44 protein-coding genes and 2 pseudogenes (1 of these 46 running past the window's edge) are annotated in these 57671 nt (G+C 67.8%); 20 read left to right on the plus strand and 26 right to left on the minus strand.

Annotated features, from left to right (window positions below):
- Positions 1-1000 (minus strand): annotated as a pseudogene (locus DK26_RS27140) (carboxyl transferase domain-containing protein); the annotation flags it as partial.
- A 104-nt stretch (positions 1001-1104) separates the two neighbouring features.
- On the opposite strand from DK26_RS27140, the gene DK26_RS27145 reads away from it, so the two are divergent.
- On the plus strand, positions 1105-2517 hold the full coding sequence (locus DK26_RS27145) for a short-chain fatty acyl-CoA regulator family protein (protein ID WP_184231775.1): 1413 nt from the start codon (positions 1105-1107) through the stop codon (positions 2515-2517).
- A 72-nt stretch (positions 2518-2589) separates the two neighbouring features.
- On the opposite strand, the gene fabI is transcribed toward DK26_RS27145, so the two are convergent.
- From fabI to DK26_RS27240, 19 genes and pseudogenes are all read right to left on the minus strand, one after another.
- Positions 2590-3366: an enoyl-ACP reductase FabI gene (gene fabI / locus DK26_RS27150; protein WP_066479676.1), complete on the minus strand. Its 777-nt coding sequence runs from the start codon at positions 3364-3366 to the stop codon at positions 2590-2592.
- 4 nt (positions 3367-3370) lie between these two features.
- Complete coding sequence (locus tag DK26_RS27155; protein WP_066479681.1) at positions 3371-4555, minus strand: ABC transporter permease; 1185 nt, start codon at positions 4553-4555, stop codon at positions 3371-3373.
- A gap of 1 nt (position 4556) precedes the next feature.
- A pseudogene (locus DK26_RS27160) lies at positions 4557-7281 on the minus strand (ABC transporter ATP-binding protein/permease).
- Positions 7281-8327, minus strand: a complete 1047-nt coding sequence (locus tag DK26_RS27165; protein WP_083533644.1) for an efflux RND transporter periplasmic adaptor subunit — start codon at positions 8325-8327, stop codon at positions 7281-7283. The pseudogene DK26_RS27160 and the gene DK26_RS27165 overlap by 1 nt, the downstream one beginning before the upstream one ends.
- Before the next feature lie 54 nt (positions 8328-8381).
- A complete protein-coding gene (locus DK26_RS27170) occupies positions 8382-9596 on the minus strand; it encodes an acetate/propionate family kinase (RefSeq protein ID WP_066479682.1) in 1215 nt (404 codons plus the stop codon).
- A 3-nt stretch (positions 9597-9599) separates the two neighbouring features.
- On the minus strand, positions 9600-10586 hold the full coding sequence (locus DK26_RS27175) for a phosphate acetyltransferase (RefSeq protein ID WP_066479684.1): 987 nt from the start codon (positions 10584-10586) through the stop codon (positions 9600-9602).
- A gap of 8 nt (positions 10587-10594) precedes the next feature.
- Positions 10595-12895 carry a DUF3141 domain-containing protein gene (locus tag DK26_RS27180; protein WP_083533645.1) on the minus strand — a complete coding sequence of 767 codons (2301 nt, stop codon included), beginning with the start codon at positions 12893-12895 and terminating at the stop codon, positions 10595-10597.
- Positions 12896-13143: 248 nt separating this feature from the next.
- Positions 13144-13812 (minus strand): TetR/AcrR family transcriptional regulator, encoded by a 669-nt coding sequence (locus DK26_RS27185; protein WP_066479686.1) that lies wholly within the window; start codon positions 13810-13812, stop codon positions 13144-13146.
- Positions 13813-13817: 5 nt separating this feature from the next.
- Complete coding sequence (bktB, locus tag DK26_RS27190; RefSeq protein ID WP_066479689.1) at positions 13818-14999, minus strand: beta-ketothiolase BktB; 1182 nt, start codon at positions 14997-14999, stop codon at positions 13818-13820.
- A 12-nt stretch (positions 15000-15011) separates the two neighbouring features.
- Positions 15012-16835: an AMP-binding protein gene (locus tag DK26_RS27195; protein WP_066479691.1), complete on the minus strand. Its 1824-nt coding sequence runs from the start codon at positions 16833-16835 to the stop codon at positions 15012-15014.
- Between the two features lie 11 nt (positions 16836-16846).
- Positions 16847-17656 carry an ABC transporter ATP-binding protein gene (locus DK26_RS27200; RefSeq protein ID WP_066479694.1) on the minus strand — a complete coding sequence of 270 codons (810 nt, stop codon included), beginning with the start codon at positions 17654-17656 and terminating at the stop codon, positions 16847-16849.
- Between the two features lie 30 nt (positions 17657-17686).
- Positions 17687-18868 (minus strand): ABC transporter substrate-binding protein, encoded by a 1182-nt coding sequence (locus tag DK26_RS27205; protein ID WP_066479697.1) that lies wholly within the window; start codon positions 18866-18868, stop codon positions 17687-17689.
- A 71-nt stretch (positions 18869-18939) separates the two neighbouring features.
- The gene (locus DK26_RS27210; RefSeq protein ID WP_066479699.1) at positions 18940-19980 is read right to left on the minus strand and encodes a branched-chain amino acid ABC transporter permease; all 1041 of its coding nucleotides are present in this window, start codon (positions 19978-19980) and stop codon (positions 18940-18942) included.
- A gap of 4 nt (positions 19981-19984) precedes the next feature.
- Positions 19985-20863, minus strand: a complete 879-nt coding sequence (locus DK26_RS27215) for a branched-chain amino acid ABC transporter permease (protein ID WP_083533646.1) — start codon at positions 20861-20863, stop codon at positions 19985-19987.
- Positions 20863-21699 (minus strand): ABC transporter ATP-binding protein, encoded by an 837-nt coding sequence (locus tag DK26_RS27220; RefSeq protein ID WP_198162423.1) that lies wholly within the window; start codon positions 21697-21699, stop codon positions 20863-20865. The genes DK26_RS27215 and DK26_RS27220 overlap by 1 nt, the downstream gene beginning before the upstream one ends.
- Before the next feature lies 1 nt (position 21700).
- Positions 21701-22489, minus strand: a complete 789-nt coding sequence (locus tag DK26_RS27225; protein WP_066479703.1) for an enoyl-CoA hydratase-related protein — start codon at positions 22487-22489, stop codon at positions 21701-21703.
- A gap of 258 nt (positions 22490-22747) precedes the next feature.
- The gene (locus DK26_RS27230; protein ID WP_066479706.1) at positions 22748-24586 is read right to left on the minus strand and encodes an SLC13 family permease; all 1839 of its coding nucleotides are present in this window, start codon (positions 24584-24586) and stop codon (positions 22748-22750) included.
- 56 nt (positions 24587-24642) lie between these two features.
- Positions 24643-25854, minus strand: a complete 1212-nt coding sequence (locus DK26_RS27235; protein ID WP_066479709.1) for a M20/M25/M40 family metallo-hydrolase — start codon at positions 25852-25854, stop codon at positions 24643-24645.
- Positions 25855-25901: 47 nt separating this feature from the next.
- On the minus strand, positions 25902-27452 hold the full coding sequence (locus DK26_RS27240) for an AbgT family transporter (protein WP_066479712.1): 1551 nt from the start codon (positions 27450-27452) through the stop codon (positions 25902-25904).
- Positions 27453-27868: 416 nt separating this feature from the next.
- Between DK26_RS27240 and DK26_RS27245 the strand changes: the two genes are divergently transcribed.
- The 11 genes from DK26_RS27245 to DK26_RS27295 all read left to right on the plus strand — a co-directional run bounded on the left by DK26_RS27245 (position 27869) and on the right by DK26_RS27295 (position 43211).
- Entirely contained in the window at positions 27869-28981 is a 1113-nt protein-coding gene (locus DK26_RS27245) for an alpha/beta hydrolase (RefSeq protein ID WP_066479714.1), read from the plus strand.
- A gap of 255 nt (positions 28982-29236) precedes the next feature.
- Positions 29237-30283 (plus strand): helix-turn-helix domain-containing protein, encoded by a 1047-nt coding sequence (locus DK26_RS27250; RefSeq protein ID WP_066479715.1) that lies wholly within the window; start codon positions 29237-29239, stop codon positions 30281-30283.
- Positions 30280-31488 (plus strand): MFS transporter, encoded by a 1209-nt coding sequence (locus DK26_RS27255; protein WP_066479716.1) that lies wholly within the window; start codon positions 30280-30282, stop codon positions 31486-31488. The genes DK26_RS27250 and DK26_RS27255 overlap by 4 nt, the downstream gene beginning before the upstream one ends.
- A gap of 247 nt (positions 31489-31735) precedes the next feature.
- Complete coding sequence (locus DK26_RS27260) at positions 31736-32842, plus strand: efflux RND transporter periplasmic adaptor subunit (protein ID WP_083533648.1); 1107 nt, start codon at positions 31736-31738, stop codon at positions 32840-32842.
- Positions 32839-35934, plus strand: a complete 3096-nt coding sequence (locus DK26_RS27265; RefSeq protein ID WP_066479721.1) for an efflux RND transporter permease subunit — start codon at positions 32839-32841, stop codon at positions 35932-35934. Before DK26_RS27260 ends, DK26_RS27265 begins: the two co-directional genes overlap by 4 nt.
- Complete coding sequence (locus DK26_RS27270) at positions 35931-37079, plus strand: efflux RND transporter periplasmic adaptor subunit (RefSeq protein WP_066479728.1); 1149 nt, start codon at positions 35931-35933, stop codon at positions 37077-37079. Before DK26_RS27265 ends, DK26_RS27270 begins: the two co-directional genes overlap by 4 nt.
- 86 nt (positions 37080-37165) lie before the next feature.
- Positions 37166-38731, plus strand: coding sequence for a leucyl aminopeptidase (locus DK26_RS27275; protein WP_066479730.1), 1566 nt, complete (start codon positions 37166-37168; stop codon positions 38729-38731).
- Positions 38728-39246: a DUF1269 domain-containing protein gene (locus DK26_RS27280; RefSeq protein WP_066479732.1), complete on the plus strand. Its 519-nt coding sequence runs from the start codon at positions 38728-38730 to the stop codon at positions 39244-39246. The genes DK26_RS27275 and DK26_RS27280 overlap by 4 nt, the downstream gene beginning before the upstream one ends.
- Entirely contained in the window at positions 39243-40979 is a 1737-nt protein-coding gene (locus DK26_RS27285) for a hypothetical protein (RefSeq protein WP_066479733.1), read from the plus strand. The genes DK26_RS27280 and DK26_RS27285 overlap by 4 nt, the downstream gene beginning before the upstream one ends.
- Before the next feature lie 37 nt (positions 40980-41016).
- Positions 41017-42084, plus strand: coding sequence for a patatin-like phospholipase family protein (locus DK26_RS27290; protein ID WP_083533649.1), 1068 nt, complete (start codon positions 41017-41019; stop codon positions 42082-42084).
- A 65-nt stretch (positions 42085-42149) separates the two neighbouring features.
- Positions 42150-43211, plus strand: a complete 1062-nt coding sequence (locus DK26_RS27295; protein WP_066479735.1) for an AI-2E family transporter — start codon at positions 42150-42152, stop codon at positions 43209-43211.
- Between the two features lie 154 nt (positions 43212-43365).
- Here DK26_RS27295 and DK26_RS27300 read toward each other — a convergent pair whose 3' ends face one another.
- Positions 43366-45117 (minus strand): metallophosphoesterase, encoded by a 1752-nt coding sequence (locus tag DK26_RS27300; RefSeq protein ID WP_066479737.1) that lies wholly within the window; start codon positions 45115-45117, stop codon positions 43366-43368.
- 366 nt (positions 45118-45483) lie between these two features.
- Here DK26_RS27300 and DK26_RS27305 point away from each other — a divergent pair, with 366 nt between their 5' ends.
- The 8 genes from DK26_RS27305 to DK26_RS27340 are packed head-to-tail and all read left to right on the plus strand — an operon-like array spanning position 45484 to position 52847.
- Positions 45484-45981 carry a Na+/H+ antiporter subunit E gene (locus DK26_RS27305; protein ID WP_157089870.1) on the plus strand — a complete coding sequence of 166 codons (498 nt, stop codon included), beginning with the start codon at positions 45484-45486 and terminating at the stop codon, positions 45979-45981.
- Complete coding sequence (locus DK26_RS27310) at positions 45974-46264, plus strand: monovalent cation/H+ antiporter complex subunit F (RefSeq protein ID WP_066479747.1); 291 nt, start codon at positions 45974-45976, stop codon at positions 46262-46264. Before DK26_RS27305 ends, DK26_RS27310 begins: the two co-directional genes overlap by 8 nt.
- A complete protein-coding gene (locus tag DK26_RS27315) occupies positions 46261-46554 on the plus strand; it encodes a monovalent cation/H(+) antiporter subunit G (protein ID WP_066479749.1) in 294 nt (97 codons plus the stop codon). Before DK26_RS27310 ends, DK26_RS27315 begins: the two co-directional genes overlap by 4 nt.
- Positions 46551-47492, plus strand: coding sequence for a Na(+)/H(+) antiporter subunit B (locus DK26_RS27320; protein WP_066479751.1), 942 nt, complete (start codon positions 46551-46553; stop codon positions 47490-47492). The genes DK26_RS27315 and DK26_RS27320 overlap by 4 nt, the downstream gene beginning before the upstream one ends.
- The gene (locus DK26_RS27325) at positions 47489-47839 is read left to right on the plus strand and encodes an NADH-quinone oxidoreductase subunit K (RefSeq protein WP_066479753.1); all 351 of its coding nucleotides are present in this window, start codon (positions 47489-47491) and stop codon (positions 47837-47839) included. The genes DK26_RS27320 and DK26_RS27325 overlap by 4 nt, the downstream gene beginning before the upstream one ends.
- Positions 47836-49371, plus strand: coding sequence for a proton-conducting transporter membrane subunit (locus DK26_RS27330; protein WP_066479756.1), 1536 nt, complete (start codon positions 47836-47838; stop codon positions 49369-49371). Before DK26_RS27325 ends, DK26_RS27330 begins: the two co-directional genes overlap by 4 nt.
- Positions 49368-50999, plus strand: a complete 1632-nt coding sequence (locus DK26_RS27335) for a complex I subunit 5 family protein (protein ID WP_066479766.1) — start codon at positions 49368-49370, stop codon at positions 50997-50999. The genes DK26_RS27330 and DK26_RS27335 overlap by 4 nt, the downstream gene beginning before the upstream one ends.
- 36 nt (positions 51000-51035) lie before the next feature.
- Positions 51036-52847 carry an SLC13 family permease gene (locus DK26_RS27340; protein WP_066479768.1) on the plus strand — a complete coding sequence of 604 codons (1812 nt, stop codon included), beginning with the start codon at positions 51036-51038 and terminating at the stop codon, positions 52845-52847.
- 3 nt (positions 52848-52850) lie between these two features.
- Here the strand turns inward: DK26_RS27340 and DK26_RS27345 are convergent, their stop codons facing one another.
- The 5 genes from DK26_RS27345 to DK26_RS27365 form a co-directional block, all read right to left on the minus strand.
- A complete protein-coding gene (locus tag DK26_RS27345; RefSeq protein WP_066479770.1) occupies positions 52851-54338 on the minus strand; it encodes an alpha/beta hydrolase in 1488 nt (495 codons plus the stop codon).
- 148 nt (positions 54339-54486) lie between these two features.
- Positions 54487-55047, minus strand: coding sequence for an HdeD family acid-resistance protein (locus DK26_RS27350; protein ID WP_248310123.1), 561 nt, complete (start codon positions 55045-55047; stop codon positions 54487-54489).
- A 177-nt stretch (positions 55048-55224) separates the two neighbouring features.
- Positions 55225-56436, minus strand: a complete 1212-nt coding sequence (locus DK26_RS27355) for an NnrS family protein (RefSeq protein ID WP_066479775.1) — start codon at positions 56434-56436, stop codon at positions 55225-55227.
- The gene (locus DK26_RS27360) at positions 56433-57173 is read right to left on the minus strand and encodes an ATP-binding cassette domain-containing protein (RefSeq protein ID WP_066479925.1); all 741 of its coding nucleotides are present in this window, start codon (positions 57171-57173) and stop codon (positions 56433-56435) included. The genes DK26_RS27355 and DK26_RS27360 overlap by 4 nt, the downstream gene beginning before the upstream one ends.
- Positions 57170-57671, minus strand: partial view of an ABC transporter permease subunit gene (locus DK26_RS27365; protein ID WP_066479783.1) — the 3' portion only. 308 nt of this gene lie beyond the right edge of the window; only the last 502 of its 810 coding nucleotides appear in the window; its start codon lies beyond the right edge, outside the window; it ends in the stop codon at positions 57170-57172. Before DK26_RS27365 ends, DK26_RS27360 begins: the two co-directional genes overlap by 4 nt.

Below are 57671 nucleotides of genomic sequence, written 5' to 3' on the forward strand. Positions count from 1 at the left end.
TTTCGGGTGATCACCGTGACCAGCGGCACGGTGCATTCCGAATAGGCGAAGAGCAGCTTGGCGCCGTGCTTGATCAGCCCGCCATATTCCTGCGCCGTGCCGGGCAGGAAGCCGGGAACGTCGACGAAGGTGACGATCGGGATCTCGAAGGCGTCGCAATAGCGCACGAAGCGCGCCGCCTTGCGCGAGGCATCGGCATCGAGCACCCCGGCCAGCACCATCGGCTGGTTGGCGACGACCCCGACCGTGCGGCCCTCGATCCGCCCGAAGCCGGTGACGATGTTCTTGGCGTAGGCCTCCTGGATCTCGAAGAAATCGCCCTCGTCGAGCGTCTTCAGGATCAGTTCCTTGATGTCATAGGGCTTGTTCGGATTGTCGTCACGGTCTCGTTGGTGACGGTCTTCACCACCTCGGGGCCGGTGACGAACATGTAGGAGGTGTCGCGGACCATGAAGATGAAGTCGGTCATCGCCGGCGAATAGACGTCGCCGCCGGCGCACGGGCCCATGATCACCGAGATCTGCGGGATGACCCCCGAAGCCTGGACGTTCCGCTTGAAGACCTCGCCATAGCCGCCGAGCGCCGCGACGCCCTCCTGGATGCGGGCGCCGCCGGCATCGAACAGGCCGACGATCGGCGCGCGCATCTTCAGCGCCATGTCCTGGATCTTGATGATCTTCTGGGCATGGGTTTCGGAGAGCGAGCCGCCGAAGACGGTGAAATCCTTGGAGAAGACGAAGACGGTGCGGCCATTGACCGTGCCCCAGCCGGTGACGACGCCGTCGCCCGGGATCTTCTCGGCCTTGTCCATGCCGAAATCGACCGCCCGGTGCTGCACGAACATGTCGAACTCCTCGAAGGAGTCCTTGTCGAGCAGGAGCTCGATCCGCTCGCGCGCCGTCAGCTTGCCCCTGCCGTGCTGCGCCGAAATCCGCCGCTCCCCGCCACCGAGACGGGCCCCCGCGCGGCGGGACTCGAGATCGTTCAGGATGTCTTGCATGGCCGTCTCCCTCGCCTGCCCTATCCGCCGCGCGCCTTGTGGCGGCAAGGGATTTTGTGCAAAATTGCGAAATGGCAAAATTAACAAGTTCGCCAACAGAAAAGTTGAGACGCAAGCTTTTCGCCGGCGCGACCATTCGCAGATTGCGCGAGGAACGCGACTGGACCCAGCTCGAACTGGCCCGCCGGCTCAACATCTCCCCAAGCTATCTCAGCCAGATCGAGGCGAGCCAGCGCAGCCTGTCCGGCACGATGGTGGTCGACCTCGCCCGCGTCTTCAGGGTCAATCTCTCGATCTTCACCGACGATCTCGGCGACCGGCTCGCCGCCAATCTGCGCGAGACGCTGGCCGACCCGCTCTTTGCCGCGATCGAGGTCAATCCGCGCGAACTGCGCACCGCCGCCGTCCAGATGCCGCAAATCGGCCGGGCCCTGCTCGATCTGCACGCGCAGTACCAGAGCCTCGAGGCGCGCTATCGCGCCCTCGACGAGGCCGTGCATCCCGAACCCTCGCAGCCGCGCCGACCGATCTCGGCCTTCGACGAGGTCCGCGACTTCTTCCATTTCATCGGAAACTATGTCGACGCGCTCGACCTCGCCGCCGAAGCCCTGGCGACGCGCATCTCCGAGATCCCCGGCGATCCCCGCCAGCGCATGGAAACCTATCTCGCCAGCGAGCACGGGCTTAGCGTCGTCGAATGCCCGCCCGATACGCATCCCGCCCAGAGCCGGCTGGAGCGCGAAGCCGGCAGGATCACGCTGAACGAGGCGCTGCCGGTCTCCAGCCAGGTCTTCGCCCTCGCCCGCCATGTCGCGCGGCTGACCCATGGCGAGACGGCTGACGCCATCGTGGCGCAGGCCGGCTTCCTCAACCGCGACAGCGCGCTCGTCTGCTCGGCCGCCCTCTCCAACTATTTCGCCGGCGCGCTGACCATGCCCTATGGCGCCTTTCGCGACGAGGCCCGCCGGATGCGGCACGATGTCGAGCGGCTCGCCGTCCGCTTCGGCGCCAGCCTAGAACAGGTCTGCCACCGGCTCTCGACCTTGCAGCGCTCCGGGCAGGAGGGCGTCCCGATGTACTTCCTGCGCGTCGACCGCGCCGGCAACATCACCAAGCGCCATAGCGCGACGCGCTTCCAGTTCGCCCGCTATGGCGGCGCCTGCCCGATCTGGAACATCCACGAGGCCTTCGAGATGCCCGACCGCTTCCTCGTGCAGCGGGCGGAAATGCCGGATGGCCGGCAATACCTCTCGATCGCGCGGGCAATCAGCAAGGGCGAGTCGCGCTTCGACGCGGTGCGCTCGCGCTACGCCATCGGCATCGGCTGCGAGATGGCCTATGCCGACGAGCTGATCTACGCCGACGCCATCCGCAGCAGCGGCAAGGTTGCCGAGATCGGGATCAATTGCCGGCTCTGCGAGCGGCCGGACTGCCCGCAACGCGCCGTGCCGCCGCTCGACCGCGCCGTGATCGTCGATCCCTGGGAGCGCGGCATCCTGCCTTACCGCCTCGGCTGAGACGGCAACCGGTCGCTCTGCCGGAGCATCGGATCGATCCGAAAAGGGCGCCCCACTTTCCGTTCCGATGCCCTACCCCATGATGTGGTAGCCGGCATCGACATAGATCGTGTTGCCGGTCATGCCCGTGGCCGCGTCGCTGATCAGGAAGGCGGCGACCTGGCCGACCTCGTCGATGGTGACGACGCGCCCCTGCGGCGCCCGCGCGGCGGCCTGCGACAGCAATTCGTCGAAGCCGGCGATACCGCCGGCCGCGCGCGTCTTCAACGGCCCCGGCGAAAGCGCGTGCAGGCGGATGCCCTTCTGGCCGAGCTCATGGGCGAGATAGCGCGTCGTGCTCTCCAGTGCGGCCTTCACCGGCCCCATGATGTTGTAGTTATCGAGCACCTTCTCGGCGCCGTAATAGCTCATCGTCAGGATGGTGCCGCCCGCCGCCATCAGCGGCTCGGCGGCGCGCGTCATCTCGATCAGCGAATAGCAGGAAACCCGCATCGCCTGCTCGAAGCCTTCGCGCGAAACATCGACGACGCGGCCATGCAAGTCGTCGCGCGGGGCGAAGGCGATCGAATGAATGACGAAGTCGAGCTTGCCCCATTGCCGGGCGATCGCCGCGAACACCGCGTCGAGTTCGCCGGGGACCTCGACATCGAGCGGCATGATGATCGGGCTGGCGAGCTCCTCGGCGAGCGGCCTGACCCATTTCTCGGCCTTGGCGTTGAGATAGGTCACGGCCAGTTCCGCGCCGAGCCGGTGCAGCACCCGGCCGCAGCCGAAGGCGATACTGCCTTCATTGGCGATGCCGACGATCAAGCCCTTCTTGCCACGAACGAGTTCACCGATCGGCGTCATGGGGTCAGTCTCCGAAGATCACTCGGCGGAAACGGCTGAGAGCATAAGCAAAGTAGATGCCGCCGATGACGATCAGCGCGACGAGCTGGAGCCAGACCACCGAGAGCCCCGCGCCGCGATAGAGGACGGCCTGCGCGAAGGCCACGAAATGCGGCGTCGGGCTGATGGTCTGCATGGTGTATTGCAGCCAGACCGGCATGCTCTCCATCGGGGTGCTGGAGCCCGAGAGGAGCTGCATCAGCACGAGAATCGGGATGGCGAGGAGCCCGAATTGCCCCATCGTGGTGGCGAGCGTGCCAAGCATGATGCCGAGCGCCGCGACGGCGAAGACATAGAGCGCGGCACCGGCGAGGAAGAGCGTCAGCGAGCCGGCGATCGGCACCTGCAGCCACCATTGCACGACGAGGGCCAGCGAAAGGCCGGCCGCGACCAGGATGACGATGCCGTTGGCGATGATCTTGGCCAACATGATCTCGGTCGGCACCACCGGCATCACCAGGAGATGCTCGACCGTGCCCTGTTCGCGCTCGCGGATCAGGGCGGCGCCGGTCAGGATCACGGTCAGCAGCGTAATGCTGTTGATCACCTGCATCACCGAGGTGAACCAGGCCGAGTCGAGGTTCGGGTTGAACTTGGCGCGGATCACGACATTCACCGGAACGTCGGCCAGGGTTTCGCGACCGCTCAGGAAGTTGGTCACCTCCTGTGCGATGATCGACTGGATATAGACCGCGCCATTGCCGGCCTGCGTCATCGCGGTGGCGTCGACATTGAGTTGCAGCGAGGCGCGCCGGCCGGAGAGCAGGTCGGCCTGGAAGGAAGGCGGGATCTCCAGCACGAAGACCAACCTGCCATGGTCCATCTCCTCGTCGATCGCGCGGGCGTTGATCGTCACCGCGCTCTTGAACAGCGGCGGGTTGAGCGCGTGTTGGATCTGGCGCGAGAGGTCCGAGCGATCCTCGTCGACGATGCCGACCGACAGGTTCTTCGCCTCGGTCGAGGCGCCGGTCGCCACCGTGTAGACGGCGATGCTGAAGGAATAGACCAGGAGGATCAGCATCACCGGATCGGCACGGATGCTGCGCAGCTCCTTGATCACGAGCTCGAAGATGTTCTCCAGATGAATGCGCAGCCCGGACAGGCGCTGTCCAGCACGAGCCTGGGTGGTGGTGGAGCTCTCGCTGCTCATCTCAGAGCTCCTGCTTGCGCAGGAGGAGCTGCGCCAGGAGGAGGAAGAACAGCGCGAAGCCGGCGAGCATGACGAGGTTGAAGGAGAGATCGTCGAAGCCGAGCCCCTTGGTGAAGGTGCCGACGCTGATCGGCTGATACCAGGCCGTCGGGAAACCGAGCCCGATCAACCGCGCCCCACCCGAGAGCGAAGCGACCGGAACGAGCAGGCCGGAGAAGTTCACCGCCGGGATGATCGAGAGGATCGCGGTCGCGAACACGGCCGAGACCTGTGTCTTGGTGAAGGTCGAGATCAGTTGGCCGAAGCCGGTGGTCGCCGTGACGTAGAGCAGGGTCCCCAGGGCCAGCAGCGTCACCGAGCCCTTGATCGGCACCCCGAACAGAAAGAGCGCCAGCAGCACCAGCAGCACGAAGCTGATCATCGCGATCGCGATATAAGGCAGCTGCTTGCCGAACAGGAACTCGAACTTGGTGATCGGCGTCGACTGGAAATTGGCGATCGAGCCGGTCTCCTTCTCGCGCACCACCGCGATGGCGGACATGATCGCCGGGATCAGGATCAGCATCAGCATGATAACGCTCGGCACCATCGCGTTCACGCTCTTGAAGGCCTGGTTGTAGCGGAAGCGCGTCTCGATATTGATCAGGCTGGCGGCGCTCTTGCCGGTGCTGTTCTGCGCCAGCCACTCCTGGGCGTATTGCGCGGCAAGGCCGGTGACATAGCCCTTGGTGGTCTCGGCGCGGAAGGGCATGGCGCCGTCGAGCCAGACCGCTACCTCCGGCTTGCGGCCAGATTGCAGGTCGCGGCCGAAGCCCGGCGGGATCTCGATGGCGAGCTGGAGTTCGCCGATGGCGAGCTGGAGTTCGCCGGTTCGCAGGCGCTGATCGAGCTCGCCCGAGCTGCGTAGCGGCGGGCGCTCTTCGAAATAGCGCGACCCCGAGAAGGCCTCGACCAGTTGCCGGCTTTCGGGCGTGTTGTCGTAGTCGAGTGCCGAGAAGCGCAGATTCTCGACGTCGAAGGAGATGCCGAAGCCGAAGGCGATCATCAGCACGAGTGGGCCGAGAAAGGCGAAGGCGAGCCGGATCGGATCGCGGGCGCGGCGGGCGGATCGGCTCAGGCGCCGGTACCGCCGCGCCGGGATCCGGCGCCTCGATCTTGGCTTCCCGGTCGATCCCGGCAGCCTCGGCGAGATAATCGACGAAAGTGTCCTCGAGCGAGGCGCTCCCGCGCTCGCGCACCAGCTCCTCGGGCGTGCCGACCGCGAGCACCTTGCCGGCATGCATCAGCGAGATGCGGTCGCAGCGTTCCGCCTCGTTCATGAAATGGGTCGAAAGGAAGATCGTCACGCCGTCGTCGCGCGAGAGGTCGATCAGCGTGCGCCAGAAGGCGTCGCGCGCGATCGGGTCGACGCCGGAGGTCGGCTCGTCGAGGATGAGGGTCGGCTCGTCGAGGATGAGCATGGCCGGGCGGTGGAGCACGGCGACGGCGAGCTGCAGGCGCTGCTTGATGCCGAGCGGCAGGCTGTCGGGACGGGCGTCGACCACGTCCTTCAGATCATAGCGTTCGAGCAGCTCGGCGATGCGGCCTTCGATCTCCTCGCTCGGCAGATGGTAGAGCTTGGCGTGCAGCTCGAGGTTCTGGCGGACGGTCAGCTCGGTATAGAGCGAGAAGGCCTGCGACATGTAGCCGACATTGCGGCGCGTCTCCATGTCGTTCGAGCCCATCGGCTTGCCGAACAGCTTGGCCGTGCCCTCGCTCGCTGGCAGCAGGCCGGTGAGCATCTTCATCACCGTCGACTTGCCGCAGCCATTCGAGCCGAGGAAGCCGAAGATCTCGCCGCGCTGGATGCGGAAGCTGACATGGTCGACGGCGGTGAAATCGCCGAAGCGGCGGGTCAGCCCCTCCGCCTCGATCGCCGGCACGTCGCTGTCGCTGGCCGGGCGCGGTCGCACGATCACCTCCTGGTGATGCGCCCGCTTCGCCTCCGGCAGCAGCGCGATGAAGGCCGCTTCCAGCGATTTCTGCCCAGTTCGCTCCAGGATTTCGACGACCGGGCCCGAGGCGATCACCTTGCCGTCGTCCATGGCGGCGAGCCAGTCGAAGCGCTCGGCCTCGTCCATATAGGCGGTGGCGACGATGACGCTCATATGCGGGCGCCGGCCGCGGATCGTGTTGATCAGGTCCCAGAACTGGCCGCGCGAGAGCGGATCGACGCCGGTGGTCGGCTCGTCGAGGATGAGCAGGTCGGGGTCGTGGATCAGGGCGCAGCACAGGCTGAGCTTCTGCTTCATGCCGCCCGACAGCTTGCCGGCCGGGCGATCCTCGAACGGGTCGAGCCCGGTCGCCTGCAGCAGCTCGTCGATGCGCCGGCGCCGTTCGGCCTCGCCCTGCCCGAACAGCCGCCCGTGGAAGTCGATATTCTCGAAGACGCTCAGCGTCGGGTAGAGATTGCGGCCGAGCCCCTGCGGCATATAGGCGATGCGGGCGCCGTGTTTTTCGCGATGCGCCTTGTCGGCCATGTCGCCGCCAAAGACCGTGACCACCCCGGTCTGGATCTGCCTGACACCGGCGACCAAGGCGAGCAGCGCCGATTTGCCGACCCCGTCCGGGCCGATCACGCCGACCATGCGGCGGGCCGGGAAGGCGATCGAGACGTCGTCGAGCGCAACCGTCTTGCCGTAATGGTGCGAGACCCGCTCGACCCTGGCGATGACCTCCTCGCTCATCAGGGGAGCTTCACGCTGAGGTCTTCGGGCCATTGGATCGAGGGGCTGGTGCGGACAAAGCCCATGCCGCGCACGCCGGTCTTCGCCTGGCGGTGGTATTTCTTCAGCACGCGCGGATCGATCTGCAGCTTGACGCGGAACATCAGCTTCTCGCGCTCATCGGCCGTCTCGACGCTCTTGGGCGTGAATTGCGCATCCGCCGCGACGAAGCTGACATTGGCGGGGATGACGTAGTTCGGCAGCGGATCGACCGTGATCCGCGCCTCGTCGCCAAGGGCCAGCAGCCCGGCCTGCGCCGCCGGCAGGTAGATCGTCATGTAGACATCGCTGAGATCGAGAAGCGTCAGGATGCGCGAGCCGGCACCGACGACCTCGCCGGCCCGGGCGAGCTGGTACTGCACCCGCCCGCTGCGCGGCGCGACCAGGGTCATGTCGACCAGCACGGCCTCGATCCGGTCGACCTCGGCCTCGGCGCTCTTGATGGCGAACTCTGCCTGATCGCGCTGCGCCTCGGCGGCGACGAGCGCGGCCTTCGCCGTGTCGGCCTTGGCGACGCGCTGGTCGAAGGTCTGTCTCGTCAGATAGCCCTTGTCGACGAGCTGCTGGCCGCGCTCCAGTTCGGCCTGTGTCAGGGTGATCTCGCTCTTGCGCTGGACGATCAGGGCGTTCGCCTCGGCCAGCCCCTGCTTGGCCTTGAGGACCTGCGACTGGGCCCCGCGAAGCTGCGCCTCGTATTCCGGCGAGGAGATCTTCGCCACGACCTGCCCGGCCGTGACGTCATCGCCCTCATTGACCAGCACCTGCGACAGGCGCCCGGCATATTTGGCGGCGACGTCGATCTGCGTCGCCTCGATCCGGCCGTTCGACTTGGCGATTCCGGACGGAAGGTTGCCGCTGCGCAGGCGCTGCAGAAACTCCTTGATCCGCGATTGGGCCTGCGCCGGAGCGCTCACCGAGAAATCCTGAGACACCGGGATCGCGACGCTGCCGAAGGTCAGGAGCGTCACGGCCAGAGCCGTCGCGGTCGATAAGCCTGCGAATCTCATTTTCGTTCTCCGAGCTCCGGCCGGCACGGGGCCAGCCTGCTTCGCGATGCAATCCTACGGCCGAGCGCTTACGCTGGCCGCCGATACCGGCTGCCGCAACAGACGCAGCGTGTGCTGGCCGATCATGCGTTCCTCGTCCGTGGGGACGACGAGGATCGGCACGCGGCTGCCGGGCGCCTCGATCCGGCGGTCGTTGCGGCGGTTGGCCTCGTCGTCGAGCGCGAACCCGGCCCAATGCAGGCGTTCGACCACATTGCGCCGGACCTGATGGGCATTCTCGCCGACGCCGGCGGTGAAGACGAGCGCGTCGAGCCCGCCGAGCGAGACCGAAAGGCTCGCGAAGGCCTGCGCGACGCGCAGGCTGAAGAAGTCGATCGCCATCGCCGCTTCCGGCTTGTCGCTCTCCAGCAAGGCCCGGACATCGTTGCTGATCCCGGACAGGCCGCGCAGCCCGCTCTCATGGTAGAGCATATGCCCGACCTCGGCCGGGCTCATGCCCTTCTGCTCGATCAGGTGCAGCACGACGCCGGGGTCGAGCGAACCGGAGCGCGTCCCCATCGGCAATCCATCCAGCGCGGTGAAGCCCATGGTCGTCTCGATGCTGCGGCCGCCTTCCAGGGCGCAGACCGAGGCGCCGGAGCCGAGATGGGCAATGATCACGCGCTTGTCGGCGATCTCCGGCGCGATGCCGCGCAGCGCCTGCGAGACATATTCGTAGGAAAGGCCGTGGAAGCCGTAGCGCCTTACGCCCTCGTCATAGAGCGCGCGCGGCAGGGCGAAGCGGTCCGACAATTCGGGATGCCCACGATGGAAGGCCGTGTCGAAACAGGCGACCTGCGGCAGATCGGGCCGGCGCTCGCGCAAGACACGGATCGGATCGAGATTGCTGAGCTGGTGCAGCGGCGCCAACGGGATGAAGGTCTCGAGCGTGCGCATCACCGCATCGTCGACCAGGACCGGGGCCGAATAGACCGGCCCGCCATGGACGACGCGGTGGCCGATGCCGATCAGCTGCGCGTCCTTCATCTGCCCGCCGACCCAGTCGGCGATGATGCGCTGCGCCTGCGAGGAATTCGCGACCTCCTCCGCGCCGAAACTGCGCTCGATCAGCGTCTCGCCGGCATGGTCCTTCGCCTTGAGCCGCGGCCTCGTGCCGATGCCGTCGACGGCGCCGCCGAAGACCAGCTCGATATCCTCGCCGACGACGCGGTAGAACTTGAACTTGATGCTCGAACTGCCGGCATTGACGACGAACAGGACCTCGCTCACCGCCTAGCCTCCGATCGGGCGCGTCTGGGCCAGCGCATGGGCATAGAGCCCGGCAACCGCACAGGAGGCGAGCCTTGTGCGGACATTGTCGGCGCGGCTCGTCAGGATGATCGGCACGCGCGCGCCGAGCACGATGCCGGCGGCATCGGCGCCCGACAGGAAGGTCAGGTTCTTCGCCAGCATGTTGCCGGCTTCGAGGTCCGGCACCACCAGGATCTGGGCCTTGCCCGCGACCGGCGAGACGATGCCCTTGATGCTCGCCGCTTCCGGGCTGATCGCATTGTCGAGCGCGAGCGGCCCGTCGAGCAGGCCGCCGGAGATCTGCCCGCGATCGGCCATCTTGCAGAGCGCCGCGGCCTCCAGCGTGCTCGGAATCTTGGTCGTCACGGTCTCGACTGCCGACAGGATCGCGACCCGCGGCGTGCCGAGCCCGAGCCCGACATGCAGGTCGATCGCGTTCTGGATGATGTCGCGCTTGGCTTCGAGATCGGGGAAGATGTTGACCGCAGCGTCGGTGATGAAGAGCGGCTCGGCATAGGTCGGCACGTCCATGATGAAGACATGGCTGATGCGCCGGCCGGTGCGCAGCCCGGTCTCCTTGTTGGTCACCTCGGCCAGCAATTCGTCGGTGTGCAGGCTGCCCTTCATCAGCAGCGCCGCCTTGCCGGCATGCACCAGCTCGACAGCCTTGGCGGCCGAGGCATGGCTGTGCGGGGTGTCGACGATCTCGAAGCCGGCGATGTCGAGGCCGGCCTGCTTCGCCGTGGCGATGATCCGAGCGCTGGGGCCGACGAGGATCGGCGTGATCAAGCCTTGCGCGGCAGCGTCGAGGGCGCCCCTCAGCGAGGCTTCGTCGCAGGGATGCGCGACGGCGGTCAGTGCCGGCGGGATTTCGCGTGCCTTGGCGATCAGGCGCTCATACTTGTCGCCGTTGGCAGCAAGGCGCCGGGACTGACCGGGTTCGGCGGCGAGCGTGGAGGTCTGGGCCATCGTCGGGATCACTTCTGCGGGGCGGTACGGCGGCGTGGTCCGGTGGCGGGCCTGCGCCGTTGCGCTGCCGGCTTGGGCGCGGCCGCACGGACGGAAGGGGCCTGCGTTCCAGCGCTCGGCGCCGGCTGGTCACGCTCCGGCGCATGATCCGGGAACATCCTGCTGACGCGTTCGTAGCGGGCGAGCGCTTCCCCTTCGAGCGGGCCGGCCGCGGTCAGGATGCCGTGGAACTCCTCCAGCGAGATCGGCGGAGCCTGCGTTTGCAGAACGCGCTCGATCGCGGCGACGGCCTCCTCCCGGTCGAAGCGCAGCATGAAGAACTGCTCGCGGACCTTGGCCTTGAATTGCCAGAGCGTCGTGCCTTCCAGGCTCTGGTGCTTCTTCTGCAAGCGCCGGAGCGCGGCGAAGATGCGTTCGTCGAGGCTCTTGCCTGCCGCCAGCACGAACATGAAGGCGCGCAGCACCGCGATATTCGCGTCGATGTCGCTGACCCGCTGGCGGAGGCCGGCCAGCCCGGCCTCCAGCTTGGCGACGCCGCGCTCGCGATCGGCCGGCGCCGGGCGCGCCGTCTCGTCGGTGACGCCGAGCGCCTGTTGCAAGGCCGGCCAGCCATAGACCTGCTTGAACAGGAGTTCGGTGGCGGAATCGCGGACATCACGGAACAGGTCGAGCGAGGCGGCGATGTTCTGCGAAGCCATCTGCTGCCAGGCCAGGAACGGATTGCCGGCAGCGGCCGGGCGGCGATTGCGGCGGACCTGCTCCGCCAATGCGGGAACGCCGCGCAGGAACGGGTTGTTGTGCGAGAATGCCTCGAATTGCGAGCGCAGCGGATTGAGCCGGCGCGACAATTCAGCGGAAGGCGCGTTGGCCGCCGCCTTCACCCAGGGCCGTAGCCAGGTCTTGTAGAAATCGGCGTTGACCTCCGAGAGCTTGGCGACAGTCGCGAAACGCCGGTCATCCTCGGGCGTGTTCAGCCCCAGTGCGCGGATGTCATCGAGCTTGCGCGGCTCGAAGCGCAGCACATGGTTGCCGGTGGCGAGATCGGCATAGTCCTGCCCCGGCTCGCGCGGCGTGATCACCGCCTCCCACAGGCCGGGCGGCAGGATGTCGATCAGGTCCATGTTCTCGGTGAGCTCGGTATGCTCCTTCCTCGCGACCGAGCTCGAGACGAACACGCCGAGGTGACCCGCCTGCGGGTGGATGCAATAGACGATGGTCTGCTCCGCCGCGATCAGGGCGAGATCGCTGGCATAGAGATCGGTGACCCAGCCCAGCGCCTGCTGCGGCGGGGTGATGTTGTCGCCCCAGGAGCAGAACACCACGATCGGCGAGGTCACCTCGCGCAGATCGATGGTCTTGCCGGAGGACAGCCTGACCTCGCCCTTGGTCAGCTTGTTGCCGACGAAAAGCTCTTCGACGATGAACTCGATCTCCTCGCGGTTGAGCAGCACATGGCCGCCCCACCATTTCTCGAAGGACAGGAAGCGCTCGGCCTCCGTGTCGACCTGCGACCAGACATCGTAGAGCTTGCCCCACCAGGTATTGGCCGGGTTCAGCTTCTCGAAATTCTGGACGAGATAGGCCCCGTCGAAGATGCCGGCGCCGAGATCGCCCGTCAGCGAGGCCAGCCAGGAGCCGCCGAGCATGCCGCCTGAATAGCGCATCGGGTTGAGGCCGTCCTTGCCGTTCCAATAGGCCAGCGGCGCGCCCGCCGCCATGATCGGCCCCATCAGATCGGGGCGGGCGGCCGCGAGCCCGAGCACGGCCCAGCCGGCCTGGCAATTGCCGATGACGCAGGGTTTGCCGGGATAGCCGGGATGGCGCTTGATAACGGCCTCGATGAAGGCGGCTTCCGCGCAGCCGACATCCTCGATCGTCTGCCCCGGCACCGGATCGGGCAGGAAGCCGATGAAATAGCAGGGATGGCCGGCCGCCAGCGCCGCGCCGATCTCGCTGTCCGGTTTCATCCCGCCGATTCCCGGCCCATGGCCGGCACGCGGATCGACCACGATGAAGGGGCGCGACGCCTCGTTGGTGACGACGCCCTCCGGCGGAATGATCCGGACCAGCCAGTAGTTGACCGGGCGCGGCAGATTGCGACCGCTCATCACGGGCTCGAAGCTGAAGCCCAGGACATTCGGCGCGATCATCGCCACATGCTCGAGATAATTGTCGCCGCGCCTGCGCAGCACATCGAGCATCAGCACATTGCGCTGGGCGACATCGACCAGATAGTCGCCGAGATCAGTGCGAAACAGCGCTTCCGCCTTTACACCGGCGGATGGGTTCACCGAGAAGGGACCGATCATATCGCTTTTCCCTACACGCCACGGGGCTTGTACGTCGGAGCGTCGCAGCAGCTTGCCGCACTGCACTATCGCCAGCGTAAGACGCTTTAGCAACGACCCTGGCCGCTGCCCGCCTCAATGCGGTGTTCGGGAACACGCGTAATTGATGTCAATCAATCTAGAATTCTAGCGACCGGTAGGGCGCACCGCCGCGCCAAGCCGCCGTATGGCCGGAGAAATCTCCGCTTCAGGTCGAGCAAAGCGCCCGTTCACACCACGCTTGCGTGCTGTCCGGCATGGCGGCCGCGCCCCGCTCCCGCGCCATTTATCCCGATGCCGTTGACGAAGAAGCCGATCGTCTGCCGGGCGATCTCGTCGACTGGCAAGGAACCTGCCGGGTCATGCCAGCGGGCGATCCAGCTCAGTGCGCCGGCCGCGGCGAAGGCGAGCAGCTTGGGATCGCAGGGCTGGATCGAACCGTCCGCAATCCCCTGCTCGATCAGCCCACGGAAGCGCCTGTCGATCTTGCCCTTGAGGGCACGCAGCTCCTTGCGCGTCTCGGCCGGCAAGGGATCCTCGCCGACCAGGATCAGGCAGCGGCCGAAATCCTCGGTGACGATCCGCGCATACTCAGTCCAGAGTACGATCAGCCGGTCGAGCCCGGAGTCGCCGCCGCGCTGCGCTTCAGCGGAGGCCGAAGCGGAATCGAGCCGCTCCAGCCCGATCCGCACGCATTCGAACAGGATCTCGTCCTTGCTGCGGACGTAGTGGTAGATCGTCGGCTTGGTGACGTTGAGCCGCTCGGCGACATCGTCGAGCGAGGTCCGGTGAAAGCCCTGCTCGCTGAAGGCGCGCGCCGCAGCCCGCAGCACGGCCTCGCGCTTCAGCGCGCGCTCCTGCTCGCGCTGCGCCTGCGTCTTCCAGAGTGGCGCCGCCATCCGGCTCAGGCCCGCTCGATCGCCAGCGCGATGCCCTGACCGCCGCCGATGCACATCGTGATGAGCCCGTAGCGACCGCCGGTGCGCTGGAGCTCATAGGCCGCCTTCAGGGTAATGATCGCACCCGTCGCGCCGACGGGATGGCCGAGCGCGATCGCCCCGCCATTCGGATTGACCCTGGCCGGATCGAAGCCGAGTTCCTTGGCGACCGCGCAGGCCTGGGCGGCGAAGGCCTCGTTCGACTCGATCACGTCGAAATCGCCGAGCGAGAGCCCGGTGCGCTTGAGCAGAGCCTGCACAGCCGGCACGGGACCGATGCCCATCACGCCCGGCTCGACACCGGCATGGGCATAACCCACGAGGCGCGCGAGCACCGGCTTGCCCTCGCGACCGGCGCGCCCTTCTTCCATCAGCACCATGGCGGCGGCGCCATCATTGATACCGGAGGCGTTGCCGGGCGTGACCGTTCCGTCCTTCTTGAAGGTCGGCCGCAGCCCCTTCAGCGTCTCCGCCGTCGTTGCGGGCTTGGGATGCTCGTCGGTATCGAAGCTGATCGTGTCGCGGCCCTTGCGGACTTCGACCGGCAGGATCTGCTCCTTGAAGCGGCCGGCGGCGATCGCCTCGGCCGCGCGCCGCTGGCTTTCGGCTGCGAAGGCGTCCTGCGCCTCGCGATCGATGCCGTAGCGCTCGGCGACGTTTTCCGCCGTGATGCCCATGATGCCGTTGCCGAACGGGTCGGTCAGCACGCCGGTCAGATGGTCGGCGACGACCGCATCGCCCATGCGCTGGCCGAAGCGGGCCGTGGCGAGAAGATGCGGCGCACGGCTCATCGTCTCGGCGCCGCCCGCAACCGCGGTATCGCAATCGCCGAGCATGATCGCCTGGGCGCCCGAGATGATCGCCTGCACGCCGGAACCGCAGAGCCGGTTCAGCGTCATCGCAGGAACCTCGACCGGAATCCCGGCCTCGATCGCCGCGACGCGGGCGAGATAGGCATCCTTCGACTCGGTCAGGATGACATTGCCGAAGACGACATGGCCGACCGCGGCAGCGGGCAACCCGGCGCGGCTCAGCGCCTCGCCGACGACGAGCGCGCCGAGCTCAGACGGCGCATGGCCGGACAGCGCCCCGCCGAACGTGCCGATGGCAGTGCGGACGCCCGCGGTGATGACGACATGTCGGCTCATGAAACTGCTCCTTCAGGCGGATTCGGCCTGCCGCTCGGGCTTGTACAGCCCTTCGATCTCGGCGGCGTATTTCTTTGCGATGTTGGCACGACGCACCTTCATCGTCGCGGTGACCTCGTCGTCATCATGATCGAGTTCCTTGACGAGGAGGTGGAAGCGCTTGAGCTGCGCGACCGGCGCGAGCTGGGCATTGGCCCGCTCGATCTCGGCGGCGACCAGCTCGCGCACGCGGCTATGCTCGGCGAGGCTGCGGAAATGGGTGAAGGCGATGCGGTTTTCCTCCGCCCATTTGCCCACGGTCTCGCCGTCGATCTGGATCAGCGCCGAGGGATAGCGCCGGCCATCGGCGACGACGATGCACTCCTTGATGAAGGCGCTGCCCTTCACCGTGTTCTCGATCTCCGACGGGCTGAGATTCTTGCCGCCGGCGGTGATCATGATGTCCTTCAGTCGGTCGACGATCCGTGTCTGGCCATCCTCGATCGCGGCGACGTCGCCGGTGTGCAGCCAGCCATCGCGCAACACGGCCGCCGTCGCCTCGGGATTGCGGAAATAGCCCTCGAAGACGATGTCGCCGCGCAGCAGGAGCTCGCCTTCGGCGCCCAGCTTGAGCTCGGCACCGGCAACCGCCTCGCCGACCGAACTGGGCAGCAGGCGTTCGCGCCGCTGGCCGACGGACATTCCGGAAGTCTCGGTGAGGCCATAGACCTCGACGAGCGGAACGCCGAGCGTCCGGAAGAACTGCACGATGCGCGGCGGGATCGGGGCCGCGCCGGTGAGCGCGACCTTCACCTTGCGCAGGCCGATGAAGTTCTGCAGCGCCCGGAAGATGACGAGATGGTAGAACCCGGCGACCGCCTTCTCGCGCAGGCTGCGTGCTTCGCGCGGTTTGGTGGCGAAAGGCTCGCAGGCGGCGAGGCCCGCTTCGAACAGGCGCCGGCGCCAGCCACCCGCCTCCATCAGCTTGATGTGGATCGAAGCGTGCAGCTTCTCCCAGATCCGCGGCACGCCGAGGAAGAGCGTCGGCGCGATCTCGCGCAGATCTTCCTGCACGGTGCGGATCGACTCGCCGAAGGAGACGCAGGATCCGGAATAGATCGGCGCCATCGTGCTCAGCATCTGCTCTGCGACATGGCAGAGCGGCAGATAGGACAGGTTGGTGGTGTCGGCATCGTAGCCGAGCCGTTCGATGACGCCGGTAGCCTGGGCCCGCATGTTGCGGTAGCTCAGCATCGCGCCCTTCGGCTTGCCGGTCGAGCCGGAGGTGTAGACCATCAGGCCGATATCGGCCGGGGTCTGCGCGGCAAGGCAGGCCTCGACCAGGCCGGGATGCGCGATCTCGTATTCCGCGCCGCTCTTCAGCACATCGGCGAAGGAGACGATCAGCTCCGAACCGTACTGCCGCAGGCCCTTGGGATCGATCACCACGATCCGCTTCAGCCGCGGCAGCTCCGCGATCCGCTCCAGCACCTTGTCGGCCTGCTCCTGGTCCTCGCAGACCACGATCTCGACCTCACCATGCACCAGCACATAGGCGACCTCGTTGGCCGGGCTGGTCGCATAGACGCCGATCGCAACTGCCCTGACCATGCCGGCGCCGAGCTGGGCGACCACCCATTCGGCGCGGTTCTCGGAGAGGATGCCGACATGACCGCCTTCGGCGAGGCCGAGCGCGCGCAGGCCGAGCCCGAAATGCCGGGCGCGGCGATCATATTCGGCCCAGCTGATCGGCAGCCAGATGCCGAAATCCTTCTGCCTGAGGGCGATGCGCTCGGGCATCGCCCGGGCATTCTCGCGCAGCATCTGCGGCAGGGTGAGATTGGGAAGCTCGCGCATCGTTGCCGACCTCACGAAAGCCAGCGCTTGCGGCGCTTGTAGTGCTTGATGTCGCGATAGCTGCGCTCGCCCCCGGCGCCGCCGAGGCCGAGATAGAATTCGCGCACGTCCTGGTCGCGGACCAGCTTGTCGACCGGGCCGTCGATCACGACCTTGCCCATTTCAAGGATGTAGCCGTAGCTCGCGACCGCGAAGGCGACCGCTGCGTTCTGCTCGACCAGCAGCATCGAGACGCCCTGCTCGGCATTGATCCGCGCGATGATGGTGAAAATCTCCTCGACCAGCTTCGGCGCGAGGCCGAGCGAGGGTTCGTCGAGCAGGATCAGCGAGGGCCGGGCGATCAGAGCCCGCCCGATGGCGAGCATCTGCTGCTCGCCGCCGGAGAGATAGCCCGCCAGTCCCTTCCGGCGCTCGTGCAGGCGCGGGAAATAGCTGTAGACCAGATCGAAATCAGCTGCCGGCAGCTGGCGGCCGGTCAGCGCGAAGGTCGCCGCGGTCAGGTTCTCCTCGACCGTCAGGTCCTCGAAGATGCGCCGCCCCTCCATGACATGGAACAGGCCGCGCCGGACGAGGCCATGCGGGGCGAGGCTCGCGATATCGTCGCCCTGGAAATGGATGGCGCCGCCGGTGACGGCACCATCCTCGAGCGCGAGCAGGTTCGACACGGCCTTGAGCAGGGTCGACTTGCCGGCTCCGTTCGAGCCGAGCAGGGCGACGATCTCGCCCTGCGGCACGCGCAGCGACAGGCCGCGCAGCACCTGCACCGTCCTGTTGTAGACGACCTCGACATTGTTCACGTCGAGCACTGCGGTCCCGGCCATGCCTTCAGCCCCTCGCCCTGCGTCTGAGGATCAAAGCTTGATCCAGTCGGAGGCCGGCAGCATCTGCTTGGCCTTGCTGTCGAAGCGATAGATCCGGCCGACCGGCACGGAATTGCCGGGGATCGAGATCGGCACGCCGAACAGGCCGCCGGTGTCGAAGTCCTTGATGCTGTTCAGCCCGGCCTTGAGGTTGGCGCCGGTCAGCTCCTTGCCGGCATCGAGCGTGCGTTTCACCGCCTCGGCCATCAGCATGGCGGTGACGAAGCCCTGGAGATAGCCGGTCGACTGGTATTCGGTGCGCATCTGCCGGATCTTCTCCAGCATCGGCGAGGTGCCGTCCTTGTCGTAATAGTAGCGGTACGGCATCACGCCCATAAAGCCGTCGGCGGCGTCGCCCATGCGCTGCACCGTCGAATTGTCCATGGTCCAGAAGGTGCCCATGAACTGGCTCTTCATGCCCATCTGCTTCGCCTGGGTGACGAATTCCGGGATCGGCGCCAGCACATAGCCGTGGAAGATCGTGAAGTCGGGATTGGCGCGACGCAGCTTCAGCACCTCGGTCGAGACGTCGACGCTGCCGGGCGGGGTCACGATCTTCTCGACGACGGTGAGCTTCAGCTCCTTGGCGACCGCCTCGCCCGGCACGATCGGGTCGCGCCCGAACTCGGTGTCGGAATAGACGAAGGCGACGCGGGCGCCCGGCTTCTCCTTGGCGATGTAGCGCAGGAGAATGCCGAACATCTCGGTGTAGTCCGGCCCGGCCATGAACTGCAGCGGGTACTTCTTGGGATCGTTGAGCTCGGTCGCGAAGGAGGCGCCGGCCATGATCATGGTGCCGCGGCGCTCGAGCTCGGGATTGATCGTCTTCGAGAAGCCGGTCGAGTCGCCATAGTAGAGCGAGACCTTCTCCTGGCTGGTGATCTTGTTGAAGGCGGCCACCGAGGCGTCGACCTTGTAGGCGGTGTCCTCGGCGACATACTTGATCTTGCGGCCCTTGATGCCGCCGCCATCGTTCAGGATCTTGAGATAGTCCTGGATGCCCGCATGGATGCCGACGCCTGCGAAGGCGAAGACGCCGGTCAGCGGGATAGAGCCGCCGAGCACGATGTCGCCGCCCTCCTGCGCCGCGAGCGGGCCCATCCCGAATGCCATCGCGGCCGTCGCCGCCGTCCCGGCCAGAAGCTCCCGCCGGTTCAACCTGATCTTGCTCATGCTCGTCCTCCCGCTGATGTGGCCGTTCTTGGCGACGGCCGTTTCGTCAAAGGCACGTGTCCCGTGCGCCTTCAGGTCCTGAAGGGCCAGAGATGGAAGAAGCGCCGCGCCCGCCGCCAGATTTCGGCGAGGCCGCGCGGTTCGAAGATCAGGAAGCCGACGATCAGCCCGCCGAAGACGATGGTGCGCACCGGCGCCAGCGCTGCGAGCGCGTCGGGGTAGATCGGCGTCGCCCAGTTCGCGACGAATTTCAGAAGCTCGGGCACCAGCGTCATGAAGACCGCACCGAGGATGCCGCCGAGGATCGTCCCCATGCCGCCGACGATGATCGCGGCGAGGTAGAAGATCGAGTTGACCAGCGGAAAGCTCTCCGGCGTCACCACGCGGAAGAAATAGGCCCAGAGCCCGCCGGCGAGGCCGGCATAGAAGGAGGAGATCGCAAAGCTGGTGAGCTTGTAGCGCAGCAAGGGGATGCCGAGCACCTCGGCAGAGATATCGCGGTCCCGGATGGCGATGAAGGCGCGTCCGATGCGAGTCCGCAGCAGGTTCGCGGCGCCGAGCACCATCAGGCAGGTCACCGGCATGATCAGCCAGTAGAGCGAGAAGGGCTGATCGAGACTGATCCCGAACAGCCGTGCCGGCGGCATCGACAGGCCGCGCGCCTCGCCGGTCAGCGACCAGTGCGAGAACAGGAAGTGCAGGATCACCGAGGCGGCGATCGTCGCAATGGCGAGATAGAGCCCCTTCACCTTCAGGCTGGGAATGCCGACGAGAATGCCGATCATCGCGGCGAGCCCGGCGCCGATCAGCAGGTTGAGCAGGAACGGCGTGCCGAGCCGGATCTCCAGAACCGCTACCGTATAAGCGCCAACGCTCATGAACGCGGCCTGCCCCAGGCTGACGAGCCCGGTATAGCCGGTGAGTAGGTTCAATCCCGTCGCGCTCGCGACATTGATGGCGCACAGGCAGGCGAGGAAGAGCCAGTACGGGCTCGCCACGAAGGGGAAGGCGACCGCAGCGAGTGCGAGCAGCACCAGCAGCGTGCGCTGCACGGAGCTGTCGAACAGCGCCTCGTCGGCGGCATAGCTGGTCTTGAGCGTGCCGATCCGCATGGCGCTAAAGCCTCTCGATCTCATGCGTGCCGAACAGCCCGTAGGGCCGGACCATCAGCAGCACGAGCAGCAAAGCGAAGGTGACGACGAGCTTGAACTCGCCACCGAGGAAGGCGCCGGCAAGCGCCTCGACCAGCCCGATCAGGAGGCCGCCGACCAGCGCGCCGGCGATCGAGTCGAGCCCGCCGATGATGACGACGACGAGCACCGAGAGGCCGAACACGCCCATGGTCGGCGAGATCCCGCCGATCGCCCCGACCAGCACGCCGGCGCCGGCGGCGGTGGCGCAGGCGAGAATCCAGGCGACCGAGAAGACGCGCGGCACGTCGATGCCGACCGAGTAGGCGGCGCCTTGGTCGGCCGCCGTCGCCTTGAGCGCTACGCCGCCGCGCGAGAAGCGGAACAGGGCGAGGAAAAGCCCGATCACCACGGCCGCCGCCACGAAGCCGATCGCCACCTTCGGCGCGAGATAGGCCTCGCCGATGAAGACCGGCGTCGACGGCATGAACTCTGGCAGGCGCAACGGGTCCGCGCCCCACACCAGCTGGACCACGCCGGCGAGGATCGAGCCGAGCCCGATCGTCACCATGAACACCGAGATCGGGCTCTCACCCAGCATCGGCCGGATCATGATGCGCTCGACCAGCCAGCCGAGGACGCCGCCGGCGGCGATGGCGAGCGGCAGGGCGAGCCAGGGCGAGAGGCCGAACCCGGCGGCGAAGCCGAGAAAGGCATAGCCGCCCAGCATCAGGATCTCGCCGATCGCGAGGTTGACCACGCGGGTCGCCTTGTAGATCAGCACGAAGGCGACGCCGGTCAGCGAATAGAGCGCGCCGGCCCCGAGCCCGGCCAGGGTGACTTCGAAGAGGAAGAGCGTGTCCATCACACCGCCTCCGCCTTGATCCGGCGCGACAGCTCGCCGACATCGCCGGAACCGAGATAGGCCGCGATCACCGCTTCATTGCCCTGCACCTCGCGCGGCGTGCCGCTGGCGATGACCTGGCCGAAGTTCAGCACGACGACATGGTCGGAGATGTCCATCACCATGCCCATGTCGTGCTCGACCATCAGGATGGTGACGCCCCATTCCTCCTTCACGTCGAGGATGAAGCGGGCCATGTCCTCGGTCTCTTCGCGGTTCATGCCGGCGACCGGCTCGTCGAGCATCAGGATGCGCGGCCGCATCGCGAGCGCCCGGGCAAGCTCGACGCGCTTCTGCAGGCCGTAGGACAGAGTCGCGACCGAGGCGTTGCGGATGTGCTGGATCTCGAGGAAGTCGATGATCCGCTCCTCGATCTCGGCCCGCAGCGCCAGCTCCTCCTTCTGCGCCCTGCCCCAGTAGAACAGCGCGTCGAGCACGCCGGTGCGCAGATGCGCGTGCCGGCCGAGCTTGATGTTGTCGAGCACGGTCATGCCGCGGAACAGGGCGATGTTCTGGAAGGTGCGGGCGAGCCCGCGCGCCGCACGCTCCGGCGCGCGCACGCCGGCCAGGCTCTCGCCCGCAAAACTGATCTGCCCGGCCTGCGGCCGGTAGAAGCCCGAGATCGTGTTGAACAGCGAGGTCTTGCCGGCACCGTTGGGGCCGATCACCGCCGTGATCGAGCCCTCCGGCACCTGGAAGGAGACGTCGGTCAAGGCACGCACGCCGCCGAAGGCGAGCGAGATACCGGCGACCTCCAGAATGGGCCGGGCCGCGGGGGCCGCCTGCGCCGCCATCATCTCAGCGCCCCTCGAAGCGCGCCGGCCGCTTTGCCAGGAAGGCGCTCGCGCCCTCCTTGAAGTCGGCCGAAGCGACGCCAGTGAGGAAGGCTTCGCGCTCGCGGTCGAGCTGCGCCGGAAGCGCATTATCGAGCGAATGGGCGATCAGGTCCTTGATCCGGCCATAGGCGCCAGTCGGGCCGGCGGCGAGCCGCTTCGCCAGCGCAAGCGCCTCGTCCTGCAGCGAAGCCGCGGGCACGACGCGGTTGACCAGACCGAGCGCGAGCGCCTCGGGCGCCCTGACCGGTTCCGCCAGCATGGCGAGCTCCAGCGCCTTGCGCGGCCCGAGCAGCCGCGGCAGCCGGTAGGTCGCCGAGCCGTCCGGGCTCGCGCCGATGCGGGCATAGGCCAGGGTGAACACCGCATCGTCGGCGGCGAGCGCGAGATCACAGGCCAGTGCTAGGCTGAACCCGGCGCCGGCAGCAGCGCCCTGCACGGCCGCGACCGTCGGCACGGAAAGAGAATCGAGCTGTTTCAGCGCGGTGTGGAGCGGATCGATGATCGCTTCGACCGCACCCAGCGGATCGCCATCGACGAAACGGGAGACGTCGCCGCCCGCGCAGAAGGCCCGGCCCTCACCACGCAGCAGCACGCAGCGCACGGCGGGATTGGCGGCAATGCTCGCCACGGCCTCGCCGAAGGCGCGCGCGGTCGCCGCGTCGATCGCATTGAGCACTTGCGGGCGATTGAGGGTGATGACCGCAACGGCCCCCTCGATCGCCAGGAGCACAGGAGCCCCGGCTTCGTTCATCGCATCCTCCCGCCCTGCCCGCGATCATTGATCGCCGCGGTGCCTCCAGCGTTAGTACTCGCTGTTCATGACCTTACTCGTGAGTAAGCCAAAGCAGCATGCAGCGCGCTATGCGCATTTCCGCACGACGAAGATTGTCGAATGGGAACGAGCCGGAGGTCAACTTCATGCCCCCGCGTCAGACAGCAAACGGCCGGCGCGGTGGTCCGCGCCGGCCGATACTGAAAAACAGATCGCGAATGCGGCGGTGGCGACGCTTCAGAAGCGCCAGATCAGCGGCACGATGAAGACCGCGACCACGAAGAACCAGATCAGCAGCGGCAGGCCGAGCTTCCAATAATCGCCGAAGGCATAGCCGCCCGGCCCCATCACCATCAGATTGGTCGGCGTCGCGATCGGGGTCAGGAAGGCGCCGGCGGCCGCGACCGCCGTGCTCATCAGCACCGGGCGCGGCGAGATCCCCATGCTGGCGGCGGCCGCGACGCCGATCGGAATGACGATCAGCGCGGTCGCAGTGTTGCTGATCAGTTGGCCCATGATCGCGGTCAGCACGAACAGCCCGGCGAGCAGCGCCATCGGCCCGGCATCGCCGACCATGTAGACCAGCCGCTCGGCCAGCATCTTGGCGGCGCCGGTCTCCACCATCGCCGTCGAGAGCGGCATCATCGCGCCGACCAGGATCACCGTCGTCCACGAGATCGCGCGATAGGACTGCTCGACATTCATGATGCCGCAGAGGATGACGGCACCCGCCGCGAGCAGCCCGGCCACCGCCGGCGGCACGATGCCGGTCGCCAGCATCAGCACCATCGCGAACAGGATGACGATCGCCTGCTTGGCGCCCGGCCCCATCGGCACCGCCTGGCGCCGGACCAGTTCGGGCGAGCTGACGACCAGCACGTCGGGATCGTCGAGATGGGTGTCGAGCGCCTTCCAGGTGCCCTGCAGCAGCATGGTGTCGCCGGTCTGCAGCACGATGCCGCCGCCATCGCTGGTCGCGCTCGCCGCGGCGACCTCGTTGCCGGCGCGCTGGACGGCAAGGATGATCAGGTCGCCGCTTTCGGTGACCATGCCCGGGAACACGCTCTGGCCGATCAGGCCCGAGCGCGGCGGGATCACCACCTCGGCGAGACCGGAGCGGCGGTTGAACAGCGTCTCTTCGCCCTCGCCGGCCGCAGCCCCCTCGTCGCGGAAGGCGAGATGCATCTTGACCGACAGGTTGGCGGCCGCCTCGGCCTCGCCGCGCAGGAGAATGAAGTCGCCTTCGGCGATCGTCCCGCGGCGCAGCGGGCCGCCGCTCTCGCCCTCCTGGATCGCGACGAATTGCAGGCCGGGAAAGCCGCTGACATCGACCGCGGTCGCCGGCTGGCCGATATAGGGGCAGGTCGGACGCACGCGCAGCTGAAAGACACCACTGGCGAGCCCGTACTGCTCGACCAGCGTGCGGGCGTGCCGGCTGAAATCGGCCGGCATGGTCGCGCCGTTGCGCTGGGGCAGCAGCTTCTCGCCGAACAGGACCATGATCGCCATCGAGCCGAGCAGCAGCGGGATGCCCGCGAGCGCGAACTCGAAGAAGCCGAAGCCGCCGACGCCCGCATCCGCCGCCGCCTCGGAGACGAGCACGTTGACGGGCGTGCCGGTCAGCGCCAGCAGCGAGCCGGCATGGGCCGCGAAGACGAGCGGCATCAAGAGCTGCGACGAATTCCGCCGCAACCTGACCGCGATGACCACGACGACCGGCATCAGCGCGGCGACGGCGCCGTTGACGCTGATCAGGGCGGTCAGCAGGGCGACGAGCGTCATCGTCAGCAGGAGAAGGCGCGTGCGGCTCTCCTCGCCCGCGCCCTTGATCAGAAGTTGGCCGGCCCAGGCCGTGACGCCTGTGACCTCGAGCGCCGAGCTGATGATGAACAGCGAGGCGATGAAGATCACGGCGGGATCGCCGAGCCCGCCGAGCGCCTGCGGCAGGGTGAGCACCCCGGTCGCCCAGAGCGAGAGCGCCGTGCCCATTGCCACCAGCACGACGGGCACCTTGTTCGTGACGAACAGGACGACCGCGACTGCGATAATCAGGGCGGTATAGGCAATCGGGCTCACGCGCTCAGCTCCTTGTTGCGTCTGCTTGGGCCGTCACCGTCCCGCTCGATCCGTCTTTAGTCTTCGAGCGTCGCCATCAGGATGCCGAGCCGGCAGCCCTTCTCGTATTCGTCGAGCTTCACGAACTCTTTGATCGTATGGATCTCGGCCTGGCCGGCACCGATGGTGATGGTCGGGATGCCGGCCCTATCGAGCCAGTTCGCGTCGAGGCCGCCATTCGAGAACAGGTAGGTCGGCTTGATGCCGAGCAGCTCGAGCGCCTTGGTCGCGCGCTTCACCACCTTGGCGTCGTCGGCGAGCTTGAAGGGCGGATAGGCGGCGGCCCGGCGGAAGGTCACCTCGGCGGTCTCGCCCTCATGATCGGTCACCTCGGCCTTGGCCTTGGCGAAGGCCGCCTCGTAGCCGTCGACGATCTTGGTGGCGAAGCTGAGCTCGGGGCTGCGCGCCTCGCCCTTCAGGAAGGCGTAGTCGGTGACGACGTTGGTGGCGTCGCCGGCCGGCTTGCCGTTCTTACCGCCGAAGATGCCGATATTGCTGGTGCCGAACTCGTCGCCCTTGACGACCTTGCCGAACCAGCCGGTGCGCTTCGCCTCGGCGAGGCCGAGCGCGCCGACCAGAGTCGCCGAGATGCCCTTGTCCGGCGCGACGCCGGCATGGGAGGCCTTGCCCTTGATCTCGACTTCCCAGTTCTCCTGGCCGACCGCGCCGATGATCAGCTCGGAAGCGAGCTGGCCGTCGACATTGATGCACATCACGGGCCCGCCGAGCTCGGCCGGGTTGAGCTCGCGCGCACCGTGCAGGCCGCTTTCCTCGCGCACCGTGAACAGCAGCGTGATCGGCGGATGCGGCAGCTTGTGCTTGATCAGCGTCTCGGCGAGCACGACGAGCAGCGCGACGCCGGTACGGGCATCGCCGCCGAGCGCGGTGGTGCCGTCGGAGACGATCCGGTCACCCTCGCGCTTCGGCTTGGCGCCGGCGCAGAGCGGGACGGTGTCGAGATGGGTCGAGAACATCAACCGCGGGCCCGGCTTGGTGCCGGGCAGGTCGACGATCAGGTTGCCGGTCTGGGTCGGCACCGGGATGCGCGTGTTGGCGTCGTCGAAGCGGATGGCGGAAGCGGGCACGCCGGCCTTTTTCAAAGCTTCGCTGACGGCGGCGGCGATCGCGGCCTCCTCGCCGGTGACGCCCTCGACCGAGAGGAAGTTCATCAGGTGGTCGATCGCGCCTTCGACATCGAGGGGGATATTGGCAGTGCTCATGACATCCATCCGAGGGTTGGGTCTGGATTGACTTTAGGTGCGGATCCGGCGGTCGATCAGAGGCCCCAGGGCAGGCCCAGCATCTTCCAGACCGCGAAGAGCGCGGTCCACAGCACGAACATCCACACGACATAGGGCAGCATCAGCGAGACGATGGTGCCGACGCCGGCATTGCGGTCGTATTTCTGGGCGAAGCCGACGACGAGCGCGAAATAGGCGTTGAGCGGGGTGATCGCGTTCATCGGGGAATCGCCGACGCGATAAGCCGCCAGAACCGCCTCCGGCTCGACGCCGAGCTTCATCAGGAGCGGCACGAAGACCGGGGCGAAGATCGCCCATTTGGCGATCGCACCGGTGAGCAGGAGGTCGATGATCGCGACCACGATGATGAAGCCGAGCAGCAGTGGCAGCGCGCCGATATTGGCCGCCTGCAGGACGCCCGACAGGCTGAGCGCCATCACCGTGCCGATATTGGTGTAGGTGAAATAGGCGACGAACTGGCTGAGCACGAAGAACAGGAAGATCGTCCCGCCCATGCTCTTGATCGACTTCTCGATCGCCGCGATCACCTCGGTCAGGGTGCGCAGCGTCCCGGCGCCGATGCCGTAGCACCAGCCGCTGACCAGGAACATCAGCATGATCAGCGCGATCAGCCCGTTCATGAAGGGCGAGTTGCCGATCAGCTCGCCCGTGGTCGGATTGCGCAGCGGAGCCCAGGAGGGGATGGTCAGCACCAGGAAGACCGCGATCAGCGCGAGCATGCCGAAGCCGGCGTAGCGCAGGCCGCGGGTCTCCGACTCCGACAGCACCGCGCCCTGCTCGGTCGTGGTGCCCTCGGCCGCCTTGGACGGGTCGTAGGCGCCAAGGCGCGGCGCGATCATCTTATCGGTGATGAAGGCGACGACGACGGTGAGGAAGATCACCGAGGCGATCGAGAACCAGAGATTGGAGGCAAGGCCGATCGAGCGATTGGGATCGACGAGGCGAGCCGCATCGTTGGTGAACTCGACCAGCACCGCATCGAGCGGCTTGATCAGCATGTTGACGGTGAAGGCGCCGGCCACCGCCGCGAAGCCGAGTGCCAGACCCGCTAGCGGATTGCGGCCGACCGCAAGATAGGCGATGCCCGCAAGCGGGATCAGCACGAGATAACCGGCATCCGCCGCGATCGAGGCGAGAATGCCGACGAAGGCGAGGATATAGGTCAGCGCCCAGGCCGGGGACACGATCACGAGCTTGCGGATCAGCGCGGTGACGAGTCCAGACTCCTCGGCAACGCCGGCGCCGATCATCGCGACGATCATCAGCCCCACCGCGGTGAAGCTCATGAAGTTCGGGATCAGCGACGAATACATGAAGCGGATGCCTTCGACGTTCAGAAGGCTCCGGATCGCTGTGCTCGCCGTCTCGACCTTGTGCGTGTCGGGATTGATTCGCTCGAAGGTGACGGCCGCGCCGAACAGGCTCAGCACGGCGGAGAGTACGATCACGATACCGATCAGGATCAGGAAGATGATGACCGGATGGGGCACCATGTTCCCGACTTTCTCGACGGTATCGAGAAATCGCTGCATCGTTGTCTTGGGCGCGGTGCTCTCGACAGTCATGGTGCCTTCTCCCCCGAGCCTGGCATTGGCGCACCCTGGAAGGACTGCGTCGTGACAAATGTGATGACCGGGCAGGCCCGGTGGATATTCTCGGGAACTTAGATTGCCTTGCGGAATGGGCATCGGCACAGAATCCCAAAAAGTGGGCCGCCTGTCCCAAAGTTATCGCCAGGAGCCTGCCAAAGCCCGGTGGCCGCAAGCTTGCTGGCGCCGGATGGCTTCTTTATCCTGTCATGACCTTGAGTGAGCCTCCGATTCACAGCCGCAGCGCGGATGGCCTAGGTGAGACCGATGCGCGGAAATCGAAGCGAAGCTCTCTTGTGCTGTACATCTCACGCTCCCACGGCCCGGCCTTCCCATCTGGGGGCCTGGCGGTGACAGCGGGCCAGGATCGCCGCCATTGGCGGAATGCCGTCATGGCTTTGGCCTGCGCCCTCGGCCTCGGCGCCTGCGCGGGGACCCCGCGCGGCATGCTGCAGACCGTACCGTCCGTGCCCGGCACCGACCGGGTCAACATGCTAACCGCGACCACCCGCGCGCCCTCGGCCGAGCCCGGCGTCCTGTTCAGCGGGGATCGCGGAGACACGGTTTCCTTCTCGAACATCGTCGTCTCGATCCCGCGTGACCGCGAGGTCGGCACCATCCAGTTGCCGCGCTCCGTTCCGGGTAATCCGGAGACGGACTTCACCGTCTCGTCGGTGACGCCAATCGCCAAGCCGCAGCTGGCGTCCTGGTTCAACAAGGCAAATGGCCGCAAGCGGCGCGTCTTCGTCTTCGTGCACGGCTTCAACACGCCCTTCGACCGGGCGGTCTTCCGCTTCGCGCAACTGGCGCACGATGCCGATGCGAATGCCCTGCCGGCCCTGTTCTCCTGGCCGTCGCGCGGCCATCTGCTCGACTATGCCCGGGACTTCGACAACGCGTCCTATTCCCGCTCGGATCTCGCCTATCTCCTGAAGGCAGCCGCCAACAGCCCGGCGGTCAACGACATCGTCATCCTCGCCCACTCGATGGGAAGCTGGCCCGCCGTCGAGGCCGTCCGCCAGCTCGCGCTCGAACAAGGCGGCGTGCCCAGCAAAATCAGCAACCTGATCCTCGCCTCGCCCGATCTCGATGTCGGCGTGTTCCGGCGCCAGGTCGAGGATATGGGCAAGCGGCGGCCGCAAATCACCCTGTTCGTCGCACAGCATGACCGGGCGCTGCAGCTCTCGCGCTTCATCTCCAGGGGGGCGACGCGCCTCGGCGGCATTGACCTGAGCCGCGACGAGTACCAGCAGCAGCTGGCCGGGCTGTCGGGCATCACCGTGCTCGACCTCAGCGCCATCAATGCCGGCGACCGCATCAACCACGATCTCTATGCCGCCAGCCCCGACGCTGTCCGCCTGATCGGCGACCGCTTGCTGCAGGGACAGGTCATCACTGATTCGGATGTTTCGTCGCCACTTGTCGCGGCAGATGCGCTCGGCTCGGCGGCAAGCCTGCTCGTAACCGCGCCGATCCGGATCTTCGACGCGGCATCGATACGCTAGGAGCGAGCAATGTCAGGTCGAGCCGACCCGACAGTTGCTTCCTCCGTCTAAACGTTTGATAGAGAACGCATGCGATCGGACTCCTGCCTTCCGCAGTTGAAGGTTCGGAATTAGAACAAGAATACCAAATTGACCGAAAGTTGAGCAGCTGAAAGCGTCAATACAGGCCGGCCCATTTTTTGGCCTTCCCTTGAGCACCGACACCATTGATCATCACGCTATAGATTGGCATCACGCGGCTGGGAGGAAGATGCCGTGACAGCACTCTCACACCCCACCCCACGAAGCTCGGTCACACCAGTCTTCGCTCAGAATTTCTCGACTAAGGACCTTCCGCCGCAAGATCAGTTCGATGCCTGGCGGGCCCTGCTCGCGGACACGATCGACCTCTTGCCGACCGCTGAAGCGTCGGAGAGCTTCGCGGCCGAGTTCTCGTCCTGGACGTTCGGCAACATCGTGCTGACGCGGACGCTGTACGCCAACGCTCCTGCCCGGCGCTGGCGGCACCGGCCGCGATCGTTCCTCGACCATTGGTGCGTCGTGCTGGCGCGCTCGAATGCGTCTCGGAACAACTCGTCTTCCCGGGAGGGCACGCGACAGGAGAGCCTCAGCTTCCGTTCGCTCGCCCTGCCCTTCGAAGGCCAGGCCGAGGATACGGAGGTGCTGACGCTGTTCCTGCCGCGCGATTTCTGCCGGGAAGAGCTCGAGGACTTCGATCAGGCCCACGATCTCGACATCAACCCGCAGCTCGGCGCGCTGCTCGCAGGCTATATCGACAACCTCGCCCGGCAGCTGCCGCACATCCCGCCCGCACAGGCGCAGGGCCTGGCGACGGCGACCCGCGCCCTCGTCGCAGCCTGCATCGCGCCGCGCGTGGAGCGCTCCGAAACGGCCGACGCCTCGCTCAGCTCGCTCCTGATCGACCGCGCCCGCCTCGTCGTGCGCCAGAACATGGCCTCGCCCGAATTCGGACCCGAGCAACTGGCCCGCCTGATGGCGATGTCACGCTCCAAGCTCTACCGTCTGTTCGAGAGCACTGGCGGCGTCGCCCATTTCATCAATCGCGAAAGGCTGCGCGAAGCCTATCGCAGGCTCAGCTCGCACCGCGATTCCCCCTCGATCCACATCATCGGCAACGAGGTCGGCTTCGTCGACCATTCGACCTTCAGCCGAGCGTTCCGGCGCGAGTTCGGCCATAGCCCAAGTGAAGCGCGCGAACGGAGCCTGACGAAACTCTCCGCCACGCCTCTCGACGTCCGCCCGCCCGAGACCGGCCCGGCCGACGCCGAGCAAGAGGCATGAAGGCGGCCACCGGCCGCCTGTCCTTCCTGTACGCCGCCCTGTTTTTCGAGCTCGGCGTCAACCTGCCGTTTTTCCCGCTCTGGCTGCGCTCCCAGTCGCTCAGCGACGAAGCGATCGGGATCGTGCTGGCAGCGCCGCTCCTGGCTCGCATCATCGCGAATCCGGTCGTCGGCGCGCTGGCCGACCGCAGCGGGCGGGCGCGAGCGGCCCTGGTCATCTGCTCGGTGGTGGTCACGATCGGTACGGCGCTGCTCGCCTTCGCCGGCGGCTTCCTGCCCATCCTCCTGCTGGTCACCGCCATCGCCCTCGCCCAGGGACCGCTGATAGCCCTGACCGACGCCGTCACCTTGCGAAGCCTAGGGGAACTGCAGACCCCGGAGCTGCGCTATGGGCGGATCCGGCTCTGGGGGTCGGCCGGCTTCGCGATTGCAAACCTCTCCGCCGGCTGGATGCTGGACTGGCTGCCCATCGCCTCGATCATCGGAATGCTCGTCCTGTCGGCCCTTGCGACGGCGCTGGCAGCCGTTGCCGTGGCGGTTGTCCGCGTTCCGGAGCGCCCGGCGTCTCCGATGGCACCGGACGGAAAGCTTGAAAGGCCACATCTGCTCGTCCTCACCATCGCCGGAGCGAGCCTCGTTCAGGCGAGCCATGCCGCGGTTTACGGTTTCAGCACCTTGCATTGGCAAAGCCTCGGCATATCCGGCGGAGCCATGGGCTCCCTGTGGGCCGCCGGCATCGTCTCGGAAATTACCTTCTTCAGCCTGCTCGGCTATATCGTGCGAGGCTCGGCGGGTGCGGCCACCCTTCTCGTCGCCAGCGCGGCGGTCGCGACGCTGCGCTGGGCCGGAATGGCGCAGGATCCGCAGATCGGCTTCCTGGTCCTTCTCCAGTTCACCCATGGACTGACCTTCGGGGCGACCCATCTGAGCAGCGTCTTCCTGCTCGCGCGGATCACTCCGGCGGGGATGTTGGCACAGGTACAGGCTTGGCTGGCAGCGAGCTGGGCCGGGATCATGGCTGTCCTGACCACGCTGGCCGGCTATCTCTACGGCGAATGGGGCGAGCATGTTTACTGCCTGATGGCCGCCGTCTCGGCTGCCGGCTTCCTGCTGCTGATCCCGGTCGCGCTGGGCTTCAGGGGCAGGGCTTCGCTCGCCATAGCCCTCGCAGGCGATGCCGAGCAGCCGGCCCAAAGATTGGGATGACCAGCGCAGAGTTGGGATTCTGAGCTAATCCGCCTCTGCCGCTCTGTTGGTAGCGTTCCCATCGTCACCCGAAGCGCGCGGCGCGACGAACCTTGCCCGGCGCCAGGTTCCGCGCCGTCGTCGTGCGGTTGCCAGAGGAACAGGATCATGCCTTTGAACGGCTTGCAGGACATAAGGTCCGCTTGCGCGCTGACACCGATGCGCTTCCGGCGCAGCACGCGGCCGTTTCGGCGTATGGGCCTGTAGCATGGGAACGCCCGACAGGTCCCGTACCGCCCGCTTGCTGCAAGGCGCAGCGCTCGCGGCGATCTCCCTCGCCGTCGCCGGCTGCCAGTCCGAGCAGGCAGCGGCTCCGCCTGCCGTCCGGCTCGTCCGCACCATCACGGTGGAAGCGCCGCGCGCGGCCAAGGACATCAGCTTCACCGGGCATATCGAAGCGCAGGACCAGGCGGCCCTCTCCTTCCGGATTGGCGGCCGCCTCGCCGAGCGCAATCTCGGCGTCGGCGCCAGCGTGCGCGAGGGCGAGGTCGTCGCCCGGCTCGACCCGGAGAACGAGCTCAACGAGCTGCGCTCGGCCCGCGCCGCCCTCACCGCTGCACAAGGTCTGCTGCGCAAGGCCGAGAACCAGTTCGAGCGCCAGAGCCACCTGCTCGAGCGCAATATCACCACGCGTGCCGATTTCGAGGCGGCGGAACAGGGCCGCACGGCCGCGCGGGCGCAGGTAAACGCGGCCCAGGCGCGTGTCGGGTCGGCTGAGGACATTGTCGGCTTCACCACACTGAAAGCCGATGCGCCGGGCGTCGTCACGCGCGTCGGCGCGGAGCCCGGCGAGGTCGTCGCTCCCGCCCGCATGATCGTCCAGCTCGCCCGCCGCGAGGGACGCGATGCCGTCTTCGAAGTGCCGGCCGATGTCGTGCGCGCGCTGCCGCCCGATGCGCGCGTCCATGTCACGCTCGCCGGTGACCCGGCCGTGACCGCCAATGGTCGCGTCCGCGAAGTCGCGCCCCAGGCCGATCCGGTGACGCGGACCTTCAGGGTCAGGGTCGGCCTCTCCGAGCCTCCGCAAGCCTTCCGCCTCGGTACGGCGGTATCGGGCGCTATCCGCGGGGCAGAAATCTCGGCCACTGCCATTCCGGCCACGGCGCTTGCGCGGCAGGGACAGGATGCCAGCGTCTGGGTGGTCGATCCCACCAAGCTGACCGTGTCGCTGCGCAAGCTCGAGGTGATCAGTGCCGACCCTGCGACAGCGCTGATCGGCAAGGGCCTCGCACTCGGTGACATCGTCGTCACCGCCGGGGTTAGCCTGTTGAAGGAAGGCCAGCAGGTGCGCCTGGCCGGGACGGAATCGCGATGAGCTTCAACCTCTCGGAATGGGCGCTCAAGAACCGCTCGGTCGTGATCTATCTCATGATCATCTCGGTGCTGGCCGGCATCTTCGCCTTCATCCGCCTCGGCCGTAACGAAGATCCGTCCTTCGTGATCAAGTCCATGGTCGTTTCGGCAGCCTGGCCGGGCGCGACCATGGAGGACATGCTGAGCCAGGTCACCGAGCGCCTCGAGCGACAGATCGAGGAGACGCCGGGGCTCGACAACGTCCGCAGCTACACCACGCCGGGCATCACGACGATCTTCGTCAACCTCAAGGAGTCCGTGCCCGGCCGCGAGGTGCAGGACACCTGGTACCGCGTGCGCAATCTCGTCGCCGACATGCGCCATACGCTGCCCGCCGGCACGCTCGGCCCGTTCTTCAACGACCGCTTCGGCGACACATTCGGCATCATCTACGGCTTCACCGCCGACGGCTTCACCGGCCGCGAACTGCGCGACCATGTAGAGGCGGCGCGCTCGCGCCTGCTGCTCGTGCCGGACGTCTCCAAGATCGAGATCATCGGCGCACAGGACGAGCGCATCTTCGTCGAGTTCTCGGTGCGCGAACTCGCCAATCTCGGTATCGATCGCGGTGCGCTCCTGGGCGCGCTGCAGGCCCAGAACATCGTGCGTCCCTCCGGCATGATCCAGACGCCGGAGGAGCGCATCTCGCTGCGTGTCTCCGGAGCCTTCCAGTCCGAAACCGACCTGCTGCAGGTCAACTTCCCGGTCGGCGACCGCATGGTCCGCCTCTCCGACATCGCGACCGTACGCCGCGGCCATGCCGACCCGCCGCAGCCGATGTTCCGCGTCAACGGCCGCGAGGCCATCGGCCTCGGCATCGCCATGCGCGACGGCGGCGACATCCTGGCGCTAGGTGCCAACATCAAGACGGCGATGGCGAAGATCATCGCCGACCTGCCCCTTGGCATCGAGCCGCATCTGGTTGCCGATCAGGCCGTCACCGTCGACCACGCCATCGCCGACTTCATGACCTCGCTCTGGCAGTCCATCGCGATCATCCTGGTCGTCAGCTTCATCAGCCTCGGCGTCAGGCCGGGGCTCGTCGTCGCGCTCTCGATTCCGCTGACGCTCGCGGTGGTCTTCGCCTGCATGCTGATCGTCGGCATCGACATGCAGCGCATCTCGCTCGGCGCCCTGATCATCGCGCTGGCGCTGCTCGTCGACGATGCGATGACGACGACGGACGCGATGGTGACGCGGCTGGCGGCCGGCGAGGACAAGCAGAAGGCGGCGACCTTCGCCTTCGAGCGCTACGCCACCGCCATGGCGGCGGGCACGCTGGTCACGATCGCCGGCTTCGTCCCGATCGGCTTCGCCGCGAGCTCGGCCGGCGAATACACCTTCTCGCTCTTCGCCGTGGTGACGATCGCGCTCATCGTCTCCTTCTTCATCGCGGTCGTCTTCGCCCCGGTGCTCGGCGTCGCCATGCTGAAAGCGCCGAAGAAGGCAGCCGCCGGCCCCGGCCCCGTCGAGCGCGGCTTCCGCAACCTGCTTTCGGGCGCGATCCGCCTGCGCTGGCTGACCATTGCCGTCACGCTCGGGCTCTTCGCCGCCTCGATCCTGGCGCTGCCGCTGGTGCCGCGCCAGTTCTTCCCGGCCTCGGACCGGCCCGAGCTGCTCGTCGATCTGACCGCGCCGCAGAATGCCTCGATCTATGCGAGCGAGAGCATAGCGAGCCGGCTCGACGCCGCGCTCAAGGCCGATCCGGACGTGGAACGCTGGAGCACCTATGTCGGGCGCGGCGCGATCCGCTTCTACCTGCCGCTCAACGCCCAGCTGCCGAACGAGTTCTTCAGCCAGGCCGTGGTCGTCGCCAAGGACATCGCCGCGCGCGAACGCTTGCGGAAGAGGTTAGAAGCACTGCTCGCCAAGGATTTCCCGAACGTCGTCTCGCGCGTCTCGCCGCTCGAGCTCGGCCCGCCGGTCGGCTGGCCGGTGCAGTATCGTGTCAGCGGCCCCGACCTCGCCGAGGTGCGCGAGATCGCGATGAAGGTCGGGCAGGTCCTCGCCGCCAGCCCCCAGACCGAGATGGTGAACTTCGACTGGATCGAGCCGATGCGCGAACTGCGCCTGCGGGTCGACCAGGACGAGGCCCGCCGGCTCGGCCTGAGCTCGCAGGCCCTGGCGAGCATCGTCAACGCGGTCGTCTCTGGGACCGTGGTGACGCAGGTTCGCGACGGCATCTATCTCGTCGACGTCGTCGTGCGGGCCCAGGACGCCGACCGCCTCTCGCTCGATACGCTGCGCACCATGCAGGTTGCGCTGCCGAGCGGGCGGCAGGTTCCGCTCTCGCAGTTTGCCACCTTCAGCTATGGGCTCGATTCGCCGCTGATCTGGCGCCGCGACCGCGTTCCGACCCTGACGGTCGCCGCCGACGTCAAGCCGGGCATCCTGCCGGAAACCGTCGTCAACGGGCTCGCGCCCGGCATCGAGGAGCTGCGCAAGACTCTGCCCGCCGGCTATGGCATCGCGCTCGGCGGCACTGTCGAGGAAAGCACGACCTCGCAGGCCTCGGTCATCGCGGTCGTGCCTGTGATGCTGCTGATCATGTTCACGGTGCTGATGCTGCAATTGCGCAGCTTCCGCCTGCTGGCGATCGTGCTCAGCATCGCGCCGCTCGGCATGATCGGCGTGGTCAGTGCCCTCATGCTTTCACGCATGCCGCTCGGCTTCGTCGCCCTGCTCGGTATCCTCGCGCTGATCGGCATCATCACCAAGAACGCGGTCATCCTGATCGGCCAGATCGAGAGCGAGCGCGAGAGCGGCAAGAGCATCACCGATGCGGCGCTCGACGCGGCCTCGACCCGCTTCCGCCCAATCATGCTCACCGCGGTCTCGACCGTGCTCGGCATGATCCCGATCGCGCCGACCGTGTTCTGGGGGCCAATGGCCTTCGCCATCATGGGCGGGCTGCTGGTCGCGACGATGCTGACGCTGATCCTGCTGCCGGTCCTCTATGTCGCCGTCTTCGCCCGTGGCTCAGCCGCACCCAAGGCGGAAAAGCCCGGAGCCAAAGCCGGTACAAAGCCCGTCGCGGGAGCTTCTGCGTCATGACCCATCCTTCGGCATCGCGCTTTCGCCCCGCGGTAGCAGCGCTTCTCCTGCTCTCGCTGGCCGCCTGCCAGAACGAGCCGGCCGCGCCGGCGGAAGGGCGCTTCGTCCGCGTCGTCACGGTCGAAGCCGGCAAGCTCGCCAACGAGGTCCAGCTCAGCGGCGAGATCCAGGCGGAGAAGAATGTCGGCCTCGCCTTCCGTATCGGCGGCCGCGTCACCGAGCGGCCGGTCAATGTCGGCGACCGTGTCGCAGCCGGGCAGATCGTCGCCCGTCTCGACCCGACGCTCGAGCGCAATGCGCTGACAGCCGCAAAGGCGGCGCTGGAAGCGGCCAGGGGCGAGGTCAGCACCGCGCGCAGCACCTTCGAGCGCCAGGAACGGTTGATGGGCCAGGGCTTCACCACCCGGCCGCGCTTCGACCAGGCGCTCAAGGCGCAGGAGGCGGCCCAGGCCCAGCTCGAGAATGCCGAGGCCCAGCTCGAACTGGCGCAGGACCGGCTCGGCTTCACCGAGCTGCGGGCCAGCGTCGCCGGCACGGTGACCGCGCGCAGTGTCGAGCCCGGCGAGGTCGTGCAGCCCGGACAGGTGATCGCCCAGATCGCCCGCGACGACGGCCGGGACGCCGTCTTCAACATTCCCGCCAACCTGCTCGAGAAGAAGTCCGGCGAAACCACGGTCCGCGTCGCCCTCGCCGATGCCCCTGCCGTGACCGCGCTCGGCCGCGTTCGCGAGATCGCGCCGCAGGCCGACCCGGTGACGCGCACCTTCGCCGTCCGGGTCGGGCTGATCGACCCGCCCGAGGCGATGCGGCTGGGATCGACCGTGGTCGGAACGATCGAGGCCGCCACCGCCGCGATCATCGCAATTCCGGCGAGCGCGCTCACTCAGCAGGGCGTCTCTCCGGCGGTCTGGATCGTCGATCCCGCGAATTCGACGGTTTCCCTGCGCAATGTCGACGTGCTGCGCTTCGATCCGAGCCAGGTGATCGTCTCCCAGGGTCTGGTGCCCGGCGAGATCGTGGTCAGCGGCGGCATCCAGATGCTGCTGCCCGGACAGCGCGTCCGCCAGCTTCCGGCGCCGGCGGCCACCGGCCGAACAGCCGCGGCAACCCAGCCGGCCGGGCGTCCGGGCGTGCCTCCTTCGTAACCAGCGGTTCGTCGCCCGCGACGCGTGGAGAACTGAGCTTCGTCCGCCCCAGGGCGGAGGCCCCCTCTCAATCGAGCGATGCAACGATGCCTTCGTGGAGACATTCTCTGGAGATCGTCCCCGCAGTCGGTGAGGCCGAAAGGCTGAAGACGGAGCTGCTCGTCATCGGCCTGTTCAGCAGCGGGCCGCTCGGCGGCTCGGCGCGGCGCCTCGACGAGAGGACCGCGGGCCGGCTCTCCTCGATCGTCGACCGCGGCGAGCTCGGCGAGGCTCCCGGCGCGACCCTGCTGCTCCACCATCTCCCGGGCTCCACCGCGGCCCGGACACTGCTTGTCAGCCTCGGCAAGCGCGAGGCCTTCTGCGATCGCGCCTATTGGCGGGCCCTTGCCGCCACCGCGAAGGTCATTGCCGAAAGCATGGTCTCCGAGGCGGTCGTGACCCTGGCAGAGAACGAAGTTCCCAGGCGCTCGCTCAGCTGGCGCGTGCAGCAGGCCGGTCAGCATCTCGCCGATGGCGGCTACAATTTCGTCCTGCCTCTTACCCCCGCGCCTGGGCAGAAGGCGCGCAACCGGCCCATGCGCAGCATCATGCTGCTCCTGCCCGAGGCCCTCACCTCGGAGCTGGTGCTGGCGCTTCGGAAAGGGATTGCGGTCGCCGAAGGCATCGCGCTGGCGAAGGATCTCGGCAACCTGCCGGGCAATATCTGCACCCCGGCCTTTCTCGCCGAAACCGCGGGAAAGATGGGCAAGGAGTTCGGCTTCGAGGTCGGAGTTCTCGAGCAGCAGGATATCGAGGCGCTCGGCATGGGTGCCTTTCTCCTCGCCGGTAAGGGCTCGGCGAACCCCTGCAAGCTCATCATCATGCAGGCGCCCTCCCGCAAGGCTTATGGCAAGCCGATCGTGCTCATCGGCAAGGGCATGACCTCCGACATCGGCAGCCCGCTTCTGGTGTCGGATGGCGACCCCACCGGCATGAAGTTCAGCATGAGCGGCGCCGGCTGCGTTCTTGGAGTGATGCGCACGGTCGCGCGGCTGGGACTGCCGATCAACGTCGTCGGGATCATTGCAGCGGCGGAGAACCTGCAGGGCACCCAGCGCGGCAGGCCCGGTGACGTCGTCACCTCGATGTCGGGCCAGACCATCGAGATCCGCACCCAGGAAGCCGAGGGTCGGCTACTGCTCTGCGATGTCCTGACCTATGCCGAACGCTTCAAGCCGGCCTGCGTGATCGACGTCGCGACCCTGACCGAGGCCTGCGTCGTCGCGCTGGGCACGCATGCGAGCGGCCTGTTCGCCAATGACGAGGCGCTGGCCGCCGAGCTCCTGCGCTGCGGAGGCGTCTCCGGGGACCGCGCCTGGCAGCTCCCGCTCTGGGACGATTATTTCGGCCAGCTCGGCTCCAGCCTTGCCGATACCAGCAATCTCGGCGGACGCGCTGCCGGTGCGATCACCGCCGCCTGCTTCCTCGCCCGTTTCGCCAAGGCCTATCCCTGGGCGCATCTCGACATTGCCGGTACCGCCTCGATCGCGGGCACCGCCAAGGCCTCGACCGGTCGCCCCGTTCCACTGCTGGCCGAGTTCCTCATCGGCCGCGCCGCCGAAGCGGCGCTGCAGGGCCGTCCTCCCCGTCCAAACATGGAGTTGCACTCATGAGCGATCTCGTCTTCATCGCCTTCCCGACCGAGCAGAAGGCCGAGGAGGTCCGCCAGAAGGTCCTCTCCCTCCAGCGCGAATACCTGATCGAGCTCGGCGACGCCGTCGTCGTGACCAAGGACGAGAAGGGCCAGGTCAAGCTCAACCAGATGATGAACCTGACCACCGCCGGAGCGGCTTCGGGCGCGCTCTGGGGCACGCTGATCGGCTTCATCTTCCTCGCCCCCCTGCTCGGCACCGCGATCGGCGCCGCCTCGGGCGCGCTCGGCGGTAAGCTCAGCGATATCGGCATCAACGACCAGTTCATGAAGGATGCTGCCGGCGCGCTGCAGCCGAACTCGGCCGGCCTCTTCCTGCTGATCCGCAAGATGACCACCGACAAGGTCCTCGCCGATCTCAAAGGCGTCGGCGGCACGCTGATGCGCACCTCTTTCGACGAGACCAAGGAGGCGGCGCTGCGCGAGGCGCTGGCGGCGCATGCGGCGGCCGAGACGGCGACACCTGCCGCATCATGACGCTGGAATGGGGCGCCGGAGCGGGAGGCGAGCTGGCCCAATGGGCCAACCCGACCGCGCGCCTCGACGACTTCCGCCCGCTCCTGCCGGCGGAGGAGGAAGTCGTCGCCAAGCTGCTCACCGGCAATTTCGACCGACTGGGCGACGGCTCGCGCCCGAGCGAGCCCGATCCGGCGCGGGTCGTCCGCGCCGGTTTCCTGCGCTTCCTCATGCTCGGCGGCGAGGAAGGCTGCCGACCGCATGAGAAGGGCGTCAGGATCAGCGGCGCCTGGATCAGGGACATTCTCGATCTCGAGGCCTGCCGCGTCTTCCGCGACATCGGCCTCAACGACTGCCAATTCGAAGCTGCGCCCGTCCTGCGGGCCGCGATCATCAACCGCCTCTTCCTCGACGGCTCGCAGCTTCCCGGCCTGCAAGCCGAGCGGCTGGAGGCGCGCGGCGGCATCTATCTGCGTGGCGCGGAGGTCGGCGGCGAGGTCAACCTCGTCCAGGCCCGCCTCGGCGGCAATCTCGAATGCGATGGCGCGACCCTGCGCGTCTCCGACGGCTATGCCCTGCTCGCGGCGAGCCTCGAGGTCCGCAACGTCCTCGCCCGCGGCGCGACGATACGGGGCGGGATCAATCTCTCCGGCGCGGTCCTGACGGCCGATCTCGACTGCGCCGGCGCCGCGATCACCCGTGACGAAGGCGCGGCGATCGAGGCCAGCGAGATCGAGGTTCGCGGCAGTGTCGTGCTGCGCAGCGCCCGCATCGAGGGCGAGACCCGCCTCGGCGTCGCGCAGATCGGCGGCGATGTCGACGCTTCCGGCGCGACGCTCGGCCTTGCCGGCGGCACGGCGCTGGAACTGAGCCGCAGCGTGATCAAGGGCGCCTTCTTCCTGCGCCGGGAAGCCAGCGTGAACGGCACGCTAGCGCTGACCGGCGCCACGATCGGGACCATCCATGACGAGGCCGCGTCCTGGCCGGGGCTTGGTGACCTGCTGCTGAATCGCTGCCGCTACGGCGCCTTCATCGACGGGCCGGTCGATGCCGAGAGCCGGCTGGACTGGCTGGCGCGCCAGACGCCCAAGCGCTGGGGCGAGGATTTCTGGCCGCAACCTTATGAGCAGCTTGCCTCTGTCTTCCGCGAGATGGGCCATGGCGAGGACGCCCGCGCCGTGCTCATCGTCAAGGAGCGCCTGCAGCGCCAGGCAAGGCGCGAGCGCGCCAAAAGCCCGGTTCTGCGGGGGCTCCTGACCGCGACCGACGGCATTCTCGGCATCACGCTCGCCTATGGCCGCCAGCCGCTCCTCGCCTTCGTCTGGCTCCTGCTGTTCTGGGTCCTCGGCGTCGGCATCTTCGCCTATGCCGAACGGCAGGGCGCGGTGATGCCGAACAGCGCCGTCGTCCTGCGCGCCCCCGAATGGACGCTCTGCGGCATCGAGACCACCGAACATCGCACCCTGCTCGCCAGCAACCAGTCGCAGGGGCTGGCTGCCCCCGGCCAGACCCAGCTCGCCTGCTTCCGCGAACGCTGGGAGGCCTCGAGCTATCCGGCCTTCAGCCCGTGGATGTACTCGCTCGACACCCTGCTGCCCGTGCTCGACATGGGCCAGAGAACCTATTGGCGGCCGAACCCGACCAAGCCGGGCGGGCGCGTCGCGATCAACTATTTCTACTTCCAGTCTCTTGTCGGCTGGGCACTTAGCCTGCTCGCCGTCGCCGGATTCTCTGGCCTGGTGAAGTCGGCATGACGCCCCCGGCACGCCTTGCAATCAGGATGGGTACGACGTGACCAGAACCCCTTCACCGGCACGCTCCGGCAAGAACGGCAAGCCTTCTGCGCGCCCCTCGCTGCGCATCGATCTCGCGCTTCAGGGCGGCGGGGCGCATGGCGCCTTCACCTGGGGCGTGCTCTGCCGCATCCTCGAGGAGGAATGGCTGGAGATCGAGGCGATTTCGGGCACCTCGGCCGGAGCCATGAACGCCGCGGTTCTGGCTTCGGGCTTCGCCAGAGGCGGCCGGGCCGGCGCGCGCGAGGCGCTCGACCTGTTCTGGCGCAAGGTCTCGGAGGCGGCGCGCTTCAGCCCCTTCCAGCGCAGCCCTCTCGACATCCTGCTCGGCCGCTGGACGCTCGACAACTCGCCGCTCTTCGTCGCAATGGACATGATGTCGAGGGTGGTTTCGCCCTACAGCCTCAACCCGGCCGGCACCAATCCGCTGACCGACATCCTCGCCGAAATCATCGACTTCGACGGCCTCGCGAAAAGCCCGATCAAGCTCTTCATCACCGCCACCAATGTCCGCACCGGTCGGGGGCGCGTCTTCCGCAATGCCGAGATCACGCCTGACGTGCTGCTCGCCTCGGCCTGCCTGCCGACAATGTTCCAGGCCGTCGAGATCGATGGCGAGAGCTATTGGGACGGTGGCTACTCCGGCAATCCGACGATGACGCCGCTGATCCGGGAGAGCGACGCGCTCGACACCATCCTGGTCCAGATCAACCCGGTCGAGCGTCCCGGCACGCCGCGCACCGCCCGCGACATCCTCAACCGGCTCAACGAGGTCTCGTTCAACGCCGTGCTGCTGAAGGAGCTGCGGATGATGGCGCTGCTGCGCCAGAGCGCCCAGGAAGCGACCGGCGAGTGCGCGCGCTGGGCCCGCATGCGCCTGCACCGCATCACCGGCGAGGCCATGGCGGAGCTCGGCTACTCCTCAAAGCTGAACGCCGAATGGGAGTTCCTGACCATGCTCCACAATGAAGGCCGGCGTTCCGCCGAAGCCTTCTACCGCGAGCATCGCGATGCTATCGGCAAGAACTCGACGCTCGATCTCAACGAGCTGACCGAGGGCGTCTGAGACGGCCGGCCTCGCCGGCAGGACTCACCTCAGCCCCGCAACGAAAAGCCTAACCAGGACAGAAGATGACGACCGGCAAGATCTTTCACGGTTCGCAGATCCTGATCGCCACAATCCTGGCGGTCGCCGCGCTCTCGATCGCGAGTTCGGTTTTTGCGCCGGTCGCCTTCGCGCTCTTCATCATCGCGCTGGTCTGGCCGCTGCAGAAGCGCCTGCAATCCGTGCTGCCGCGGATGCTGGCGCTGGTGATCAGCATCGCCGTCATGATCGTCGTCTTCTTCGCCTTCGGCTGGCTGATCGCCTGGGCCTTCGGCCGCGTCGGCCGCTGGATCGTCAACGACGCCGCGCGTTTCCAGATGTTCTACGACCAGGGCGTGCTCTGGCTCGAAGGCCATGGCATCGCGGTCGCGGGCGTCTGGTCGGAGAACTTCAACGTCTCCTGGATGCTGCGCACCGCCCAGACGATCACCGGGCGCCTCAACACCACGATGAGCTTCTGGATCGTCGTGATGGTCTATGTGATCCTCGGCCTGCTCGAGGTCGACGATTTCGGCCGCAAGCTGCGCGGCATGCGCAACCGCGAGACCAGCCAGGTCCTTCTCGGCGGCGCCATGGCGACCGCCCGCAAGATCCGCCGCTACATGCTGGTCCGGACCTGGATGAGCGTGATCACCGGCGTCCTGGTCTGGGCCTTCGCCAAGCTCATCGGCCTGCAGCTCGCCGAGGAATGGGGCTTCATCGCCTTCCTGCTGAACTACATCCCCTTCCTCGGCCCGCTCGTCGCCACGCTGTTCCCGACCCTGTTCGCGATGACGCAGTTCGGCTCCTGGCAGGCGATGCTCGGGGTCTTCGCCTGCCTCAACCTGATCCAGTTCACCGTCGGCAGCTATATCGAGCCGCGCGTCGCCGGCAGCGCGCTCTCGATCTCGCCGGCCATGGTGCTGTTCTCGGTGTTCTTCTGGAGCTATCTCTGGGGCGTCTTCGGCGCCTTCATCGGCGTGCCGATCACCATCGCCTTCCTGACCTTCTGCGCCCAGCATCCCTCGAGCCTCTGGCTTGCCGAGCTCTTCGGAACGCCGGAGAAGGACGAAGCACTGGAAGCCGACGCCGCCGCCCTCAGGAGCTGAAACAACTCTCCGGCCCTCGTCCTGAGGAGGCCCGAAGGGCCGTCTCGAAGGGCGTTTCAGCCGGCTCCGGAGCCTCCTGGAGCATCCTTCGAGACGCCATTTCTGCCGAAATGGCTCCTCAGGATGAGGGCGCGTTTCCTTGGCGGTCAGGCCCTCAGGACCTGAGCACCGCCGGCGGCCGGGGCGCGATCTCGACCCGCTCCGGCGCGAGCAGCGCAAGCCCGCCATCGGCGGCGGCGGCCAAGGTGTGGATGTAGAAGCCCGTCGGCATGTCGTCCGTCGCCTCCATCACCGGGGACGGTGCCGAGACGATCTTCAGTGACCCGCAGCGCCCGATCCAGTCGACATGGCGATGCCCGTGCATCGCCACCAGCCGGTGCGCCATCGGCTTGAGCTGGCGCACGAAGCGGCTGCCATTGATCAGCGCGGTACCGATCCGCTCCGAGAAGGCCTTGGCGGGCTGCGGGTATTCGACCGGGTGATGGTGCAGGCCGATGATCCAGCGCGCCTTCGGGAAGCGTCGCAGCACGGCGAGCATCGCCTGCAGATCCTCCTCCGCCACCAGCCCTAGCGCATTGGTGAAGGAGAAATGCGTCTCGGCATTGGAGTTGAGCAGGATGACGCCGAGCCCGTCTTCCTCGGCCGGCGGCAGCACCATCGGGAAGACATCGGCCCAGACCGCGGAAAGCCCGGCCGACAGCCGCAGCGTGCCGGCATCGGCGAAGACGCCGATCGCCTCGCGATGCGGCTCCAGCGCCGCGGCGAGCGTGCTTGCCAGCCCCGCCCGGTCGCGATCGAGCACCTGGACGCGCTCGCCCTGGATCGCCGCCATGGCCGAGAGCGTCCGCATCTGGCGCAGACGCTTGCCGGGGCTCGTCGGCAATTCGAGCCGGGCGGGATTAGCCCGGTCGACGATGTTGAGATCATGGTTGCCGGGCAGGATCAGGCAGCGTTCCGCCAGCGCCGGATGGCGTGCCATCGCGTCGAGGAACTCGGCCCATTCGGCCGAGCGCCCGGCATCAGTCAGGTCGCCGGTGATCAGCAGTAGGTCGAGCGGCTCCTCTGCATGGATTTCGTCCAGCCTTTCGAGCACCTGGGCGAGGCGCTCATTGCCGCGCGGTCCGGCGCGGCCGCTCTCGATCCGGAAGCCGTAGCGTTCGCCGACGACATGGATGTCGGAGAAATGCGCCACCCGCCAGCGCCGCGCCGTGGCAGGTGCCTCGTCGAAGCCACCGAGATCGCGCGGCTGGTCCATCAGCCCGTCGGCGAGCCCCCAGGCGAGCGAGGCGAGCGCGAGATAGCCGGCCATCAGCGTGACCGTGTTGGCGAGCGCCGGCACGATCAGCCGCAGGGGATGGGCGAGATCGGCGAACTCGCCGGACCAGCGCGTCGCCGGCCACACCAGGCCGACTACAACGGCGGCGCCGGCGCTGGCGAGCAGGCCCGCGCCGACCGCGGTCGCGGCGCGCAGGGCCGCCCGCTTGTCCTCGCTCGCCCCGGCCGTCAGAAAACGTTCGGCGAGATGGCGCAGCCCCTCGCGGCAGAGGGCGTAGACCGGCTGCACGGCGAGCGAGTTCAGCGACCAGAAGCTGCGTTCGGCGAGGCGCAACAGCGGCCTGAAGCCGTACCAGCCAGCGACCGCGATCAGCGCCAGCAACACGAGCGAGCCGATGCCGGCGAGCGCCTGGACCCGGCCAGCCACCGACGAGAACCAGGCCGTGGCGAGGAGCGGCGCCAGCCCAAGCAGCGCCCCGGGGACCAAAGCGAGAATGACCCAGGCCAGCGCCAGCTTCGGCAGGTTGATCTCGCCGAGCAGGCTGCCCGCGATCGCCAGCAGCGAACGCTTCTTGGTGCTGCTGAAATCGTCCTCGGCGTCGCCGGCACGCGGCTCGATGATCGGCGCCATGCTCAGACGCCCCGCCCATGATCAGCTCCGGCCGGCATGCTTGGCTGTCTGGTCCGCATCTCTCGCTCCCCCGGCCTGCCACTCGTTCCGACCGGCACGCGCCAAGGGATAACCGGCCTCGCGCGGCCTTGCACCTCCCCGCAGCCAGTCCGCGCGGCAGAAGGCGAGAATGGGACGCCGGGCACAGGATTGAGACAGGAGGCTGATGCCCATGCCATGACCGAACGGTACCCTTGGCGAGGATCATCGGGCCGATTCCGGCCTGTGAAACCGCAGTTTGGCGCAGTGTCGACATGCCTTCGGTCGGACACCGTCGCGCCCGACATGGCAACGCGCCGGCATGAAGGCTCGCGAGAAACGGCACCGATGCCCGAGAATTTCACCCCGAGGCATGTGCTTTTGACCCGCGGGGCCGGCTTTCTCGCTCTGTGGCTGGTTCTGATGGGGCCCGCCCTGAAGGACTTGCCCGTCGGAATCGTCGCGGCCGCCGCGGCCGCCTGGACGAGCGCGTTTCTCTGGCCGGCGCGCGGCGGGCTGTCCTTTTCCGGCATGCTGCGCTTCCTCGTCCGCTTCCTGCCCCAGTCGGTCGCGGCAGGTGTCGATGTCGCGCGCCGCGCCTTCGCGCCCGTCCCTCCGCTCCAGCCGGGCTTCGTCACCTACCAAACCGCCCTGCCCGCCGGCATGGCGCGCCAGGCCTGCTGCGCCGTGATGAGCCTGCAACCCGGCAAGCTGCCGGTCGCGGCCGAGGCCGACGGCACGCTCCATATCCACTGCCTCGACCTGCGCGAGCCCGTGGCCGAACAGCTCGCCGCCGACGAAGCCGCCTTCTGCGAGACGCTGCAGGATGGAGGTCGCAATGGCTGAGTTCCTCACCGGCGCAGCGTTCTTCATCCTGGCCGTTACGGCGCTCGGCCTGTTCAGGGTGCTGCGCTCGGAGCTCGCGGTCGAACGCATGATGGCGGTGCAACTGCTCGGAACCGGCGCCGCCGCCGCGCTGGTTCTGCTCGGCGCCGCCTCAACTTCCCCCGCCACGACCGATGTCGCACTGCTGCTGATGCTGCTCGCGGCCTTTTCTTGCGCCGCCTTCACCCTCGGCCAATCGGAGGAGCCGGGCGACGCCCCCGCGCCGAAGGGCGACGAGTCATGAGCGCGCTCGCCGATCTCTTCACGCTCGTGATGGTCGCTGGCGGTGCGCTGCTCTTCCTCGCCGGCACGCTCGGCCTGCTGCGCTTTCCGGACACGCTGAGCCGGCTGCACGCGCTCAGCAAGGCCGACAATCTCGGCCTCGGTCTGATCGTGCTCGGCCTCCTGCCCCAGGTCGGCAGCATCGCCGGCGGGCTGAAACTGGTCTGCGTATGGCTGCTCGCCCAGCTTTCGGCCGCGACAGCGAGTCAGCTGATCGCCGGCGCCCTGCATCGCCGCAAGTCCGGCCGATGAACCTCCTCCTCGACCTCGCGCTCGTCGCCTGGCTCGTCGTGCTGGCGCTCCATGTCGCCCGCACCGGCGACGACCGCAATGCGATCGTCGCCTTCATCGCCTTCGGCCTGCTGCTCGGCCTGGCCTGGACCCGTCTCGGGGCGATCGACGTCGCGCTGACCGAGGCGGCGATCGGCGGCGGCATCACCGGCCTGCTGCTGCTGCGCGCCGAAGCGCATCTGCGCCGCGGCAGGCAGGCCGACGGCGCCCCGCGTCAAGGCGGCGGCGCGAAGACCATCGTCGCGGCCCTGGCGAGCGCCGTGGTCGCCCTCGGCCTTGGCCTCGCCGTGCTCGCCTTTCCCTCGCCGGCACCGACGCTGGCCCAGCCGGCGCTTGCGGCGATCGACGCGACCGGGCTCGGCAACCCGGTGACGGCGGTCTTGCTCGCCTACCGGGCACTGGACACGCTGCTCGAAAAGGTCGTCGTGCTACTCGCTCTGCTCGGCGTCTGGGCGCTCACTCCTGATAATCTCTGGGGCGGCGCGCCGGAACTCAAGGAAGCGAATCCGCCGCAGCCGCTGCTCTACCTCGCCCGCACGCTGCCTCCTTTCGGGGTGCTGATCGCCGTCTACATGGTCTGGGTCGGCGCCGACGCGCCGGGCGGCACCTTCCAGGCCGGCAGCATCCTCGCGGCGATGTGGCTGCTCGTCATGCTGGCCGGGCTCAGCCCGGCGCCCGAGACGCGCAGCAGATTGCTGCGACTGCTCCTGGTTGGCGGGCCGGCCCTGTTCTTCGCCATCGGCTTCCTTGGCTTTGCCGTCGCCGGCGGCTTCCTCGCCTATCCCAAGCCGCTGGCCAAGGCGCTGATCGTCGGCATCGAAGCCGCCCTGACGGTCGCGATCGCGCTCGCGCTCGGCCTGCTCGTCGCGGGCCCCTCCAACAAGGCGCCGGCCCGATGACCCTCGCCGCCTTGGACAGCGCCACCTTGTTCGGCCTGTGCGGCGCGGCGCTCGCCGGCATCGGCCTGTTCGTCGTGATCGCCCATCCCGGGCTGCTGCGCCGGCTGGTCGGCTTCAACATTCTCGGCGCCGGCATTTTCATGGTCTTCGGGGCGGTGGCCCGGCGCGGCGCCGCGGCTGGCTTGCCGGGCGACCCCGTGCCGCAGGCGATGGTGATCACCGGCATCGTCGTCGCCTTCTCGGCGAGCGCGCTCGCCGTGGCGCTGCTGCGACGCCTTTTCGATCTCACCGGTCGCGACAGCTTGGAACCGCCGGCAGCCGGCAAAACGCCGCGAGCCGAGTCATGACGCCGCTCGCCCTGGCTCCTGTCCATGTCGCAACACCGGGCGGCTACCTGCTCGTGCTGGCGCTGACCTTGCCGGTCCTCGGCGTGCTGGCGATCCTGGCGCTCGCACCGCGCCGCGCGAGGCAGGTCGCCCTCGCCAGCATGGCGGCGGGCCTTGCCGTCGCCATCGCCATCCTCGCCGAGCTCCTGCGGACCGGCGATGCGCTGACCTATGTCGTCGGCGGCTGGCAGCCACCGCTCGGCATCGCCCTGCGGGCCGACGGGCTTTCTGCCGCGCTGATCGCGATGACGGCGCTGGTGATCTGCGCAACCGGCCTGTTCGCCCGTGGCATGCACGATCTTGCGCCTGAAACGCGCGATGGCCGGGCGGCGACGACCTTTTGGGCCCTGCTGCTCGCGACCTGGAGCGCGCTGAACGCCGTCTTCCTCGGCGAGGACCTGTTCAACCTCTATGTCGCGCTGGAGCTGCTGACCTTCGCCGCCGTGCCTCTGGTCTGCCTCGATGGCCGGGCCGAGACCATGGCGGCGGCGCTGCGCTATCTGATGTTCGCGCTGCTCGGATCGCTGCTCTATCTGCTCGGCGTCGGCCTGATCTACGGCGCATTCGGCACGCTCGACATCAGGATCCTGTCGGGGCTGGGCGATGGCGGCCCGGCCCTGTCGGTCGCGCTGGCGCTGATGATCGCCGGGCTGCTCGCCAAGGCGGCGCTGTTCCCGCTGCATCTGTGGCTGCCGCCCGCCCATGCCGGAGCTCCGGCAGCCGCGAGCGCAGTGCTCTCGGCGCTGGTGATCAAGGCGCCGGTGTTCCTAATCCTGCGGCTCGTGCTCGATGTCGCGCCGCCGGAGGCGGCAGCCTTCGCCGGACAGCTCCTCGCCGTGCTCGGGGCTTCCTCCATCCTGTTCTGCAGCGTCATGGCGCTCAGGCAGGCGCGGCTGAAGCTGATGATCGCCTATTCGACGGTGGCGCAGATCGGCTATCTCTTCATCGTCTTCCCGCTCGCCTCGGGGCCGGAGGGAATGCCGCCCTGGGAGACCATCGCCTGGACCGGCGGCACGCTCCAGCTCGTCTCGCATGCGCTCGCCAAGGCCGCGATGTTCCTGGCGGCCGGCGTGGTCGCCGAGGCCTTCGGCCATGACCGCATCGCCGATCTCGGTGGCTTCGGTCGCGCCCTGCCGCTCAGCGCCGCGGCCTTCGGCCTCGCTGGCCTCTCGCTGATGGGCATCCCACCGAGCGGCGGCTTCATCGCCAAATGCCTGCTGCTGACCGCGGCCGTGATCAACGGCCATCCCTGGCTGGCAGCCACCATCCTGGCCGGCGGCCTACTCGCCGGCGGCTATGTTTTCCGGGTGATCAACACCGCCCTCGCCAGCCCCGCAATGCCGCTCACGACGCGAAGGACGATCCCGCGGCGGCTCGAGATGACGGCGCTTGCCCTCGCCGTGGCAGCGGTACTGCTCGGCTTCATCCCGCTCGAGCCCTTCGGTCTCCTGCAGATCGGCCGCTCAGGCCTCGCGACCGCGGTTCTGCCATGACTGCCTCCGGCTCGCTCCTCGCCGCGACCATCCTGCTGCCGCTCGCCATGGCGGCCCTTTGCTTGTCCAGCGGCTTCCGGGCGCGGGCGCCGTCCCTGCTCGTGCTGGCCCCGCTCCCCGCGCTATTCGCCGCGCTTCTGGTGCCGGAAGGCACCTCCGCCCTACTCCCGCCGCCCTTCCGCCTGTCGCTGATGCTCGACCGGCCGGGCGCGATCCTGCTCGGCGGCGCCGCTCTGCTGTGGAGCGCCGCCGGCGCCTTCACCGCCTCCTATATGCGCAGCGATCCGGCCAAGGCCGGCTTCGCCGTCTGGTGGCTCCTGACCCTCGCCGGCAGCCTCGGCCTGTTCATCGTCCGCGACATCGCCAATTTCTACCTGCTCTTCACCCTGGCGAGCCTCGCCGCCTACGGGCTGATCGTCCACGAACAGACCGCGCGCGCTCACCGCGCCGGCACCGTCTATGTCGTGCTGGCGCTAGTTGCGGAAGCCTTCCTGCTGCTCGCCTTCGTGATGCTCGCAGCCGGCCATCCCGACCCAAATCCCGCGATCCGGGACGTGGTCGCGACGCTGCCCGCCGCGCCGCTGCGCGATGCCATCGTCACCCTCCTCGTCCTCGGTTTCGCCCTGAAGCTCGGTCTCGTCCCGCTGCATGTCTGGCTGCCGCTCGCCCATCCCGCCGCGCCGATGCCGGCTTCGGCAGTGCTCAGCGGCGTCGTGGTCAAGGCCGGCGCGATCGGGCTGATCCGCTTCCTGCCCTTCGAGGCCGGCCTGCCCTTCTGGGGCACGCTGCTGATCGGCGCCGGCTTCGTCACCGCCTATTACGCGGCGATCGTCGGCGTCACCCAGACCCGCGCCAAGACCATCCTGGCCTATTCCACCGTCAGCCAGATGGGCCTGCTCGCCGTGCTGCTCGGCGTCGGCCTCGAAAACGCCGACCCCGGCGCGACCAGCCTCGTCGCCTACTACGCCGTGCACCACACGCTGGTGAAGGGCGCGCTCTTCCTGGCGGTTGCTGTCCTGGCCGCGACCGGCGGGGCGCAACTGCGGCCGGTCCTGCTGCTGACCGCCATCCTCGCGCTCAGCCTCGGCGGCATGCCCTTGACCAGCGGCGCGCTCGCCAAGCTCGCAAGCAAGCCGATGCTCGGATACGGGCTGGTCAGCCAGGCCATGGCGCTGGCCGGCGCCGGCAGCACGATGCTGATGCTGCATTTCGTCCTGATCGTCGCACGCGACGCCAGGGGCAATCCCGCCTCCGTCGCACCAATCGGCCAGCTCATCCCCTGGCTCGCGGTCGCCGCCGCCTCGCTGATCCTGCCCTGGTCGCTCTATCCGGCGATCTCCGGTGAGCCGCTGGCGAGCCTGGTCCAGCCCGATGCGCTCTGGAAGCTGCTCTGGCCGATGCTGCTCGGCGCCCTCGCCTTGCTGCTCGTCCGGCGCTTTGAGCGCCTGCCGGGCGCCATTCCGGAAGGCGACATCGTCGTCCTCGCCGAAGCGGGGACGCCCGCCATTGCCCGTCTTGCCGCTTTCGTCGAGCGGGCCGATGCTCAACTGCGCCGCTGGCCGGTGGCCGGGCTCTTGCTGCTGACGCTCGCCATCCTCATCGGCGGCGCCCTGATGCTTCAGGCCTGACCGACCGCGCAGAGCAAGTACAGAACTGGACCCAATTTGACCCCGATCGAGAGCACAGCCGTCGTCACCGCGATCACGATCGCCCTGTTCGCCTGGAACAGGCTGCCGGTGATCATCGTCGCCATCGGCGCCGCGCTGGGGCTCTGGGCTACGGGCGCGGTCACGCTCGAACAGGCGACGGCCGGCTTCGGCGATCGTGCGGTCCTGTTCATAGCCAGCCTGTTCATCGTCAGCGCCGCGCTGGAGAAGACCGGCGTCACCGCCTGGGCCGGGCAACTGCTCATCGCCAAGGCCGGCGAGAACAGGCGCACCCGCCTGCTGATCATCATCATGGCGGCGGTCGGCTGCCTCAGCGCCTTGATCAGCGGCGGCGGCGCGGTCGCGGCGCTCATGCCGGTCGTGGTCATGGCGGCGATCCGCTTGCGCCAGTCGCCCTCGCAGCTCCTGATGCCGCTCGCCTTCGCCGCCCATGCCGGCTCGAACCTGCTGCTGACCGGCGCGCCGAAGAACATCCTCGTCTCGGAAGCGCTCGAGGATGCCGGCATGAAGGGCTTTGCCTTCGCCGAATTCGCGCTTGTCGGCCTGCCGCTGCTCGCCGGCACGATGCTGATCATCCTTCTGCTCGGAAAGCACCTGCTGCCGGCGCAGAGCAGCGCCCGGCTGCCCGCCGATTTCAGCCGCCACGCCCAGACGCTGGTCGAGCATTACGGGCTGAGCGACGGCGTCTTCCGTCTGCGCGTGCGCTCGACCTCGCTCTATATCGGCAAGGCCCCCGCCGAGCTCGATCTCGCCGGCGATCCGCGCCTTCAGCTGATCGCCGTCCAGGAAGGCGCGACCGGCAAGCCGCTGCGCGCGCCAGCCATCTCGGTCGGCGACTATCTCCTGGTGAAGGGCGAGGCCGAGGCTATCGCCAATCTCGCCGCCGAGAAGCATCTCGCCTTGCGCGAGGAGGGCGCCGAAGACGAAGCCGGCCCGAGCCTGTTCAACCGCCGCTCCGGCCTCGCCGAGGTCGTCATCCCGCCGCGCTCCGCCCTGATCGGCCGCGCCATGTTCCCGGGCATGATCACCGATAGCGGCGACCTCGTCGTGCTCGCGGTGCAGCGCGCCGGCCTCGATCTCACCCCGGAGGACGTGCTGCAGGCTGGCGACACCATCCTGCTGGAGGGCAGCTGGAAGGCGCTCGACGTCCATCTCGCCGACCCCGACGTGCTCGTCGTCAACTCGCCGGACCTTGTCCGGCGTCAGGCCGTGCCGATGGGCGCCGGCGCCGGCGTTGCTGTCGCCGTGCTGGCCGGGCTTGTCGTCATGCTCGCCACCGGCATCGTGCCGCCGGCGGTGGCGGGGCTCGTCAGCGCCGGCGTGCTGATCCTCGCCGGCACGATTTCCGTCGAGCAATCCTATCGTGCCATCAACTGGACGACGGTGATCCTGGTCGGCGCGATGATGCCGCTCTCGACCGCCATGGTGCAGTCTGGCGCAGCGCAGCTCGTCGCCGACCATCTCGTCGCGCTGACCGGCGGCGCCGGCCCGGTCGTCTTCCTCGCCGGGCTCTTCGTACTGACCGCCAGCCTCGGCCAGATCATGAGCAACACCGCGACGACGATGCTGGTCATACCCATCGCCATGGCGGCAGCGGCCGGCATGGGTGTCTCGCCCCGGCCGATCCTGATGAGCCTGTGCATCGCCGGCGCGGCATCCTTCCTGACGCCGATCGCGACCTCGACCAACATGATGGTGATGGGTCCCGGCGGCTACAGCTTCAACAGCTACTGGAAGCTCGGCACGCCGCTGATGATCTGGTTCTTCATCATGGCGGTGTTCTACGTGCCACTGGTCTGGCGGTTCTGAAGGCTAGTTCTTCCCCGGAACCGCCGTGGTGGCTGGAGCGCCCGCCCGCAGCTTCTCGTCGACCCTGTCGATCAGATAGGGGAAGAACGGGTTCGACGACATGCGCAGCAGCGAATCGAGGTTGACGATCAGCGTGCCGCGCTCGCCGCGCGCCGCAACGGAGCCGAGCTTGATGCCGAAGTCCTCGGTCGGGTCGGGCTTCATCCCATAGAGCGAATCCGTCACCGGGAACGGCAGCGCGACATGCGACAGCGAGAAGACGTCGAACGGGTATGACAGGCCGAGATCGCGCACGGTCTCTGTGGAGGCGCCGGCTTCCGTAACGCGCTCGACCACATCGCTGGAATCCTCGTTGGCATTGGTGATGACGGTCAGCCGGAAATTCCGCGGCGGCGCCGGCAGGATGCGGGTCAGCAGCGTATCCGAGGTCGTGCTCAGGAGCGGCCCGAACTTGGCCGCGCGGTTGAGGTCGAACAGCACGAGCTCGCTGCCATTGGCCGGGAGGTGGGCATAGAACGAGGTGATGATCGCCCGCGTGCTCACGGTGAAATCCATCACCGACTGAAAGGTGAGCGTCGGCGCGAGATCCTTGAGCCGCCCCTCCCGTCCGAGCCGGACGATCTTCTGCTGCAGCGCCTGGGTCAGGAGGTGCGACTGCCGCGCCCCGTTGACCGGGAAGGAGTTGTACTTGAACGGGTTGAACTCCGGCAGCACGCCGAGCCAAGCCGCCTTGGCGAAGGCGGGCAGGATCGCCGGCAGGCCTGCGAGCCCGGCGAAGCGCGCAAAGGCGGTGATGCCGATCATCGGCGAGATCAGGACGAGCCGCTCCGGCCGAGCCAGCTCCTTGTTCTCGAGCGCTTCCAGCGCATACATCAGGGCGAGTGCCCCGCCATTGGAGAAGCCGACCAGATGCAGCGGCGCGGCGGCATCGACGCGCTTACGCGCCTCCCTGACCGCAAGGCGCGTCGCCGCCAGCCAGTCCTCCCATTCGACTTCGGTCAACCCGGCCGGGACGGTGCCGTGCCCGGGCAACCGAATGGCGATGGCGAGGAAGCCGCGGTCGCGATATTGCCGCGCGACATGGCGCAGGCTGTAGGGAGAATCCGTCAGCCCGTGCAGGAAGACGGCGACACCGACCGGCTTGCTCTCCGGCTCCATGACATAGGAGCGGTTCCAGTCCTGCTTGAAATGGGGCGGATGGATCGCGCTGCCGTCGAAATAGCGGTTGACCGGGACCCGCTCCTCCGGATCGAGCTTCTGCGTCACCTCGGCCCGCACGCTGGCGAAGGCCTTATCCTCGGCCTTGAGGTAGTCGGCCCAGCCGGCGCGGTCGAGCTCCTTGATCGAAAGCTCCTCCGGCACGAAGGTGTGCCAGGGTTCGAGCGGCGCGCCCCTCTGGGTGTCGTAGATGCGCAGGCCCAGCAGGGACAGCGCGACGATCGCGAGAACGGCGCCCCCGCGCTTCAACGTCTTGCCGATGAAACTGCGCATAACTTGGACCTTCGAGACCTTGCCGCTGCCGGCGGAGCGCTAGAGCATAGGACCGAAAAGTGGAAATCCACTTTCCGGACGAATCCGATGCTTGAACAAAGGGGTAGATCGCCAGCTTGCGTCCGGCAGAACGCTCGGCGATCGAAGCTCAGGCAGCCGCCCGCCGCGTCGCGAGCGCGATCGCGATATAGGCCCAGCCGGCAAAGAGAAGCGAGACGCCGACCAGCGTGCCCGGCGTATAGATGCCGCCGCCGGGGAGCTGCATCGCCATGACGACGCCGACGAGGATGGTGACGATGCTCGACAGGAACATCCAGACGACGCCGTTCTGCGCCCGCATCCTGATCGCAAGGCCGAGCTGGGCGACGCCTTCGGCCATCAGCACCAACGCGATCACGAGGGTGATGGCGATCGCCCCCTTCATCGGATTGAAATAGACCAGAAGCCCGCCGAGGAGCTCGACCAGCCCAATCAGCAACTGCCAGAGAAAGCCGCCCCACTCCTTGACGGAGAAGGCGTGGAACACCTTCAGCGCCCCGACAATGGCGAGCAGCAGGCCGAGGAACAGCGTCACGGCCATGGTCGAGAGCGCCGGGCTCGCGATCGCCGCGATGCCGGCGACGATGAGGACGATGCCGAGCGCGATCAGCTTGCCCGAGACCAGCCGGGCGAGGCTTGCGCCGGAGGGGTTACCCGAATGCTGCGTCATGACTTGCCCCATCTGCCGTTGCCGGGCCGGCGCGCCGTAGAGCCGCCGCGACCTGCAACGAGCTTCGGACGCATTATACGACCATTCTGCAATTATGCCCGGCCGCCCCGGAAGATGGATCAGCAGGGAATCCCAAAGCTAGTCAGGGAGTCCCGTTTTGGCCGCTGCGGTCCCGCATCAACCGCAGCCGCTGTCCTCGCCCTTGCCCGCATTGAGGATTGGCCAGAAGCCGATGAGCCAGATCGCGAAAGCGGCCGACCAGAGCATCGCTGCCAGCGTGTAGTGCAGCCCGGCCAGGCCTGCCCCGATGCCGAGTTCCGGCAGCGTCCGGACGAGACCGGCAGCCGCCATCGCGGCCAGCGCGCATTTGGCGGAGGCCGGCAGCACAAGGTCTCGGCCACTATGGCGCAGGCCGGCGATGACGAAGACCGCCATCACTGCCAGGCCGAGAGCGCCGACCGACAGAAGGTGCAGCCCGGTCGTCGGCGAGAGCGGGGCGCCGAGTCCGGAAAGGCCGATGGCCAGGAAGCCGAGCCCGCCATAGGCGTTGGCCGCCGCGAGCGCCAGAACCTCCGCCCGCAGCACGGCGCGGCCGATGAACCATTCCGCCAGCCGGTCGAAGAAGGCCGCGGCGGCCGCCAAAGCGAGCCAGGCCGAAACCGCCGAATCCGGCCAGAGCAGCGCCGCCACGAGCTGGATCGCGACGAGGCCGGCCGTGAGGTTCTGGCGGCCGGGATGCGGGCGATAGGGCGTCGTCTCGCCGCTCGGGTCGAGCGCATGGTTGACCACGACGACATTGATCCGGGCAATGGCGAGCGGCAGGAAGATGAGGAACACGGCGAGCGCCGCGTGCAGCAGGCGCCCGGACAGCGCCGTCGCACCGCTGAGCCAGGCGACGCGGATCGCGAGTTCCAGCAGCGCGAAGATGGCGACCCAGAGGGCGAAGGAGCCGTGACGGGTGCTGCGGCGCGTAATCAGCGGGGCGCTCACGAAGAAAAGTAGCAGCAGCAGGAAGGCAAGATCGGTCGCAGCGGCCACGACGATCAGCGCATCGGCGCCGACGAGACCGATCAGCCGGCCCGGCAGCCAGAGCCCGGCGAGCAGCAACAGGGCCTTGCCGCTGCGCGTTTTCGTGTCCGTCCATTCCGGCATGGCCGAAGCCAGGAAGCCGGCGAGCGCCGCACCATACGTGCCGAAGATCATCTCATGCGCATGCCATTGTCCGGGCGGGACCTCGCGCGCGAAGGGCAGACCGAGGCCGAACAGCGCGACCCAGGCGAGCGGCAGCAGCACGGCATGGGCGACCGCGAGCGGGAAGAACAGCTTGAGCCCTTCGGCGAGCAGGGGATGGCGGACGCCCTTGGCAGCGTCTGTGCTGTGCTGGCTCATGCGCTGTCCCGATCGGGGTCGAACAGCTCGGCGAACGCCGCCTCGTGCATCCAGCCCTGGACCATCTCGAATATCGTCCGATCATCACGCTCCCCCGGCGCGCCTTCGATCGCGCGGTCGACGAGGATGCTGCCGTCGCGGCCAGACATGAGGACGATGCGGTGCGCCAGACGTGCCGCCTCCGAAAGGTCGTGCGTGACGAACAGCGCCGAGAACCTCTCGCGCGCCGAGGCGGCGATGACGAGGTCCTGCAGCACCCGCCGTAGCCCTACATCGACCGCCGTGAACGGTTCGTCGAAGAACACGATCTCCGGATCGACGGCGAGCGCGCGCGCCACCGCAGCGCGCTGGCGCATGCCGCCGGAGAGTTCGGCCGGGTACTTGTCGAGATCGCGCGCGTGCAGGCCGACCTCGGCGGCGCGCGCCGCGGCGATAGCGTGGCGCTCCTCGCGGCCCACCCCGCCTGCGGCGAGCCCATAGGCGATGTTGTCGCGCGTGCGCTGCCAGGGCAGCAGGCGCGGCTCCTGGAAGACCACGGCATGGCGCCGATAGTCGCGCCGCACCCGGCCGCGCAGCGGGTCGACGAGGCCGGCCGCGATCTGCAGCGCCGTGGTCTTGCCGCAGCCGGACGGGCCGACCAGCGCCAGAACCTCACCGGCGTCGAGGCGCAGCGTCAGGTTCTCGAAGATCGCGCGGCCGAGAAAGGCATGGCCGATGCGTTCCAGTGCGAGCCTCATCGCTTCACGCCCCAGGGCCGCCCGGCCTCGCGCCATTGTTCGAGCCGGTCGCGCAGGGGCTGGATCAGGACGTATTCGGTGAAGAGGGCGAAGCCGACCACGGCGAGCACCAGCGCGGTAACGCGCGGAATGTCGAACAGCGCCCGAGCGCTGGCGAGATCGCCGCCGAGGCCGCCGGCATTCGAAAGCAGCTCCGCCATCACCGTGACCTTCCAGGCCGAGCCGGCGGTCGTCGTCCAGGCCGGGAAGAGATAGGAGACGAGGTGCGGCGCCGTCACCGTGCGCAGCCGCATGAAGCGGCCGGCGCCAAAGCTCTTCGCCATGGCTTCGAGAGCACGGTCGCGCGTCGCGACGCCTTCCAACCCACCGGCGAAGGAGATCGGCAGCGAGGCGACGACGACAGTCAGCACCGCCGTGCCGCCTTTGGCGCCGAACCAGATCAAAGCGAGCACGATCCAGGCGATCGGCGGCACGCCGAGGATCACCGTCACGATCGGC

Source organism: Allobosea sp. WAO (assembly GCF_001509835.1).
Classification (GTDB): Bacteria; Pseudomonadota; Alphaproteobacteria; order Rhizobiales; family Beijerinckiaceae; genus Allobosea.

What these genes read in the sequence shown, in the direction of transcription:
- fabI (WP_066479676.1), bottom strand. Translation starts at nt 3,366, where the DNA reads ATGACGCCGATCGGTGAACTCGTTCGTGGCAAGAAGGGCTTGATCGTC.
- DK26_RS27155 (WP_066479681.1), bottom strand. Translation starts at nt 4,555, where the DNA reads ATGAGCAGCGAGAGCTCCACCACCACCCAGGCTCGTGCTGGACAGCGC.
- DK26_RS27165 (WP_083533644.1), bottom strand. Translation starts at nt 8,327, where the DNA reads ATGAGATTCGCAGGCTTATCGACCGCGACGGCTCTGGCCGTGACGCTC.
- DK26_RS27175 (WP_066479684.1), bottom strand. Translation starts at nt 10,586, where the DNA reads ATGGCCCAGACCTCCACGCTCGCCGCCGAACCCGGTCAGTCCCGGCGC.
- DK26_RS27180 (WP_083533645.1), bottom strand. Translation starts at nt 12,895, where the DNA reads ATGATCGGTCCCTTCTCGGTGAACCCATCCGCCGGTGTAAAGGCGGAA.
- DK26_RS27185 (WP_066479686.1), bottom strand. Translation starts at nt 13,812, where the DNA reads ATGGCGGCGCCACTCTGGAAGACGCAGGCGCAGCGCGAGCAGGAGCGC.
- bktB (WP_066479689.1), bottom strand. Translation starts at nt 14,999, where the DNA reads ATGAGCCGACATGTCGTCATCACCGCGGGCGTCCGCACTGCCATCGGC.
- DK26_RS27195 (WP_066479691.1), bottom strand. Translation starts at nt 16,835, where the DNA reads ATGCGCGAGCTTCCCAATCTCACCCTGCCGCAGATGCTGCGCGAGAAT.
- DK26_RS27200 (WP_066479694.1), bottom strand. Translation starts at nt 17,656, where the DNA reads ATGGCCGGGACCGCAGTGCTCGACGTGAACAATGTCGAGGTCGTCTAC.
- DK26_RS27205 (WP_066479697.1), bottom strand. Translation starts at nt 18,868, where the DNA reads ATGAGCAAGATCAGGTTGAACCGGCGGGAGCTTCTGGCCGGGACGGCG.
- DK26_RS27210 (WP_066479699.1), bottom strand. Translation starts at nt 19,980, where the DNA reads ATGCGGATCGGCACGCTCAAGACCAGCTATGCCGCCGACGAGGCGCTG.
- DK26_RS27215 (WP_083533646.1), bottom strand. Translation starts at nt 20,863, where the DNA reads ATGGACACGCTCTTCCTCTTCGAAGTCACCCTGGCCGGGCTCGGGGCC.
- DK26_RS27220 (WP_198162423.1), bottom strand. Translation starts at nt 21,699, where the DNA reads ATGATGGCGGCGCAGGCGGCCCCCGCGGCCCGGCCCATTCTGGAGGTC.
- DK26_RS27225 (WP_066479703.1), bottom strand. Translation starts at nt 22,489, where the DNA reads ATGAACGAAGCCGGGGCTCCTGTGCTCCTGGCGATCGAGGGGGCCGTT.
- DK26_RS27235 (WP_066479709.1), bottom strand. Translation starts at nt 25,854, where the DNA reads ATGGATGTCATGAGCACTGCCAATATCCCCCTCGATGTCGAAGGCGCG.
- DK26_RS27240 (WP_066479712.1), bottom strand. Translation starts at nt 27,452, where the DNA reads ATGACTGTCGAGAGCACCGCGCCCAAGACAACGATGCAGCGATTTCTC.
- DK26_RS27245 (WP_066479714.1), top strand. Translation starts at nt 27,869, where the DNA reads ATGGCTTTGGCCTGCGCCCTCGGCCTCGGCGCCTGCGCGGGGACCCCG.
- DK26_RS27255 (WP_066479716.1), top strand. Translation starts at nt 30,280, where the DNA reads ATGAAGGCGGCCACCGGCCGCCTGTCCTTCCTGTACGCCGCCCTGTTT.
- DK26_RS27260 (WP_083533648.1), top strand. Translation starts at nt 31,736, where the DNA reads ATGGGAACGCCCGACAGGTCCCGTACCGCCCGCTTGCTGCAAGGCGCA.
- DK26_RS27265 (WP_066479721.1), top strand. Translation starts at nt 32,839, where the DNA reads ATGAGCTTCAACCTCTCGGAATGGGCGCTCAAGAACCGCTCGGTCGTG.
- DK26_RS27270 (WP_066479728.1), top strand. Translation starts at nt 35,931, where the DNA reads ATGACCCATCCTTCGGCATCGCGCTTTCGCCCCGCGGTAGCAGCGCTT.
- DK26_RS27275 (WP_066479730.1), top strand. Translation starts at nt 37,166, where the DNA reads ATGCCTTCGTGGAGACATTCTCTGGAGATCGTCCCCGCAGTCGGTGAG.
- DK26_RS27280 (WP_066479732.1), top strand. Translation starts at nt 38,728, where the DNA reads ATGAGCGATCTCGTCTTCATCGCCTTCCCGACCGAGCAGAAGGCCGAG.
- DK26_RS27285 (WP_066479733.1), top strand. Translation starts at nt 39,243, where the DNA reads ATGACGCTGGAATGGGGCGCCGGAGCGGGAGGCGAGCTGGCCCAATGG.
- DK26_RS27295 (WP_066479735.1), top strand. Translation starts at nt 42,150, where the DNA reads ATGACGACCGGCAAGATCTTTCACGGTTCGCAGATCCTGATCGCCACA.
- DK26_RS27300 (WP_066479737.1), bottom strand. Translation starts at nt 45,117, where the DNA reads ATGGCGCCGATCATCGAGCCGCGTGCCGGCGACGCCGAGGACGATTTC.
- DK26_RS27305 (WP_157089870.1), top strand. Translation starts at nt 45,484, where the DNA reads ATGCCCGAGAATTTCACCCCGAGGCATGTGCTTTTGACCCGCGGGGCC.
- DK26_RS27310 (WP_066479747.1), top strand. Translation starts at nt 45,974, where the DNA reads ATGGCTGAGTTCCTCACCGGCGCAGCGTTCTTCATCCTGGCCGTTACG.
- DK26_RS27315 (WP_066479749.1), top strand. Translation starts at nt 46,261, where the DNA reads ATGAGCGCGCTCGCCGATCTCTTCACGCTCGTGATGGTCGCTGGCGGT.
- DK26_RS27320 (WP_066479751.1), top strand. Translation starts at nt 46,551, where the DNA reads ATGAACCTCCTCCTCGACCTCGCGCTCGTCGCCTGGCTCGTCGTGCTG.
- DK26_RS27325 (WP_066479753.1), top strand. Translation starts at nt 47,489, where the DNA reads ATGACCCTCGCCGCCTTGGACAGCGCCACCTTGTTCGGCCTGTGCGGC.
- DK26_RS27330 (WP_066479756.1), top strand. Translation starts at nt 47,836, where the DNA reads ATGACGCCGCTCGCCCTGGCTCCTGTCCATGTCGCAACACCGGGCGGC.
- DK26_RS27335 (WP_066479766.1), top strand. Translation starts at nt 49,368, where the DNA reads ATGACTGCCTCCGGCTCGCTCCTCGCCGCGACCATCCTGCTGCCGCTC.
- DK26_RS27345 (WP_066479770.1), bottom strand. Translation starts at nt 54,338, where the DNA reads ATGCGCAGTTTCATCGGCAAGACGTTGAAGCGCGGGGGCGCCGTTCTC.
- DK26_RS27350 (WP_248310123.1), bottom strand. Translation starts at nt 55,047, where the DNA reads ATGACGCAGCATTCGGGTAACCCCTCCGGCGCAAGCCTCGCCCGGCTG.
- DK26_RS27355 (WP_066479775.1), bottom strand. Translation starts at nt 56,436, where the DNA reads ATGAGCCAGCACAGCACAGACGCTGCCAAGGGCGTCCGCCATCCCCTG.
- DK26_RS27360 (WP_066479925.1), bottom strand. Translation starts at nt 57,173, where the DNA reads ATGAGGCTCGCACTGGAACGCATCGGCCATGCCTTTCTCGGCCGCGCG.